Source organism: Pseudomonas sp. ES4 (assembly GCF_050586665.1).
In the GTDB taxonomy this organism is placed as follows: domain Bacteria; phylum Pseudomonadota; class Gammaproteobacteria; order Pseudomonadales; family Pseudomonadaceae; genus Aquipseudomonas; species Aquipseudomonas frederiksbergensis.
The window spans coordinates 1-50246 of the sequence record NZ_JBOBDO010000036.1; the positions used below are offsets into that span (position 1 = coordinate 1).

At 57.6% G+C, this 50246-nt stretch carries 35 protein-coding genes and 1 pseudogene; 16 read left to right on the top strand and 20 right to left on the bottom strand.

The window, feature by feature from the left end:
* Nucleotides 1-40: 40 nt before the first annotated feature.
* From ACQ4OB_RS26160 to ACQ4OB_RS26205, 10 genes and pseudogenes are all read right to left on the bottom strand, one after another.
* A complete protein-coding gene (locus tag ACQ4OB_RS26160; protein ID WP_430956734.1) occupies nt 41-1402 on the bottom strand; it encodes a TolC family outer membrane protein in 1362 nt (453 codons plus the stop codon).
* Nucleotides 1403-1404: 2 nt separating this feature from the next.
* Nucleotides 1405-2739: an HlyD family type I secretion periplasmic adaptor subunit gene (locus tag ACQ4OB_RS26165; RefSeq protein WP_430956735.1), complete on the bottom strand. Its 1335-nt coding sequence runs from the start codon at nt 2737-2739 to the stop codon at nt 1405-1407.
* The gene (locus tag ACQ4OB_RS26170; protein WP_430956736.1) at nt 2736-4511 is read right to left on the bottom strand and encodes a type I secretion system permease/ATPase; all 1776 of its coding nucleotides are present in this window, start codon (nt 4509-4511) and stop codon (nt 2736-2738) included. The genes ACQ4OB_RS26165 and ACQ4OB_RS26170 overlap by 4 nt, the downstream gene beginning before the upstream one ends.
* A 188-nt stretch (nt 4512-4699) precedes the next feature.
* Nucleotides 4700-5125 (bottom strand): AprI/Inh family metalloprotease inhibitor, encoded by a 426-nt coding sequence (locus ACQ4OB_RS26175; protein ID WP_430956737.1) that lies wholly within the window; start codon nt 5123-5125, stop codon nt 4700-4702.
* 67 nt (nt 5126-5192) lie between these two features.
* Nucleotides 5193-6650 carry a serralysin family metalloprotease gene (locus ACQ4OB_RS26180; RefSeq protein ID WP_430956738.1) on the bottom strand — a complete coding sequence of 486 codons (1458 nt, stop codon included), beginning with the start codon at nt 6648-6650 and terminating at the stop codon, nt 5193-5195.
* A 478-nt stretch (nt 6651-7128) separates the two neighbouring features.
* Nucleotides 7129-7586, bottom strand: a pseudogene (locus ACQ4OB_RS26185) (REP-associated tyrosine transposase).
* Between the two features lie 92 nt (nt 7587-7678).
* A complete protein-coding gene (locus ACQ4OB_RS26190; RefSeq protein ID WP_430956739.1) occupies nt 7679-8764 on the bottom strand; it encodes a polyamine ABC transporter substrate-binding protein in 1086 nt (361 codons plus the stop codon).
* Between the two features lie 60 nt (nt 8765-8824).
* Nucleotides 8825-9166 (bottom strand): cupin domain-containing protein, encoded by a 342-nt coding sequence (locus tag ACQ4OB_RS26195; RefSeq protein ID WP_074876523.1) that lies wholly within the window; start codon nt 9164-9166, stop codon nt 8825-8827.
* Between the two features lie 43 nt (nt 9167-9209).
* Complete coding sequence (locus ACQ4OB_RS26200; protein ID WP_430956740.1) at nt 9210-10613, bottom strand: NAD(P)/FAD-dependent oxidoreductase; 1404 nt, start codon at nt 10611-10613, stop codon at nt 9210-9212.
* Nucleotides 10614-10663: 50 nt separating this feature from the next.
* Complete coding sequence (locus ACQ4OB_RS26205) at nt 10664-11479, bottom strand: helix-turn-helix transcriptional regulator (RefSeq protein WP_074880680.1); 816 nt, start codon at nt 11477-11479, stop codon at nt 10664-10666.
* Between the two features lie 262 nt (nt 11480-11741).
* Here ACQ4OB_RS26205 and ACQ4OB_RS26210 point away from each other — a divergent pair, with 262 nt between their 5' ends.
* Nucleotides 11742-12014, top strand: a complete 273-nt coding sequence (locus ACQ4OB_RS26210) for a DUF1652 domain-containing protein (RefSeq protein WP_008156356.1) — start codon at nt 11742-11744, stop codon at nt 12012-12014.
* A 66-nt stretch (nt 12015-12080) separates the two neighbouring features.
* On the opposite strand, the gene ACQ4OB_RS26215 is transcribed toward ACQ4OB_RS26210, so the two are convergent.
* A complete protein-coding gene (locus ACQ4OB_RS26215) occupies nt 12081-14555 on the bottom strand; it encodes a UvrD-helicase domain-containing protein (protein WP_430956741.1) in 2475 nt (824 codons plus the stop codon).
* 280 nt (nt 14556-14835) lie between these two features.
* Here ACQ4OB_RS26215 and ACQ4OB_RS26220 point away from each other — a divergent pair, with 280 nt between their 5' ends.
* Entirely contained in the window at nt 14836-15531 is a 696-nt protein-coding gene (locus ACQ4OB_RS26220; protein WP_430956742.1) for a pirin family protein, read from the top strand.
* Nucleotides 15532-15593: 62 nt separating this feature from the next.
* On the opposite strand, the gene pgm is transcribed toward ACQ4OB_RS26220, so the two are convergent.
* The 4 genes from pgm to ACQ4OB_RS26240 form a co-directional block, all read right to left on the bottom strand.
* Entirely contained in the window at nt 15594-17240 is a 1647-nt protein-coding gene (gene pgm, locus ACQ4OB_RS26225; RefSeq protein WP_074876507.1) for a phosphoglucomutase (alpha-D-glucose-1,6-bisphosphate-dependent), read from the bottom strand.
* Between the two features lie 111 nt (nt 17241-17351).
* The gene (locus tag ACQ4OB_RS26230; RefSeq protein ID WP_076031160.1) at nt 17352-18752 is read right to left on the bottom strand and encodes a PLP-dependent aminotransferase family protein; all 1401 of its coding nucleotides are present in this window, start codon (nt 18750-18752) and stop codon (nt 17352-17354) included.
* A gap of 67 nt (nt 18753-18819) precedes the next feature.
* Nucleotides 18820-20304, bottom strand: a complete 1485-nt coding sequence (locus ACQ4OB_RS26235) for a hypothetical protein (RefSeq protein ID WP_430956743.1) — start codon at nt 20302-20304, stop codon at nt 18820-18822.
* Between the two features lie 577 nt (nt 20305-20881).
* Complete coding sequence (locus ACQ4OB_RS26240; RefSeq protein ID WP_076031162.1) at nt 20882-21904, bottom strand: zinc-dependent alcohol dehydrogenase family protein; 1023 nt, start codon at nt 21902-21904, stop codon at nt 20882-20884.
* A gap of 268 nt (nt 21905-22172) precedes the next feature.
* Between ACQ4OB_RS26240 and ACQ4OB_RS26245 the strand changes: the two genes are divergently transcribed.
* The 7 genes from ACQ4OB_RS26245 (at nt 22173) to ACQ4OB_RS26275 (ending at nt 33482) form a co-directional block, all read left to right on the top strand.
* Entirely contained in the window at nt 22173-23090 is a 918-nt protein-coding gene (locus ACQ4OB_RS26245) for a LysR family transcriptional regulator (protein WP_008156370.1), read from the top strand.
* A 319-nt stretch (nt 23091-23409) separates the two neighbouring features.
* Nucleotides 23410-24663, top strand: a complete 1254-nt coding sequence (mexE, locus tag ACQ4OB_RS26250; RefSeq protein ID WP_076031163.1) for a multidrug efflux RND transporter periplasmic adaptor subunit MexE — start codon at nt 23410-23412, stop codon at nt 24661-24663.
* A gap of 15 nt (nt 24664-24678) precedes the next feature.
* Nucleotides 24679-27861, top strand: a complete 3183-nt coding sequence (locus ACQ4OB_RS26255; RefSeq protein WP_074876497.1) for an efflux RND transporter permease subunit — start codon at nt 24679-24681, stop codon at nt 27859-27861.
* A complete protein-coding gene (locus ACQ4OB_RS26260; RefSeq protein ID WP_074876495.1) occupies nt 27858-29279 on the top strand; it encodes an efflux transporter outer membrane subunit in 1422 nt (473 codons plus the stop codon). Before ACQ4OB_RS26255 ends, ACQ4OB_RS26260 begins: the two co-directional genes overlap by 4 nt.
* A 246-nt stretch (nt 29280-29525) precedes the next feature.
* Nucleotides 29526-30581: a tetratricopeptide repeat protein gene (locus tag ACQ4OB_RS26265; RefSeq protein WP_430956744.1), complete on the top strand. Its 1056-nt coding sequence runs from the start codon at nt 29526-29528 to the stop codon at nt 30579-30581.
* A complete protein-coding gene (locus ACQ4OB_RS26270) occupies nt 30559-31815 on the top strand; it encodes an ATPase domain-containing protein (protein ID WP_430956750.1) in 1257 nt (418 codons plus the stop codon). The genes ACQ4OB_RS26265 and ACQ4OB_RS26270 overlap by 23 nt, the downstream gene beginning before the upstream one ends.
* Nucleotides 31816-31829: 14 nt before the next feature.
* A complete protein-coding gene (locus tag ACQ4OB_RS26275; protein ID WP_074880677.1) occupies nt 31830-33482 on the top strand; it encodes an ATP-binding protein in 1653 nt (550 codons plus the stop codon).
* 134 nt (nt 33483-33616) lie between these two features.
* Here ACQ4OB_RS26275 and ACQ4OB_RS26280 read toward each other — a convergent pair whose 3' ends face one another.
* The 5 genes from ACQ4OB_RS26280 to ACQ4OB_RS26300 all read right to left on the bottom strand — a co-directional run bounded on the left by ACQ4OB_RS26280 (nt 33617) and on the right by ACQ4OB_RS26300 (nt 40143).
* On the bottom strand, nt 33617-33994 hold the full coding sequence (locus ACQ4OB_RS26280) for a response regulator (protein ID WP_074876490.1): 378 nt from the start codon (nt 33992-33994) through the stop codon (nt 33617-33619).
* A 77-nt stretch (nt 33995-34071) separates the two neighbouring features.
* On the bottom strand, nt 34072-35253 hold the full coding sequence (locus ACQ4OB_RS26285; RefSeq protein ID WP_074876488.1) for a hybrid sensor histidine kinase/response regulator: 1182 nt from the start codon (nt 35251-35253) through the stop codon (nt 34072-34074).
* Nucleotides 35247-35840, bottom strand: coding sequence for a chemotaxis protein CheB (locus ACQ4OB_RS26290; protein ID WP_074876485.1), 594 nt, complete (start codon nt 35838-35840; stop codon nt 35247-35249). Before ACQ4OB_RS26290 ends, ACQ4OB_RS26285 begins: the two co-directional genes overlap by 7 nt.
* Nucleotides 35837-36652 carry a CheR family methyltransferase gene (locus ACQ4OB_RS26295; protein WP_083383376.1) on the bottom strand — a complete coding sequence of 272 codons (816 nt, stop codon included), beginning with the start codon at nt 36650-36652 and terminating at the stop codon, nt 35837-35839. Before ACQ4OB_RS26295 ends, ACQ4OB_RS26290 begins: the two co-directional genes overlap by 4 nt.
* The gene (locus tag ACQ4OB_RS26300) at nt 36652-40143 is read right to left on the bottom strand and encodes a response regulator (RefSeq protein ID WP_430956745.1); all 3492 of its coding nucleotides are present in this window, start codon (nt 40141-40143) and stop codon (nt 36652-36654) included. Before ACQ4OB_RS26300 ends, ACQ4OB_RS26295 begins: the two co-directional genes overlap by 1 nt.
* Before the next feature lie 261 nt (nt 40144-40404).
* Here ACQ4OB_RS26300 and ACQ4OB_RS26305 point away from each other — a divergent pair, with 261 nt between their 5' ends.
* The 7 genes from ACQ4OB_RS26305 (at nt 40405) to ACQ4OB_RS26335 (ending at nt 50215) form a co-directional block, all read left to right on the top strand.
* The gene (locus ACQ4OB_RS26305; protein WP_074876479.1) at nt 40405-40764 is read left to right on the top strand and encodes a response regulator; all 360 of its coding nucleotides are present in this window, start codon (nt 40405-40407) and stop codon (nt 40762-40764) included.
* 58 nt (nt 40765-40822) lie between these two features.
* A complete protein-coding gene (locus tag ACQ4OB_RS26310) occupies nt 40823-41020 on the top strand; it encodes a PhoPQ-activated protein PqaA family protein (protein WP_430956746.1) in 198 nt (65 codons plus the stop codon).
* A gap of 376 nt (nt 41021-41396) precedes the next feature.
* Nucleotides 41397-45170 (top strand): hypothetical protein, encoded by a 3774-nt coding sequence (locus ACQ4OB_RS26315; RefSeq protein WP_430956747.1) that lies wholly within the window; start codon nt 41397-41399, stop codon nt 45168-45170.
* Between the two features lie 108 nt (nt 45171-45278).
* Entirely contained in the window at nt 45279-46574 is a 1296-nt protein-coding gene (locus ACQ4OB_RS26320; protein ID WP_430956748.1) for a glycosyltransferase, read from the top strand.
* A 139-nt stretch (nt 46575-46713) separates the two neighbouring features.
* Nucleotides 46714-47577: a phospholipase gene (locus tag ACQ4OB_RS26325; protein WP_102614728.1), complete on the top strand. Its 864-nt coding sequence runs from the start codon at nt 46714-46716 to the stop codon at nt 47575-47577.
* 78 nt (nt 47578-47655) lie between these two features.
* Nucleotides 47656-48561, top strand: a complete 906-nt coding sequence (locus ACQ4OB_RS26330; protein ID WP_074876469.1) for an AraC family transcriptional regulator — start codon at nt 47656-47658, stop codon at nt 48559-48561.
* Nucleotides 48562-48904: 343 nt separating this feature from the next.
* On the top strand, nt 48905-50215 hold the full coding sequence (locus ACQ4OB_RS26335) for an ABC transporter substrate-binding protein (protein ID WP_430956749.1): 1311 nt from the start codon (nt 48905-48907) through the stop codon (nt 50213-50215).
* Nucleotides 50216-50246 lie beyond the last annotated feature (31 nt).

The window sequence follows — 50246 nt, forward strand, 5'->3', positions numbered from 1 at the left end:
GCCGAACGCAGGCTTCGCCAGCTGCTACAGGTTCAACTTATTAACTCCTCGGGCCTTGGCCGAACGCCTCGTCAACCTTGGCCAAATCCTGCTCGTTCAACGTCCCGGCGTAGTAATGCAACTTGGTCCAGGCCATCAAGTAGTCGTAGCGTGCCTGTGCCAGATCGCGGCGGGTGGTAAATAGTTGTTGTTCTGCATTCAATGCATCGAGGTTGACGCGCTCGCCGCCCAAAATGCTTTGCCTGGTCGAAATCACCAGCGCTTCGGCGGATTTCAGGGCTTTCTGATAAGCCCGCAACTTGTTCACGCCCGACAGGCAGGCGCTGAACTGGCGACGCAGTTCAATCAACGTTTCCCGGGTCTTGCCGTCCAGTTCGTACTCGGCCTGTTCCATGGTGCGGCTGGCCTGGCGAGTCGATGCGGATACCCCGCCGCCTGCATACAGCGGCACGTTGACTTCAATCCCGATGGTGTTGGTGTCGTAACGCTGGTTGTAGGTGTTGCCGCTTTCCGACTCGTTCTGGCGCACCGAGGCGTAGGCGCTGACTTTGGGCAGGTGCCCGGCGCGGTTGCGTTCGACTTCATAACGCGCGACTTCCACGGCATGGCGCTGCGACGCCAGGTTCGGGTTGTTGGCCACGGCCATCTCGTGCCAGGTGTCGTAATTGGCCGGCTGCAGGGTGAACGTCTGGAAACTCTGATCCAGCGGCGCCAAATCCCCAATGTTGATCGCCGGCACGCCAATCAACGCGCCCAGCTCTCGTAACGACGCGTCCTGCTCATCACGGGCTTCTATTTCCTCGGCCGTGGCCAGTTCATAGCGGGACTCGGCCTCAAGGATGTCGGTGCGCGTGCCCTCGCCCTGGCGGAACATGTGTTCGTTCTGCTGGAACTGTTGCTCGAAAGCCTTTTTCTTGGCTTGCGCGATGTCAATCTGATCCTGAGCGAACAGCGCCTGGGTGTAATGCTCCAGCACCCGAACCAGCAATTCCTGGCTCTTGCCGCGAAAGGCTTCGTCGGCAAACAGCGATTGCGCCACGCCTTTGCGGTACGACGCGTAGGCCTCGTAGTCGAGCAACGGTTGTTGCAGGGTCAGGGTTGAACCGTAACTGCTGTAGTTGCGGTCATCGGTGCGGTTTTGCCCGCGCTCGTTGAGGGCGGTGGCCTTGGAGGAGTTGCGCCCCTTGTTGTAGTTGTAACCGATCCTGGGCAACAGCCCGGCGCGGCCAATGGCGCGGTTTTCAAGGCCGGCATCGCGTTCCTTGATGGCGCCGAGAAACACCGGATCATTGCGCAATGCTTGTTCGTAAATGTCGAACGGTCCCATCGCCAACACACTGTTGCAGGTCAGCAACGCCAGGGTCGCTGCGAGCATGGAAAGCTTATTCATACAGCGGAACATCCTTATTCCTCAGTCAACGCGGAACCTGCCCGGTCGAGCAGCGGTTTGAACAAATAGTTGAGGAGTGAACGCTCACCGGTGCGCACGAACATTTCCGCCGGCATGCCAGGCTTGATCACCAGGCCGTTGAGTTTTTCCATGGCCCGGTCACTGACGCTGCTGCGCAGTACGTAATACGGCGCACCGGTTTTCTCGTCGATCATCTGGTCGGCGGAGATCAGGCTGACCTCGCCGGGCACCCGCGGCGTGCGGCTCTGGTTGAACGCGGTGAACAAGATGTCCACCGGCAAGTGCGTGCCAACCTTGTCGACCAGGTTGACCGGCAGATGCCCTTCCACCTCCAGGCTCGTCCCCTGAGGCACGATCTCCAGCAAGGTTTCGCCCTGACGCACCACCGCGCCCACGGTGTGAACCCCGAGGTTGACCGCAATGCCATCGGCGGTGGCGATGATCTCGCTGTGCTGCAGATCGAACCCGGCGGAGGTCAGTTGCTCTTCCAGCGTCACGCTTTTCAATTGCGCATCGGCCAGTTGGGTGCGGACTTCTTTCTGGTATTCCTCGATGTGCTGTTGCAATTTCAGCCGCGATTCGAGGATGCCCTGCTCCACACGGCCGCTGTCGCCGCTGTTTTCCGCCAGTTGTTGCTGAACCTGCGACAGCTGACGCTGGTACTCCATCAACCGATTGCGCGGGATGTAGCCGTTGTCCGCCAGGGGCTGAAGGTTGCTCAGCTGTTGTTGCAGAGAGCTGGCCTGGGCCGTCAGGTCCGTGCGGGCGCGGCGCATGCCGGCCAGTTGCGCGCTGGCGCCTTCGATGCTGGCGCGCAAGGCAGCCTGCTCGCGGGAAAACGCCTCACGGCGGCTGCTGAACAACTGCCGTTGACCTTCCAGCACCAAGGCCAGACGCGGGTCGGGATTGTTGCTCAGTTCGGAGGGGAAACTCACTTGCTTAAGGTTGTCCCGTTCACTCTGCCACCGCGCCAGACTGGCCCAGGCCATGCGGTATTGCGCTTGCAGCGATTGCACGTCCGCGGCGACTTGGGTCTGGTCGAGCTGGAACAATGGCTGGCCCTGCTTCACCACTTGACCCTCGCGCACCAGAATCTGGCTGACCACGCCACTGCTCATCGATTGCACGGCTTTGCGCTTGCCCGACACCACGACCGTGCCTTGCACGGGAATGCCTTGGTCAAGCGGCGCGAGACTGGCCCAGGTGAAGAAACTGCCGGCGCCGACGATCGCCAGAATCCAGCCCATGCGGACAAAGAAACGCGCGTCGCGCTCAGGGCGTTCGGCGATGTAGTCATGTTCCATGGTGGCTTCGCTGATGTTGCTCATACGCCCGAATTCCTTGTCGAGGGCTGATACTGCCGGCTCATGCTGAGCCCGCCCGGTGCTGGCGCGGTTTTCTCCCGCGGCTGCTCCTGATTGGCGGCGAGAGCCTTGAGCACGTCCTGGCTTGCACCGAAGGCTTGCAGGCGTCCTTCGTTGAGCACCAGCAGCTTGTCGGCCTGGGCCAGTGCCGAGGAGCGATGGGTCACCAGAATCACGCTGGTGCCTTGGGCTTTCATTTGCGCAATGGCACTGGCCAATGCGGCTTCGCCCATGGTGTCGAGGTTGGAATTGGGTTCATCCAGCACCACCAGGCGTGGGTTGCCGTACAACGCCCGCGCAAGGGCCACGCGCTGCTTCTGTCCCCCGGACAAGCCGCTGCCGTCCTCGCCGAGCACGGTGTCATAGCCTTGCGGCATGCGCAGAATCAGTTCGTGAACGCCGGCCTGCTGCGCGGCTTGAACGACTTTCTGCGGGTCCGCCTCGCTGAACCGGGCGATGTTTTCGGCGATGCTGCCGCTGAACAGCTCGATGTCTTGCGGCAGATAACCGATGTAGGGGCCAAGATCGTCGCGGTTCCAGCGATGAATGTCCGCGCCGTCGAGCCGCACCGTGCCACCCAGCGTCGGCCAGACGCCAACGAGTACCCGGGCCAATGTCGATTTCCCGGAGCCGGAGGCGCCGAGCACGCCGAGCACTTCCCCTGCACCGAGGCTGAAATTGACCAAATGCAACGTGGCGGCCCGTTGCCCCGGCGGCGCGGCGCTGACCTGTTCAAACGCGATCTGGCCCTTCGGCGCGGGCAGCGCCATGGCTTCGTCACTCGGTGGAAAGGCTTGCAGCAATGAATCAAGACGACGGTAAGCGAGCTTGGCGCCGCTCCACTGTTTCCACACGGCGATCAACTGATCGATGGGGCTCAGGACACGGCCCATCAGAATGGAACCGGCGATCATCATCCCGGCCGTCATATCGCCCTTGATCACCAGCAAGGCGCCAAGGCCCAGCACCAGCGATTGCAGGCACAGGCGCAAGGTTTTGCTCAGGGAGCTGATGACGGCACCGGTGTCGCTGGCCTGGTTCTGCAAGCCGAGGAAACGTGAGTGGACCTGGAACCAGCGTTTACGCAATACCCCGAGCATGCCCATGGCCTGAATGGTTTCGGCGTTGTGCAGGTGGCTGGTGGCCAGTTGGCTGGACTTCTGGGAAAAACCGGCGGCGTCGCCCAAGGGCTTTTTGGTCATTGTCTCGTTGAGGCAAGCCAGGCCGATCAACAGCACCGTGCCCACCGTCGCAAACACGCCGAGCCAGACATTGAACAGGTAGATCACAAACAGATAGACCGGAAACCACGGCGCATCGAAGAAGGCAAACAGCGCGGGACCGGTGACGAATTGGCGAATTTGCGTCAAGTCCCCCAACGCTTGCCCGGCGTTGCCCTCGCCCCGAAACAGGTTGCGCTCGAAGGCGGCCTGATAAACCCGCAGGTTGAAGCGGCGCTCCAGTTGGCTGCCGATGCGGATAACGATAAAGCTGCGCACGATCTCAAGCAGACCGATGAAGGCAAAGAACCCGACCACCATCAACGACAGCATCGCCAGGGTGGTTTCATTTTGCGAAGACAGCACGCGGTCGTAGACCTGAAGCATGTAAATCGACGGAACCAGCATCAGCACGTTTATTAACGCGGTAAAACAACCGATGCTGATCAGGACGCTCTTGTAGTCGCCCAATGCTTTGAACAAGGGAGCGCTGGCCGGACTCTTTGCCATCTTCATGGGTTATTCCTGAGGTGTTCTTCCTCGCCTTCTTCTGGCGAAGTTTCCATTAACTGTCCGCACTGGGGCGGATATAGGCCTTGCGGTAGCGCTTACAAACTAATAACAACTTTCCGTGTGCGACAGAACGCTGCCACTAGTTGGGTGGTGCTTATGCCAACCATGACAAGCGTTATGTTTGAATCGTGTTATTGCACCTGACGCACAAGTGTTATGACCAGATCGGACTTCAATGTGGCTTTATACGATCCATCACGTTGGCGGCTGAGAAATAGAACCTTCGAACCTTCTTTGCCGGTGATTGCCAGGCCATCCGGCTCAGGGAACCAGCCAATCGCAGATTCGCCGTCCAGCCAGGCGCTGAGACAATCGGCGCCCGCACCCAGCGTCTGTTGCGGTTGAAAGACGATGACGCAGACATTGGACGGTTTGTCCTGCAACGCCAGGGACTCTGGCGAGTCATCTTTGGCGCTCAGGGTCGCCTGCCATTTGCCGGCCAGTTCCGAGGGGTCTGCTAATTTCAGGCTGCTCGCCATGGCTACATCTCCAAAAATCATCATGAACGTCGCCAATAGCCACGCGGTTGTTCTGTCAGTGAAGCCGTTGTGGATCATAAGGCGCTTTACTCCGATCAAGGCCCAGAGAGCAGCGCGTCTGCGCCGCCCTCCTTTTCACCTCACATTACGCAGCGATGTCGGAGTAAGCCGCCTGGCCCACGGTGCTGACCATGAAATCAGCCACGCCGTGCCCAGAGAAGTCCACCGACAACAGGCTGTTGCCGCCCGAAGAGGTCAACACTGCATCGCCTGCCGCACCGGTGAACGAGTTCACGAAATGCAGGCCCGCGCCGTTGGTGATGCCAGTCAGGTCGATCTTGTCCAGGCCGCTGACAAAATCGAGGATCTGGTCGATAGCACCGGGTTTGGAATCGCTGCTGGCGGCGAACACGAAGGTGTCCGAACCGGCGCCACCCCACAGTTTGTCCGCGCCGCCCGCGCCGAAGAGAATGTCGTTGCCGGCACCGCCCTTCAGTTCGTTGGACACACTGTTGCCGATCAGCAGGTCGCTGCCCGAACCGCCGATAGCGTTTTCGACGGTGACGCCCTTGGCGATGGACACGTTACCCACCATGCCGCCAACGTCGGAGAACGAGGCCTCATTCAGGTTGATCTTCTGGTTTTGGGTAAAACCGGAGAAGTCCAGGGTGTCCTTGCCGCCCGCATCCCATACCGAAAACACAACCTTGTCCGACGACGAAGCCGCGCTCAGGAAGTCCCGTCCGGCGTTGGAGTTGAAGCCGTAAGTGGTGTCACCGGTACGGGTGGTGGTGTTGGCGCCGTAGAGCTTCTGGATGGCGGCGATATCGTCCATCAGCGGGCCGGACGAATAGGCTTCGACGCCGCCCTTGCTGAAGTTCTGGCTGGTATTGCTTTCACTCCAGTAGCTCATGACGCTGTAACCGCGGGTGTCTTGCCCGTAGGAAGCGTCGTTGTAGGTCGGAGCACCTTCGCCGGCGTTGTAGTCGCCAGGGTGGGCCAGGCCCAGGGAATGACCGATTTCGTGGGTCAGGGTCTGACGCCCGTAGTTGTTCAGGTCCGGCATCTTGTTGACGTTATAGCCACTGCCCGTCAGATACCACGAAGTACCGTCATAACCAGCACCGGTGCCCGGCAGATAAGCGAATGCCGCTGCGCCATCCTGGCCACCGCTGTAGTTGCCGAAGGTCATATGAGCGTCGCCGCCCGTGGCCTTGTCGGTGAACGTGACATTGGCCACATCGGCCCAGGATTGCATGGCCAGCACGGCCTGGGCTTTCTGCTGAGCGCTGAACTGGCTGAACCCGGTAATCCCGTGCTTGTTCATGGTGCTCGACGACGCCGAGGTCAGGAACGTGTAGGTGAGTTCGATTTTGCCGCTGCCGTCCTTGTCCTGGTAGGCAGCGCCATCGCGCAGCAACTGGGTGGCTGCCTGGTCGACGGAGAATGAGGGTTTGCCATTGACCATGAGGTTACCGCCCCGATCATACTGATGGCTGAAGCTATTGATCTGGTTGAACGCAGAACTGGATGCAGCCAATGCTTGCAGTGGCTGGAATGCCTGTTCGGCGGTATCAATAGCGTTGTCTTTTACTTTCGACATAAACACACTTCCTTGTTTAGCTATGGAACAGTTTTTTGTCAGACAGCGACAATCTCTGGCGAGATCGTCCTATCACTCGCCCAATGAAGGCGAAAGAAAACTGACACAATTCGAAATCAAACGTCTACATTTTTTTTGACGTCAAATTGAGTTGTTCCTGCAAGTACCCGGAAACAATGCCTGCGCTGTCGAAATATTGTTTGTTAGATGGCGGTTTGCGCAAATCGTCTGACGATTTGTTATTTAATTATTAAATAGAGGTAAGTTACTTTTTTGTCGACGGGGTCTCACTTTGCTGAACTTATTAATATAAGTGCCAGCGCATTGATATCAGTTGGATCTTCATTGGATTAAAGATTTTGGCGACTGCTTCGCAGCCGAACGCAGGCTGCGCCAGCTGCTACGAGGATTGCGGTGTACACAAAACCTGTAGCAGCTGCCGAAGGCTGCGTTCGGCTGCGCAGCAGTCGTCAGATACTCACAACCAACACGCATCCCACAGCGGATAATCATGAACCCGCGTCACCAGTCCCGTCCGGATCGGATTAGCTACGACATACCGCGCAAGCGCTTTCACATCGTCCTCCCTCCGAACCGCACGATCGTGGTAACCCTTCTGCCACATCCGCCCTCGCCGCCCTAGAGCCTGATTGACCGCCAAGCTACTGCGGGATTTGATTCGGCACATCAGCTCCGCCAGCGTTTTGTCTCGCAGCTGTACCAAACAGTGCATGTGATCCGGCATCACAACCCACGTCAGAAAATCGCCCAACCCTCCTCCTGTGCTTGACGCAACTCTCGTACGACCAACCTACCCAATTGCCAATCAACAAAAAACGGCTGCCGCTGATCAACGACAACCGTTAGCAAATAAATGCGCCCTGACTCAGAAAAGCGACCAACGCGTAGCTGTCCCGCATTTATACAAACAGGCATTCCATTGCCTCCTGATCCATCGAAAGGAGGCCTGGAATCTACAGCGTGTCAGTCAGCCCGATGAGCACCCAATGACTACAAGGTATGAACCCTCAACTCCCGGTCCGAATCTTGTTCCAGACCCGTGTCCGAATCCGGTCGATGTTCAACGGCATCGCCTCCAGCGCAAACAGTTTCCCCATCATGTCCGGGCTCGGGTAGACCTTCGTGTCGTTCTTGATCGCCGGGTCGATCAGGCTGTCGGCTTGCTCGTTACCGTTGGCGTAGTGCACGTAGTTGCTGATGCTGGCCATGACGTCCGGGCGCAGCAGGTAGTTCATGAAGGCGTAGCCGGCCTTTTCGTCCGGGGCGTCTACCGGCATGGCGACCATGTCGAACCAGATGGCGGCGCCTTCCTTGGGAATCTCGTAGCCGATGTCGATGCCATTCTTCGCTTCTTTCGCGCGGTTTTCGGCTTGCAGAATGTCACCGGAGAAGCCGACGGCCACGCAGATGTCGCCGTTGGCCAGGTCGCTGGTGTACTTGGACGAGTGGAAATAGCTGACATACGGACGGACTTTCATCAGCAGCGCTTCAGCCTTTTTGTAGTCTTCCGGGTTCTTGCTGTGATGCGGCAGGCCCAGGTAGTTCAGGGCCGCCGGCAACAGCTCGGGGCCGTTATCGAGGATGGCCACGCCGCACTTCTGCAGCTTTTGCATGTTTTCGGGTTTGAAAATCAGGTCCCAGGAATCCACTGGCGCGTCATCACCCAACACGGCCTTGACCTTGGCGATGTTGTAGCCGATGCCGGTGCTGCCCCAGAGATACGGGAAGCCGTGTTCGTTGCCCGGATCGTTGGTTTGCAGGGCTTTGAGCAGCGTCGGGTTGAGGTTTTTCCAGTTCGGCAGTTGGCTCTTGTCGAGTTTCTTCAACGCCACGCCTTGAATCTGCCGCGCCATGAAGTGGTTGGACGGGAAGACCACATCGTAGCCGGATTTGCCGGTCATCAATTTGCCGTCGAGGGTTTCATTGCTGTCGAAGACGTCGTAGCTGAATGCGATGCCGGTTTCTTTCTGGAAGTTTTTCGTGGTGTCCGGGGCGATGTACTCCGACCAGTTGTAAATCTTGACGGTCTCGGCCGCGTGGCCGAGGGTCGCGAAGAGCGCAAGGGGAGCCAGAGTCAATGTCTTTCGGATCATGAGTCGATTCCTGTTTGATTTGTCTTTTTTTATTGGGGGAGCTGGCAGGCAATCAGTGGATCAAAAAATCAAAACGTAGGTCTTGCGCACGGTTTCCTGGATATCCCAGATACCGAGGCTGTTGGCTGGCAACATCAGTGCATCGCCGGCTTCTATGTGCAGGGTTTCACCGTCATCCGGGGTAAACGTGCAGCGCCCCTGGAGAAAGTGACAGAACTCCTGGGCGACGATCTGCCGCCGCCAGCGGCCGGGCGTGCATTCCCAGACGCCGGTTTCGACGCCGTCGTCGCGTTCAACGCTGGTGGTCGAGGCCACTGCCACGGGCAAGCCCAGCGGTACGGCGACCGGATTCGACTGTTCCAGCTTCAGGGTTGCGGTGTTCTTGAATTGGGTGATGCTCATGGGAGTACCTGTCGATTGAGCCGATAGATGAATAACGCGCCGTTTACCGCATGAAACCTTCCATGAAGCCGGCAATACCGGTGGCCAGTTTTCGGCGCCAGGGTGCGGTGGTCGGGTTGGCCAGGGTCTGGTCTTCGTGGACAAAGCTGCGGATGATCGCGTTGTAGCCAAGCCAGCGGCAGGGCTCCGGTTCCCAGGCCCGGAGCGCGTCGAGCCCTCCGTGGATGACCCACGGCTGCCGAACCAGTTCGGTGTCGCGCTGCAGAATCAGGTCGGCCAGCGTCCGGCCGCCCAGGTTGCTGGCGCCGACGCCCTCCCCGCCATAGCCACCCGACAATGCGATGCCACTGGCCTGATCACACAACATGTGCGGCTTGAAACGCCGGGACATTCCCAGATTGCCGCCCCAGGCATGGGTAATCCGCACGTTCTTGAGTTGCGGGAAGAGTTCGCCAAACAGATAACGCCGCAGCTCCACTTCGCTGGTGGTCAAGTCGAAGTTGTGGCGTAACCTGGCAGCGAACTGATAACCGCCCCGCGCGCCGAACACTAACCGGTTGTCAGCCGTGCGCTGGCCGTAAGTGACCTGGCGACTGCTTTCGCTGAAAGCCTGGCCGCGACTCAGGCCGATTTCATCCCACGTGGCGGCGGATAACGGCTCGGTGGCCACTATCAAGCTTTGCACCGGCAACTGATAACGCCCCAACGGTGGCAAGGTGACCGAGTAACCTTCGACCGCCGGCACGATCCAGCGGCTGCGAACCGAGGCTTTCGCCGTGCGTAGCCCCCCCGACTGCCATTGGGTGACCGGGCTGTTTTCGTAAATTCTGACGCCCATTTTCTCCACCGTCCGGGCCAGGCCTCGCACCAACTTTGCCGGGTGAATGGTTGCGACGTGCGGTGCATAGATGCCGCCATATGGTTTGGCGATTCTGATCTGTTGCGCCAACTGCTCGGGGCCGAGCCAGCGGTAATCGCTTTCGGTCAATCCCTGGCTATAGAGCGTGTCGAGATAGTGCCGAAGGCTGGCCTCTTGTTCCGGATAGCGGGCCGCGCAATACAGCGCCCCGCCTTTGCGGTAATCGCAGTCGATGCCTTCACGTTCGAGGACAACCCCGACTTCGTCAGGAATGCCGTGTAGCAAATCGAAAGACGCCCGGCGCTGTTCGGGCGGCAAATCGGCGAGCAAGCGGTCTTCGCCCAGCACATTGCCCATCAGCCAGCCGCCGTTACGCCCCGAGGCGCCAAAACCGGCGGTTTGTGCTTCAACGATGGCAATGCTCAGGTCGGGCGCCTGGCGTTTGAGGTAGTACGCGGTCCAGAGGCCGGTGTACCCCGCGCCAATGATGGCGACGTCAACGTCCAGATCCTGATCCAGCGCTGCACGCGCCAATAATGGCTCGTCGAGTTGATCCATCCACAAACTGATAGTGCGCCACGCCGACATGCAAGACTCCGCCACTCAAACTTCGATGGCGTCGATTTTAGTGCTTGGACTCAGAGGCTGTCTTGCGCGCGTGCACGCAAAGAAATTTGTTTGACGTAGGCCTTGGGCGACTGGCCGGTGTGCTGGCGGAAGCAACTGTAAAACGCCGACAGCGAATTGAACCCGGCGGCAAACGCCAGTTCGTCGATACGCAGTGGCGGCGTGGCGCTATCCAGTGCCGCGAGCAAATGCTGCAGGCGCGCGTGGTTGACGTATCGATAGAAGCTCTGGCCAAGCACCTGATTCAGCAAGTAGGAAATTTGATTGCGGCTGTACCCGCACTCCTTCGCCACCCGTTGCAGGTCGAGCTCGGGATCGAGATAAGGTTGCTGGCCCTGAAAATACTGCTGCAAGTCTTCAGCCATGAAACTCAGCTGGCGTGCAGACAGCCCGAGTCGACTGACCGCCGGACGTTGGCTGCTGGTGGCCTTGCTGACGGGCTGTTCATGCACCAGCGAGGCATATTCATTGACCCGCCAGATCAGGCCATCACGGACGGTAATCGCCTCGCTGGCCCGGAACGACACCAGGCCTCCACCACCGCGCAGGGTAATACGGTACTGAATGAACGCCGTGTTGCCGTCCAGACGAATACGGTCCGAGTGCTCCAGGGCTTCATCGGCATCGCGGGGCATGCTACTGCGCACGTATTCACGCAACTCGGACAGCCCCATCACACGGTTCTGGAAGAAATCGCTGTACTGAATCTCTGGATGATAGAGCGCCATCACCCCGTCCAGATCCCGGTGTTTCCAACGCAAGTGATAGCGCATCACCGTGTCGCCCGTGGCCTGGGCTTGCAGCGGACCATCATCATCGGCGTGCATAGAGGACTCGGCGAAAAAAAACCGAGCTTGCCGAAATTCCGTCTCGGCTTCAATGACCAACCGTGATGGCCCATTGCCGGACCCGGGCTATTTCTATGACCTGCATCAAAAAAACTGAACCAATCGCTAAACGGCCTGAAAAATCCACATTCTTTTCACATTCGGATGCTACTTTTAAAGGCAGTCACCGGTTGAGCCATTGAAGGCTCTTCCCTCCTAACATGAGCTAAAGGAAGCGCTCGATGAATAAGGCGGGCTACATATGAATAAAGGCTTCAGTAAAGTCACCTTTCCCAATGCCTGCCAGCTGATGCGCTGGCATTTTCATCCCATGGGTTTCGAGGCGAGCATGGATGCGCCGGGCAGCATGATTGCCCGTCTTTTTGACCGTGCCAGTGGCGAGACCATGATCGCCATCGCCGGCATTCCTTGCGCGACGGTAATGAATGCTGCGGATGTAGAACGAATAATCGAAGCGGTGGAAGACGAGCTTGAGGCCTTCATTCCGCCAGCCGCCCTCAGGAGCTATGCCTGAAGGCTGAACTTCAAACAACAAGCCCACGTTTAGTGGGCTTTTTTGTGCGCGACGATTTTTTACGGTTTACGCCGATGCCTTGCCCTGCCGGTGATCGGCAAAGAACGCCTTGCCCTTGCCGATCCGATCGGACGCTTTAGGTACGTTGGCCGCCTGGGTATCTTGCCCATCGACATACCAATAGCAATGACTCACCGCCCGAGTGATGCCGACGTAAGCCAGTCGCAGGATCTCGTCTTTCTGTGCGCTGTCATAAGCTTCGCTGTCGCCTGGTTTGCCGAGACCCGCCATGCGGTAGACCTGATTCTTGTACGGCGAACTGGTGAGGTGTTGGCAGTCACCCAGCAGGAACACGGCGTCAGCCTGAAGTCCCTTGGCGCTGTGATAAGTCAGCTGCTTGAGCCTCCGCGCTTCGTACGGCAAGCTAGAATCCACATTAACTACAGACTGAATATGTTCTTCTATCAATGACTTATCGCTGCTTTTTCGATAAAGCATCAAGATTGAATCGCCCTTTTGGTAGTGCTCCATCAGGCGTTTGGCCATGCCTTGATCGTCACGATCGAGAACGTTAACCGGCAGCAATGCCTTCGGCTCGCCACTGGCCTTGGCCTTCTTGCCTGCGATCGCCGGCGCCGCACGAACGATATGTTCAGCGGCATCGATGATGTGCTGGTGACTGCGGTAGTTGTCGCTCAGCATGACTTTGGTCGTGCCAGGTGAAGGGAATTCCTTGTTGAATTCCATGAAGTACGTCGGCGAACTGCCCCGCCAGCCGTAGATGGACTGCCAGTCATCGCCGACACACAGCAACGACGAACGTTGTGCGCCGCGCCCCACATGCATGGCCGGGCCGCGACTGCGGATTTCCGTGAGGCTCGCGCGAATCCAGGAAACGATCTGCGGCGATACGTCCTGAAATTCGTCGATCATCAGGTGCGACATCGGCCTGAGCAGCTCATCGCTCAGCAACCTCAGGTTTTCCGGCGAATGTTCGCTGAACAAGGCGAACATCCGGTTGTAGGTCATCACCGGCGGCTTCTGATCGAGCAGATGATCTTCCAGCGCTCGCCAGTACAAGCTCAAGGCCTCGAAGAAAAACCGGTCGGGGTCGTCCTTGGCAAAACTCATCTGGCCCACGGCATTGGGTACATCCAGGCCAAGATTCTCGATAAATCCGGCGGCAGCGACAAAACAGTCCAGCAACGGCGCAGAACTGAGCTCGCCCTTGACCTTGTAATCGAAGCCCGGCCCGGCGCTGGCATCGCCCGCAAAAGACGCTAATACACGTTTTGATAATTCATAACTATCCAGCCATATCAATGGCTTACGACAGAAAGCTTGAAACAGGGTGCGCTTTACCGCCCATTCCGCGCGCACGCTCAATTTGGCATTCGGGCGGCTGACCTGCGGGTTTTCCCGTGGATCGAATCCCAGCACCACCCAAGCGTCCAGGCTGGGAATATAGCCATGACAATGAAATGTCGAGCCGTTGATATCGAATGTCTGGCGCTTCGGTTCAATGCCTTTGATTGGCCAGGCACCCGCGCGAAACCACAAATCTTCGATTGCGTCGCAGAGCTCTTCATCACGCTTGGCGGCCAGTTCGGTCACGGCCATGCGTTTCTGCACGTCTGGGTGATCGCGCTCCAGCTCCTTGAGTTGCAGTGCATGACGGGACAACGGCTTGATCAGTTCGCGAAAGCGCTCATTACGCGTGTGCAGGCTGTGATAGCAAGCGTTGAGTTGCTGGCGCTGGGCGTCATTGATGCGCAGGTCGAAAGGATTGCTGTCGACCTCTTCATCGCCGCTTTGCGCACGGTGACTGAGGTTTTCGAAGGCTTGCAGCCGCTCGAAACCGGGCAGGCTGCGAACCATCGGCAGGATTCGCGAATGGAAGGTGCGCACCAGATCGCGCGCCTCCTTGAGGCTGAGCGACCGGCCCCAGAGCGCAAACAGCTCGATCAGTTTGTTGATGAAGTCTTTGCGCGATTCACGGGTAAAGGTCACCACCGTCATCGAACTCAGCTCGAACCCCAGATAATGGGTGAGCAGCAAAATACGCAACACCAACGTGGTCGATTTGCCCGCACCCGCGCCGGCAATCACTGAGGTCGAGGGCGTGTCGCTGAAGATCATTTTCCATTGCGCGGTGCTGGGCTGGGCGTGCGGTGGCAGCAGTCGGGCGACATCCGTCTTCATGCGCTTCTTCAACTCGGCGCTTAACGGCAGACGCCAATCGTCGAACAGATTCTCGTCAACATTGGGCGGTCGGTGTTCGGTCGAGCGCGAGTCGCGGATCAATAAGACCTGTCGGCCTTCCTCCAACCCTTCAAGTTTGCCTTCCTTATAGCCGTAGTCCACCCCGGCGCTGTGTCCGCTGCGAAAGCCGTCGGCCTGACCGTGCAGCCAGGATGCCCGGTGTTGTGCGCGCAGACGCGTGAGGCCGTGACCAAAGAACCGGGCGGCCAGACGCTTGAGCAGCGGCATCTCGGCCAGGGGACGAAGCTCAGGAGGAAGATCGGGGGTGTGTTGCGGCACGCGGGCTGACTCCAGGGTGTGAGGCTGTTGCGGGCTATGGTGTCTGCATTTGCCATTCAGTTCTAGTGAAATGCTTACAGCTCATTGGCTTATGCGATGAAGTGAAGGTTGGGTGAGAATCTTTCGAGGTGATTAGATATCAAGTTATTCGATTGTATTTAGGCATTTTTTACGCTTTTTATCGATTAGTTCCTGATAGATGATGCTCGCCATCAACCACCGGTTCGCGTTTCGTGGCTCAGGCGCTGCGCCCCATGACGAACCTATTCAGGAGACGATCATGCTTGAACTCAGACCTTTCAGCTCCCTGGGCGGCGCCCACCATGGCTGGTTGGATGCCCATCACCACTTTTCGTTCGCCGAATACCATGACCCGAAACGCATGAACTGGGGCAACCTGCGGGTGTGGAACGACGACGTGATTGCGTCTGGCACCGGGTTCCCGAAACACCCGCACCGGGACATGGAAATCATCACTTACGTCCGTGAAGGCGCAATCACTCACGAAGACAATCTGGGTAACAAGGGTCGCACCGAGGCCGGCGACGTTCAGGTCATGAGCGCCGGCACGGGGATCGCCCACAGTGAATACAACCTGGAAGCCACCGAGACCAGGATCTTCCAGATCTGGATCATCCCGAACGAAACCGGTTTGGCACCGTCCTGGGGCGCCAAGCCGTTTCCAAAAGGCCAACGCGAAGGTTTCGTGACGCTGGCGAGCGGTAAAGCCGGCGACGATCAAAGCCTGCGCATTCGAGCCGATGCGCGATTGGTGGCCGCAAACTTGAAGGCCGGTGAATCCGCCGAGTATCGCCTGGACAATGGCCGTCGCGCCTATCTGGTACCGGCCACCGGCGTCATTGAAGTCAATGGCTTGCGCGCACAAGCTCGAGACGGTGTTGCGGCCGCCGATGAGCAAGTGTTGCGGGTGACCGCCATCGAAGACAGTGAAATCGTCCTGGTGGACCTGGCTTGATCAGGTAAACGCGGGACAAAAAAAAGGGCGACCGTGATGGCCGCCCTTTTTTACATTCTGGATTACTTCGCAGAGATCGCGCCGTCCACCAGTGTTTGCGCTTCTGCCACCAATTGCTTGAGGTGTTCGTCACTGACGAAGCTTTCAGCGTAGATCTTGTAGATGTCTTCGGTGCCCGACGGACGCGCCGCGAACCAGCCGTTCTCGGTCATGACTTTCAGACCACCGATCGCCTGATCGTTACCCGGTGCGTGGCTGAGGATGCTCTGGATTGCTTCGCCCGCCAATTGGGTCGAGGTGACCTGGTCCGGCGACAATTTGCTCAGCAGTGCCTTCTGCTCAGGGTTGGCCTTGGCATCGACGCGCACCGAGAACGGTTCGCCCAGTTCTTCGGTCAAGGCGCGATAGGCCTGACTTGGGTCGCGGCCGGTGCGGGCGGTCATTTCTGCGGCCAGCAGGGCCGGGATCAAGCCATCCTTGTCGGTGCACCAGACGCTGCCATCCTTGCGCAGGAACGAAGCGCCAGCGCTTTCTTCACCGCCAAAGCCCAGGGAACCGTCGAACAGGCCGTCAGCAAACCATTTGAAGCCGACTGGCACTTCGTACAGACGACGCCCCAGACGTTTTGCCACGCGATCGATCAAGCCGCTGCTAACCACGGTTTTACCCACGGCCGCATCGGCGCGCCACTGCGGACGGTTCTGGAACAGGTAGTCGATCGATACGGCGAGGTAGTTGTTCGGCGCGAGCAAACCGCCGGACGGGGTCACGATGCCATGGCGATCATGATCCGGGTCGCACGCGAAAGCTACGTCGAAGCGCTCTTTGAGACCGATAAGGCCCTGCATGGCGTGAGTGGACGATGGGTCCATGCGGATCTGACCATCCCAGTCAACCGTCATGAAGCGGAAGGTCGGATCGACCTGTTGGTTGACCACTTCCATATCCAGACGGTAATGCTCGGCAATCGCCGACCAGTAGCGCACCCCTGCTCCACCCAGCGGATCGACACCCAGACGCAGCTTGGCATCACGGATGGCGTCGAAGTCGATCACGTTGATCAGGTCGGCGACGTAAGTGTTGAGGTAATCGTGACGATGGGTCGTGCTGGCCTTCAGCGCCTGCTCGTAGCTGATGCGTTTGACGCCGGCGAGCTTGTTGCTCAGCAGTTCGTTGGCCTTGGCTTCGATCCACTTGGTGATGTGGGTATCGGCCGGGCCACCGTTGGTTGGGTTGTATTTATAACCACCGCTTTGCGGCGGGTTGTGCGACGGCGTGATGACGATGCCGTCCGCCAGCCCCGACGTGCGTCCGCGGTTGTAGCAGAGAATCGCGTGGGAAATGGCCGGTGTCGGGGTGTATTCGTCACCTTCGGCAATCATTACCGTCACGCCGTTGGCGGCCAGCACTTCAAGGGCGCTGGTGCCGGCCGGGGTGGACAACGCGTGGGTGTCGATGCCGACGAACAGCGGGCCGTCAATGCCTTGGGCTTCGCGGTACAGGCAGATTGCCTGGCTGATTGCCAGAACGTGCCATTCATTGAAACTCAAGTCGAACGAGCTGCCTCGGTGCCCGGACGTGCCAAACGCTACGCGCTGGGTCGAAATGGCGGCATCGGGCTGACCGGTGTAATAGGCCGTTACCAGTCGCGGGATGTCGACCAACAGTTCTACCGGTGCCGGTTTGCCCGCAAAAGGACTGAGTGTCATGCAAAACCTCTGAAGTAGAGTGGTTCAGGAATAGGAACGCAGTTTACTGGCAGTTTGACCGCAGCGCGATGGGATCGATCCATCAGTATCACGCAGGGGCTGGGACCCCGTTCAATCGATCGACTCCAGACGCAAGGCGTCTCCTAACAAGCCCATCGCCGCGGCAAGGTCGTGATCACCGCCGAAGGTATGACTCAGGCGCAAGTGTTGCGCATGCAAGCCCTGGAGGCTGAACAGCTCTCCCGGTGCGAACACCACCTGATGCTTGAGCAGACGCTGGAACACCCGACGTACATCGACCTGGCGCAGCGAACGAACCCACACGGTCGCCCCGCCCTGAGGGTCGACAAAGTGCAAGGCATCCCCCAGACGCTCCTGCAACAGTTGTGTCATCTGCACTTTGCGGTCCTTGAGCATCCGCCGTAACACCTGAAGATGCTGGTCGACACGTCCATTGCCGTACAAGCGCGCGATGGCTTTCTGGCGAATCGGTGACAAGCGGAACGAACGCAGCAGAAAGTACCGCTGCAATTCAGCACTGAAGTGCCGCGACAGCAGGTAGCCGTAGGGCGCCTCCGGCCCGATGATTTTCTCGAAAGTGGAAAACACGATCAGCCGATCGGGGTCCAGCAGGTCGCGAAAGCGCGGGCCGTCCGGTTCGAATCCTAGTTCGCCGTAGCAGTCGTTTTCCAGCACCCAACTGCCATGTCGCTCCAGCAACTGCGCGACGATTTGTCGGTTGTCGTCGGGTGCCAGGCTGCCTCGCGGCATATTCAGACCGGATGAAAGCATCACCAGCCGCACCGGCTCGGTCTCCAGCAGCTCTTTGAGCCATTCGACGTCCAGGCCACCGCAGGATTGCACCGCCAGCTCGATCACTCGCACCTGCGCAGCCTGGAGCAACCGCAGAATCGCCCAGTCGCACGGCGACTCGACCAACACCGTGGCGTCCTTGAGATTCAACACCGCGATTAGTATTTCCAGTACGCCACGCAGGTCGGCACCAATATAGACATCGTCGGCATGCCAGCAGCGCAGCGGCGAAGTGGTGTAGCGCGCGGCCAGGGCGATGCGCAACTCCAGCTCGCCGCAAGGTTGGGATGTCGGTTGCGGCTGACGCGGATACTGGCGCAGCAGTTCTCTTTCAAGTAGCAGCAACGGACTGTCGAGGGGTTGCAGCAGCGCCGGTTCATCGGCGCTCAACACCAGCATGCCGGGACGTCTGGCATTGACATAAACGGTTTCGAGCAGGTCGTTGCCACTGCTGAGCGTGTTGATAGAGGATACAGGCAATGCGTAATACCCGGACTTGGCCACCGAATAGACGCGACCTTCCTTCTCCAGCAGCGAATATGCGTACTGAATGGTCGAGATCGACACGCTCAGACGCTCCGCCAACTGACGCAACGAAGGCAGGCGGACCCGCGTGTCACTGACCGGTTCGTTGATCAGGTTAGTCAGATATCGGTACACCGCCTGATACGCGAAGTCTGTTTCTCGTGGCCCTTTCATGGGCAAGAGCCAAATGCCGTGTGAACGTCCTCATGCATCGTCAGAAAATCTGTCAAGCCACGCACTTTCAGCGCCCCGCTGACCATTCATCCGCCACCTTCGCGTCGTCGCACGCGGTTGCCGCTTGCACACCAGCGCTGTCGATTTCCAGCGCGCCTGCCCTGCTTCCATCTGCCGACAGTGGGGCCATGCGGTAAATCTTGCCGATCAAGTTGACTGGCAAACCGCTGACGTCGGTCATCCATTGCAGAACCTGCTCCGGCACTGGTTTGCCCTGCATTGCCCGGTGCAAATCAGGCATCGCCACGAGCATGCCGGGGTGGCACTGGCGCAGAAAACGCTCAAGCGCCGCGCCATTGTCGACGAAAGGTGAAAAAAGCAGACACACCAGTTGAGCCTCGTTCAGGCCAAGGCTTTTTTGTGCCTCGGCCGCCGCCAGCACGCGCAGTTCGGCCAACATCGCCGGATTGCCGAACGCCGCGACTGCTTGTTCGCACAACCGTTCCGCCAGTTGCTTGCGCCGCATCATGATCAATGCACGCTGCAGGTATTCGGTGACACCTGTTTCGTAGCCGCGGTCGTGGACGAAGCACGACTGCAAACCCCGCATGTGGGCGCAGATAGAAAGGCTGACGTACTCGTTGTCGCTGAGCTGAGCCGCCAGTTCGTCGGCTTGAAAACCGAGAAACTCTGTGAGCAGCGGCCAACGCTCTTCCAGGTTGCTGACCAGCAAGTCGTGAATGTCGATGTACGTGGCGCGACGACAGGCCTCGAATCGTTCGGCCGGGCGCCACGCAACCTGGCCATGGTCGGCATAAAAAACGCGGTAGCAATCGCTGCCCAGTTCATCGAGCAATGCGAAAAGCGCCTCGTAGCCGGTTTCGTGATGATCCGAGGTCTTGAGCCCGGCCTTGGCGGCCGCACGCTTCAAGCCGTCGAGAAACTGTTTCTGCTGACGGGGTGAGTCGCTGCTGATCAACGCATCGACACCGCGGTCCCAGCGAGCTATTTGCCCATAGAACTCTCCGGTGGCCAAATACCCGTCGTCCCACAGTTCAAGCGGCCCGTTCCAGGCGCGACAATGGCCCACCATCAAAAGATTGAGCCGATTGGACTCTCGGCCACCTTCGGAAATCGGCGTCAAGTGGTTGAACGGCAGGACCTCCCGGTTATCAACCATCAACACTTCGACCCGAGGATCGTCGTAGAGGAACAAGGCGCTGCAGCTGCGATGGATGTTTTCCAGGGCCGTCGGGCTTGCGTCGTTCAAGCGCAAGGAGGCCACACGCAACTGGAACGTCGCTGGCGCCCGGCCGGCGATACTCAGCTGCGCAGCGCGCAGCAGCGCCAGGGTGTAACAACTGTCACGGGACCCCGACTGAATGGCCAGGACCTTGAATTCGCCAATATGCTCCATGCCTCCGGCGGCCACCACCAATCGCTGAATCATCAGTTGCAATGCCGTGCGTTCGGCACGCGAGAAGAAACTCAACAATCGCTGCAGCACTTGCTGATAGACATAGTTCATCGCTTGGTCATGGATATTGGTCATCTTTATTTACCTGATACTTGTAAGTTCGATGTCGTGCCAACCACAACACGCATTGCGCAATGGGTTGCTTGCCCCGACTGAAGTACTGGACGCTATTGCCAAATGCTAGCACTTAAGCTTTTAGTAATTATTTGAAATAACTGGAAGTCCCCCTTGCTCCCGCCAGAGGCAGGTGACCGTCAACCCCTGTAGAGCCGGGCCCTTGCAGCCGACCGCGAGGTCCTAGGAAATATCCGACAACGTCCCACAGACAATTAGCACAAGAAATAGAGAAAGAAGTCACCCATGTTTTTTTGGTAACGGCGCAACGACGAACTATTGGTCGGATATGTATTAACAGTGTGTATTGAAAAGTATCAAGCTGATACCCAGCCATGACTCATTCCTTGAGATGAAAGTAATCATTCAATTATCAAGGCTTATATGATGATTAGAAGATACAGATTGAGAGCAAAAACCAGTTCAGTTGCTGGACTGATCCATTGACGAGGCAATGTGACGTCTCATTTCAGCGGGAGCTGAAAACAGAAAGTCCGCGGCGGGCACGGACTCTTGCAGAGGGGTTTACATGAAGGGCTTATGCAGGTGCGACCTGAAGGGCGACCCGTTCGCGGCATGGGCATTCGTCCATGTAGCGGTGTGCTTCTACAAACTCGGCAAAGGGGAAGACCCGAGTCTTGAGCGGTAGCAGCACGCGGTCGGCGGTCATCTGGTTGATGTCGCGCAAGGCGCGTTGCAGTGCAACCTGGTCCTGGATGATGCCCAGTTCCGGCTTGCCGGTGAAGTTGCCGATGCAGTGCACAAAGAACTGGATGTTCTTCTGGAACGCTGCGCAGGCCGGGAACGGCGTCTGGTTGCCACCTTGCAGGCCGTACAGTACCAGGCTGCCGCGAGGTGCCAGCACATCGCCAAGCAACGACATCTGTGGCCCGCCGAGACCGTCGAACACCACGTCCACGCCACGGTTGTCGGTGATTTTGTTGATCTGCATCAGCAGATCCTGTTCCTCAGTGACGATGACTTTCTCGGCGCCCAGGGACAGCAGATTCTCACGCTCTTCCGCGGTCTTGGTCGCGGCAATGACCCGGATGCCCAAAGCCTTGCCCAATTGTACGAAGGACGGACCGGCACAATGACTGGCGTCGGTCACCAGAGCGAATTGCCCGGGCTTGACCCGTGCCAGATCGACATAAGCGAAGTAAGCGATCAGCAGCGGCGTGTAATGCACACTGGCTTCGATCGGGCTGAGTACGTCCGGGTAACGGGTCAGTGCCGTGCGCGGCAGAACGATCTGTTCGCCGTAGACCGGATAATCGTTGGGGCTTTCCGCCGGGAAGCTGGCGACTTTGTCGCCGATTGCCAGATCATCGACGCCCTCGCCGACCGCCGTCACGACGCCGGACATTTCATGGCCAAGGCCTGAAGGCAGACGAGCGTGAGACGAGGCCAGGTTCTGGCGCCAGAGAATGTCGTACCAGCTGATGCCAATCGCCTCGACGCGCACCTGCACTTCGCCCGGTGCAGGGAGAGCGGCCGCATGCTCTTCGCATTTGAGCACCTCGGCTGGACCAAACTTGTGAAAACGGATCGTGCGGGACATCGCAAACCTCGTCAAAGAAACCTCTAATGCCCTGAACTCTATCCGGGCTTTCTACCCAAGACTATCAGTGGCTATTAATAGTCGACATGCCTGTCATTGATTCCGCAGCGCCGGTGACATCATCAAATGCCGTGAAAACCGAAGCATCCATTTCAGGAAAACTGAATTACTCGGTGCAGAGTAGCAGCCTTTCCCCTTAATATTCATGCCGGCCATTGTTCTCATATGGCCGCTCTCGTCAAGCTTGATGACTCTGCCAGGACTCCAGATGAATCGTAATGACCTGCGTCGTGTCGACCTGAACCTGTTGATCGTTTTCGAAACATTGATGCACGAACGCAGTGTGACCCGCGCTGCGGAGAAACTGTTCCTCGGTCAGCCGGCCATCAGTGCGGCGCTCTCGCGCTTGCGCGGGCTGTTCGATGATCCGTTGTTCGTGCGCACCGGTCGCAGCATGGAACCGTCCGCCCGGGCGGTGGAAATCTTCGCCCTGCTCTCGCCTGCACTGGATTCGATTTCCACCGCGGTCAGTCGTGCGGCGGAATTCGATCCGGCGACCAGCACCGCGGTGTTTCGCATCGGTCTGTCGGACGATGTCGAATTCGCCCTGCTGCCGATGCTGCTCAAGCGCCTGCGTGCCGAATCCCCGGGGATCGTGCTGGTGGTGCGTCGGGCCAACTACATCCTGATGCCGAGCCTGCTGGCTTCGGGCGAGATTTCCATCGGCGTCAGCTACACCGCCGACCTGCCGGCCAACGCCAAGCGCAAAGTACTGCGCCGCAGCATGCCGAAGCTGTTGCGGGCCGACACAGTGCCAGGGCCGTTGAGCCTGGATGATTTCTGCGCGCGGCCTCATGCGCTGGTGTCGTTCGCCGGTGACCTGAGCGGCTTTATAGATGAAGAGCTGGAGAAACTCGGGCGCAAGCGTCATGTGGTGCTTGCCGTTCCGCAGTTCAACGGACTCAGCACTCTCATCAGCGGCACCGATATTGTCGCGACCGTGCCGGATTATACGGCTGAAGCATTAACGGCGGCCGGCGGTGTGCGGGCTGAAGACCCGCCGTTGCCGGTGCGCAGTTTTGAATTGCACATGGCCTGGCGCGGGTCGCAGGATAATGATCCGGGTGAGCGTTGGTTACGCTCGCGAATTCAGATGTTTTTTGGTGATCCGGATAGTTTGGCCTGATCCTGATTGTTATGAGGGCTGATGGCCTCTTCGCGGGCAAGCCCGCTCCCACAGGGATTTGTGAACACCATAGATTCAATGTGGGAGCGGGCTTGCCCGCGATGGCCGCGACTCGGTTCTACGTCCAACTTTTGCACTCCCCGCAACACAGAATTGTCATCATCCCAATTGATAGCCGCCTAACGAAAGGTGCACGCTAGAGAGCTTGGCTGGCGCTTATATCATTCCGAATGATAGTTATCTTTGCCTCATTCGATTCGTGCGATACAGCCTCCCCGAGCATCATCCGCCCATTCTCAATACATTGGCGGATGCATCCATGGAACAATCACTCAAACATTTACGCTTCCCGTTGGCCCTGTTGGCCGTGCTGGTGATGAGCGCTTGCGGCAAGACTCCGGACACGGCCGCCACTATGCCCGCAGCCAAAGTCAGCGTGGCCAAGGTGCTGGAACAACCGGTGAACGAGTGGGACGAATTCACCGGGCGCCTCGAAGCCCCGGAAACCGTGGAGATTCGTCCACGGGTCTCCGGCCAGATCGATGAAGTGGCCTTCACTGAAGGTGCTTTGGTCAAGAAAGGCGACCTGCTGTTCCAGATCGACCCGCGTCCATTCCAGGCCGAGGTCCGCCGCCTCGAAGCCTTGGTTGCCCAATCCCGCGCCACCGCCACCCGCAGCGAAAACGAATCCCAGCGTGGCGAACGTCTGCGCACCAGCAACGCGATCTCCGCCGAGCTGGCCGATTCGCGCACCAGCGCTGCTCAAGAAGCCCGCGCCGCCGTCGGTGCCCTCCAGGCGCAACTGGACCTGGCCAAACTGAACCTGAGCTTCACCCGTGTCACCGCGCCGATCAGCGGCCGCGTCAGCCGCGCAGAAATCACTGCCGGCAACCTGGTGACCGCCGATACCACCGCGCTGACCAGCGTGGTGTCCACCGACAAGGTCTACGCCTACTTCGACGCCGACGAGCGTGTGTTCCTCAAATACACCCAGCTCGCTCGCCAGGGCAAACGCGGTGCTACCACGCCGGTGTACCTCGGCCTATCCAACGAAGACGGCAATCCCCACCAGGGCGTGATGAACTTCGTCGATAACCAGGTCAACCCGAAAACCGGCACCATCCGCGGTCGTGCCGTGTTCGACAACAGCGACGGCGCCTACACCCCAGGCCTGTATGCCCGCCTGAAACTGGTCGGCAGCGGCACCTATTCCGCCGTGCTGATCAACGACGAAGCGGTCGGTACCGATCTGGGTAAAAAATTCGTGCTGGTGATGGATGCCGACAACAAGACGGCGTATCGCTCGGTCGAGCTGGGTCCGAAGATCGAAGGTTTGCGCATCGTGCGCAGCGGCCTGAACAAGGACGACACGATCATCGTCAAGGGTCTGCAACGGGTTCGCCCTGGTTCGCCGGTCACGCCAGAAGTGATCCCGATGGCCAGTGAACAAACCCTCGCGGCACTTGCACAACAACGACAAGCGCTGGAAGCCAGCAACCTGCCCCAAGTCGCACCTGCCAAGGTCGCGCCGGGTTCGGTTGTGAAATTGGCTGCCGCGACTCCACGCGGTTAAGGGACGACAACTCCGATGAATTTTTCCCAATTCTTCATTTCACGGCCGATCTTTGCCGCGGTACTTTCGCTGCTGATCCTGATCGCCGGTGCCATCTCGCTGTTCCAGTTGCCGATCAGCGAATACCCGGAAGTGGTTCCACCGACCGTTGTGGTTCGTGCGAACTTCCCAGGTGCCAACCCTAAAGTCATCGGTGAAACCGTGGCCGCGCCACTGGAGCAAGCCATCACCGGCGTCGAGAACATGCTGTACATGTCCTCGCAGTCCACCGCCGACGGCAAGATCACCCTGACCATCACCTTTGCGCTGGGCACGGACCTGGACAACGCTCAGGTCCAGGTGCAGAACCGGGTGACCCGGACCGAACCCAAACTTCCAGAAGAAGTGACGCGTATCGGTATCACCGTAGACAAGGCGTCGCCCGACCTGACCATGGTTGTGCACTTGACCTCGCCGGACAAACGCTACGACATGCTCTACCTGTCCAACTACGCCTTGCTCAACATCAAGGATGAGCTGGCGCGTCTGGGCGGTGTCGGTGATGTGCAGCTGTTCGGCATGGGCGATTACTCGCTGCGGGTCTGGCTCGATCCGAACAAGACCGCTTCGCGCAACCTGACCGCCACCGACGTCGTGACCGCCATTCGTGAACAAAACCGTCAAGTAGCGGCCGGTGCCCTGGGCGCTCCGCCTGCGCCGAATGCCACTGCGTTCCAGCTGTCGGTCAACACCCAAGGTCGTCTGGTTTCCGAAGAAGAGTTCGAGAACATCATCATTCGCTCCGGCGACAATGGTGAAATCACTCGCCTGAAAGACATCGCTCGTGTCGAACTCGGCTCCAGCCAATACGCCCTGCGCTCCTTGCTGAACAACCAGCCGGCGGTGGCAATCCCGATCTTCCAGCGCCCCGGCTCCAACGCGATCCAGATCTCCAACGATGTCCGGGAGAAAATGGCCGAGCTGAAGAAAAACTTCCCGGAAGGCATGGACTTCAGCATCGTCTATGACCCGACGATCTTCGTGCGCGGCTCCATCGAGGCGGTGGTTCACACCCTCTTCGAAGCGCTGATCCTCGTTGTGCTGGTGGTGATCCTGTTCCTGCAAACCTGGCGCGCCTCGATCATTCCGTTGGTGGCGGTGCCGGTTTCGCTGATCGGTACGTTTGCCGTGATGCACCTGTTCGGCTTCTCGCTGAACGCCCTGTCACTGTTCGGCCTGGTGTTGGCTATCGGTATCGTGGTCGACGATGCGATTGTGGTGGTGGAGAACGTCGAGCGAAACATCGGGCTCGGATTAACCCCTGTAGAAGCCACCAAACGTGCGATGCGTGAAGTGACCGGCCCGATCATCGCAACGGCGCTGGTGCTGTGTGCGGTGTTTATCCCGGCCGCGTTCATCTCCGGGTTGACCGGGCAGTTCTACAAGCAGTTCGCCCTGACCATTGCGATCTCGACTGTGATCTCGGCGTTCAACTCGCTGACCCTGTCGCCCGCCCTGGCTGCGGTGTTGCTCAAAAGTCATGACGCACCGAAGGACCGTTTCTCCAAGGTTCTCGACAAGATCTTCGGTGGCTGGCTGTTCCGTCCGTTCAACCGCTTCTTCGACAAGGCCAGCCATGGTTATGTCGGCACCGTGGGCCGGGTTATCCGCAGCAGCGGTATCGCCTTGCTGGTGTACGCCGGGCTGATGGTGCTGACGTTCTTCGGTTTCTCCAACACCCCGACCGGTTTCGTACCCGGCCAGGACAAGCAATACCTGGTGGCCTTCGCGCAACTGCCGGACGCCTCGAGCCTGGACCGTACCGAAGACGTGATCAAACGCATGTCCGACCTGGCCCTGAAACAGCCTGGCGTGGAAAGTGCGGTGGCCTTCCCTGGCCTGTCGATTAACGGTTTCACCAACAGCCCTAACGCCGGCATCGTGTTCGTCACCCTGAAACCGTTCGACGAGCGTAAAGACCCGAGCATGTCCGCCGGTGCGATTGCCGGTGCATTGAACGGCCAGTTCGCCGGGATCCAGGAAGCCTACATGGCGATCTTCCCGCCGCCGCCGGTACAAGGCCTGGGCACCATTGGTGGTTTCCGCCTGCAGATCGAAGACCGGGGCAACCTGGGCTACGACGAGCTGTACAAAGAAACCATGAACATCATCACCAAGAGCCACAACGTGCCGGAACTGGCCGCCCTGTTCACCAGCTACACCGTGAACGTGCCGCAAGTCGATGCCGCTATCGACCGCGAAAAAGCCAAGACCCACGGCGTGGCCGTCAGCGACATCTTTGACACCCTGCAGATCTACCTGGGTTCGCTGTATGCCAACGACTTCAACCGCTTCGGTCGCACCTACCAGGTCAACGTTCAGGCAGAACAACAGTTCCGTCTCGAACCGGACCAGATCGGTCAGTTGAAAGTGCGTAACAATAGAGGCGAGATGATTCCGCTGGCGACGTTCATCAAGGTCAGCGACACCTCGGGGCCGGACCGCGTGATGCACTACAACGGCTTCATCACCGCTGAAATCAACGGTGCAGCCGCTCCCGGCTACAGCTCCGGCCAGGCCGAAAAAGCCATCGAGAAACTGCTCAAGGAAGAACTTCCGAACGGCATGACCTACGAATGGACCGACCTGACCTACCAGCAGATTCTGTCCGGTAACACCGCACTGTTCGTATTCCCACTCTGCGTACTGCTGGCGTTCCTGGTACTCGCGGCTCAATACGAAAGCTGGAGCCTGCCATTGGCGGTGATCCTGATCGTACCGATGACCCTGCTGTCGGCCATCACTGGTGTGATTGCTTCGGGAGGCGACAACAACATCTTCACCCAGATCGGTTTGATCGTACTGGTGGGGCTTGCCTGTAAGAACGCGATTCTGATCGTCGAGTTTGCCAAGGACAAACAGGAGGACGAAGGCATGAACCCGCTCGCGGCGGTGCTCGAAGCTTGCCGCCTGCGTCTGCGGCCGATCCTGATGACTTCCTTCGCGTTCATCATGGGGGTTGTGCCTCTGGTGTTCTCCAGCGGTGCCGGTGCCGAAATGCGTCATGCCATGGGTGTGGCGGTGTTCTCCGGGATGCTCGGGGTGACCTTCTTCGGTCTGTTGCTGACGCCCGTGTTCTACGTATTGATTCGTAATTTTGTGGAGCGCGGTGAAAAGCGCAAAGCGGCCAAGGTCCTGAAACTGGAGGCGCAACAATGAGTCTGAAAGCCTTCCTGCCGAGCCTTCTGGTACTGGCCCTGAGTGCCTGTGCCGTCGGCCCGGACTACAAGACCCCAGCCACTGAGCCGGCCAACATCACCACCGCCACCGATGGCAGCGCCGGTCAGAAAAACTTCGACCGCTCGCGTTTCGAAGGCATCTGGTGGCAGCAGTTCGAAGACCCGACCCTCAACCAGTTGGTGACTCAATCGCTGCAAGGCAACCGTGATTTGCGCGTGGCCTTCGCTCGCTGGAAAGCGGCCCGGGCGATTCGCGATGACGTCAGCAATGACGCCATGCCAACCATCACCAGCCGGGCCAGCAGTGACCTGGCCAAGGGTCAGATTCCGGGCCAGACCACCAAACGTGTCAGTAGCGAACGCTACGACCTGGGCCTCGACATGGCGTGGGAGATCGACCTGTTTGGGCGTATCCAGCGCAACCTGGAATCCGCCGACGCCGAACAGCAAGCGCTCGAAGCCGATCTGTACCAACTGCAAGTCTCGATGATTGCTGAACTGGTGGATGCCTACGGTCAACTGCGCGGTGCGCAACTGCGGGAAAAGATCGCCCTGGCCAACCTGAACAACCAGCAGGAATCGAGCAAGATCACCGTCAGCCTGCGTGATGCCGGCGTCGGCGATCAGCTCGATGTGGTCCGCGCCGATGCACGCCTGGCGTCCGTCGAAGCCAGCCTGCCGCAATTGCAGGCCGAACAGGTTCGGCAGAAAAACCGCATCGCCACTCTGCTGGGAGAGCGGCCAGACAAGCTGACCGTCGACCTGAGTCCAAAAGACTTGCCGGCGATCGCCAAGGCCCTGCCGATCGGTGATCCGGGTGAACTGCTGCAGCGCCGCCCGGACATTCTCAGCGCCGAGCGCAAACTGGCCTCCGCCACCGCCCGTATCGGCGTGGCCAAGGCTGATTTGTTCCCACGGGTCAGCCTTAGCGGTTTCCTTGGCTTCACCGCCGGGCGCGGTTCGCAGATCGGGTCCTCGGCGGCCAACGCCTGGGCTCTGGGTCCAAGCATTACCTGGGCCGCGTTCGATCTGGGCAGCGTGCGAGCACGTTTGCGTGGCGCCGATGCGGATGCTGAAGGCGCCCTGGCAACCTACGAACAGCAAGTCTTGTTGGCGTTGGAAGAATCGGAAAACGCCTTCAGCGACTACGGCAAACGGCAACAACGCTTGATCTCACTGATTCGTCAGAGTGAGTCGAGCCGCGCCGCTGCCGACCTGGCGGAAATTCGCTACCGCGAAGGTACGGCGGACTTCCTCGTCCTGCTCGATGCCCAGCGTGAGCGTCTGGCGGCAGAAGACACTCAGGCCCAGGCCGAAGTCGATCTGTATCGCGGCATTGTCGCGATCTACAAAGCCCTGGGCGGTGGCTGGCAACCGGAGTCTGTCGCCAGCAAGTAAAGTTTTAACGAGCTCCTTTGGTTGGCCGCAACCAACCAATTCCTTTGCCCTGCGCCTCATTCGGTCGCGGGGCTTTTTTTTGCCTGAATTAAGGGATGGGACGCGATCTGTAGGCAAAATCATTGAAAGGCCAGCCTGCCTCCAATTGCCTGACACGCGAATTGAACTGAGTCCGGGTTTGACTCACAGCCTTGGCTGACCGAAGCTGGCAACTTTGCAACAGCTTGCCAGCTCCCGGATTCCTGCATGCCCCAGTCCCGCCGCTACCTGCTCATCAGCCTCTGCGTCCTGTTTGCCCTTGGTCTGGCCTGGTTTTTCCTGCGCAGTACAACCCCCGCCGTGCCGGAGGCGATCAAGCGTGGCTACAGCGAGGCGCTGAACCAGGCGCGCGCAGGTCAACCGGGCGCGGCGCGAGTTCTCTACCAGCAATTGGGCCGCCCCGATATATCGCCCAAGCGTCGCGTCTGGTTGCATGCCGAACTGCCCAACTACCCCAGCTCCGTGGCCCTGAAACTGGCGGATGCGGACTTGCAGCATGAATCGCCGGACGTGCGCATCGCCGCGATCAAAAGCATCAGCGGTCTGGTGCCCAGCGGCCAGCGCAGCCTGCTGTTGGGCCCGTTACTCGATGACAGCGAACAGCGCGTGCGCTATGCCGCGGTGAACGCCCTGCTCGGGCTATCGCCGGACGACCTCGGTTTGTACTTCGGGCCGCTGGAACAAGCCATCGATGCCTGGGAACGGGACCTGAAGAGCCAGCCGCAAAGCGCCGACAACCAATATCAACTGGCTCGGTTGCATCTGCACAATGCCGAACTGAAAAAGGCGCAACAGGCGCTGGAGAACACCTTGCGACTTGCGCCCGGCAACCTGCCCGCGCTGGTGATGCAAATCGACGTGCTGGATCGCCTGGGCCAAAACGATGCGGCCCGACAGCTATTGGCCAAGCAACTGAAGGCTCAGCCCGACTCGGCCTACCTGCAACATGCCTTGGGACTCTGGCTGTTGCATCACGGGCAAAGCGAGTTCGCCCTGCTCGGCCTTTCCAAAGCCGTGGAACTGGAGCCGGATAACAAGGATTACCGCTACGACCTGGCCACCACGCTTCACGATCAACAGGAGCTGGAAGCGGCGCAGAAACAGTTGCAGGAGATCGTCCAGCGCCACCCGGCCGACCGCAGAGCCCGGGTATTGCTGATCAACTATTGGAAAGAAAGCGGCCAGCTACAGAACGTGCAGATTCTGTTGGCGCAACTTGAACAACTCAACCCCGACGACCCTGCCCTGCAGCAAGGGCTTTAACAACAACAAAAATTTCCCGGAAAGCCTACTCAATGCCGAACATCAGCAAAGCCTGCTGTATTCCTCGGACCTTGAACTGGGCGAAGCCACCAAGCAGATTTTTGAAGTGGTCGAACGGGTCAAGCCGACTCGTGTAGTGCTCGACAGCCTTTCCGAGATCCGTTTGCTGGCCCAGAGTTCTTTGCGCTACCGTCGCCAGATCCTCGCGATCAAACACTACTTCGTGCGCTATGACGCCACAGTGGTGTTGCTGGACGACCTGACCACCGAATCCCTCGACAAAACCGTGCACAGTGTGGCCCACGGGGTGATTCGCCTTGAGGAACTGACCCCCAACTATGGCGCCGAGCGTCGGCGAATCCGCGTGGTGAAGTACCGTGGCCAGAAGTACCGTGGCGGGTTTCATGACTTCACCATCATGGGCGATGGCGTTCATGTGTTTCCGCGCCTGGTGGCCGCCGAGCATCGCGGTCGCTACATTCGCCAGCAGTTAACCAGCGGCATCAAGGAAATGGATGCCTTGCTCGGTGGCGGGATCGAGACCGGTTCCAGCACGTTGATCCTCGGCCCTGCCGGTACCGGCAAATCGCTGATCTCGATGATCTTCGCCGCTGCCGCCGTGGCCCGTGGCGAAAAAGCTGCGCTGTTCATTTTCGATGAAGAGCTCGGGTTGCTGTTCGAGCGCATGAAGAACATCGGCATCGACCTCAAGGCGCTGCAAGACACCGGCAACCTGCTGATCGAGCAGGTGGACGCGGCCGAGTTGTCCCCCGGAGAGTTTTCCTACCGGGTTCGTCGCTGCGTCGATGACGGCGATATCAAGACGGTCGTGATCGACAGCATCAACGGCTATCAGGCAGCGATGCCCGAGGAAAACGCGTTGGTACTGCACATGCACGAGTTGCTGCTGTACCTCAATCGCCAGGGTGCCGCGACCTTCATGACCGTCGCCCAGCATGGACTGGTCGGCGACATGCAGGCCCCCGTGGACATCACCTATCTGGCCGACACGGTCATCCTGCTGCGCTACTTCGAGGCACTGGGCAAGGTGCGCCGGGCGATTTCAATCATCAAGAAACGTACGGGCAGCCATGAATCGACCATTCGCGAATACCGCATCAGCGCTCAGGGCATGACCATTGGTGAACCACTGGATGCCTTCCAAGGGGTATTGCGCGGCGTCCCGACTTATCTGGGTGCCAGCAACCCCTTGCTTGAGGAACAAAGCCCGTGATCGCCCAGGAAGCGATGTCCGAGCGCGCGATCATTCTCGCGCCGCTGGGTCGCGACAGCCAGATTGCGTTGATGATGCTCAACGAAGCGGGTTACGACGGGGTCATCACTCGGGACCTGGTGGCGTTATGCAGTGAACTGGAGCAAGGGGCAGGCTTGCTGCTGATCTCCTCCGAAGCCTTGCTGGGCGGTGACCTTGAGCCACTGCTCTTGCTGATCGAGCAACAACCGGCCTGGTCCGATCTTCCGATTGTCTTGATGACCTACCATGGCGGCCCGGAACAAAACCCGGCGTCGCGCTACGGCCCGCAGCTGGGGAACGTGACCTTTCTTGAGCGTCCTTTTCACCCGGTCACGTTGATCAGCCTGGTGACCACCGCGTTGCGCGGCCGTCGACGACAGTACGAAGCCAGGGATCGGCTGATCGATTTGAGTCAAAGCGAACTGCGGTTGCAGAACACCCTCGAAACCCTCGAACAGCAGGTCGAGGAACGCACCGCCCAGCTACGACACAATGAAGAAGCCCTGCGTCAATCGCAGAAGATGGAAGCGGTCGGCCAGCTCACCGGCGGCATAGCCCACGACTTCAACAACATGCTGACCGGCATCATCGGCAGCCTGGAGCTGCTGCGTCGACGCCTGGCCCGTGGGCGCACTGAAGATCTGGACAGCCTGATCGACCTGGGCGTGACCTCAGCCAACCGCGCGGCAGGCCTGACCCACCGTTTGCTGGCGTTCTCCCGGCGTCAGTCGCTGGACTCCAAACCCGTGGCGATGAACACCCTGGTGGTGTCCATGGGCGAATTGCTACAGCGCAGCATCAACGAAACGATTCAACTGGACATGCAGCTCAACGAGCAACTCTGGGTGGCCGAGGCCGATCCCAATCAACTGGAAAGCGCCCTGCTCAATCTGGTGATCAATGCTCGGGATGCGATGCCCGATGGCGGCAAACTGGTGGTAAAAACCAGCAATCAGCATTTGGACCTTGAGTTCACCAAGACGCAAAGCAACCTTCAGCCGGGCGATTACGTGGTGCTGAGCGTCACGGACACCGGCTGTGGCATGCCGCCAAGTACCATCAGCCGAGCCTTTGACCCGTTCTTTACCACCAAGCCCATCGGTCAGGGCACCGGCCTTGGATTGTCGATGATCTATGGCTTCAGCAAACAATCACGCGGCCACGTCGCCATTCAAAGTGAAGTGGGCGAAGGCACCACGGTGAGCCTGTTTCTGCCGCGATGCGGCAGTGACCTGCCTCAGGACAACCCGGTGAACGTCCAGCACGCGCCATACGCGCGCAATGGCGAAACGGTGCTGATCGTCGAGGACGACCCGGCGGTGCGGGTGTTGGTCAGTACGGTGTTGAGTGACCTGGGTTATGCCTTCGTCGAGGCTGGCGATGCCGACAGCGCGGTGCCGATTCTCGATTCCGGGCAGCGTATCGATCTATTGATCAGCGACGTTGGATTGCCCGGCATGAATGGCCGGCAACTGGCGGAAATCGGCCGGCAATACCGGCCGGACCTGAAGGTGTTGTTCATTACCGGATATGCCGAACACGCGGCGGTGCGCGGTGGTTTTCTGGATCCTGGCATGCAGATGATTACCAAGCCGTTCACCTTCGACCTGTTGACGGCGAAGGTGCGGGAGATGATCAGGATCTGACGCACCCCTTGTAGCAGCTGCCGAAGGCTGCGTTCGAGGACGAAGTCCTCACCAAGGGATTGTATAGCCCCGATAAGCGGCCGCTACGCGCCCGAACGCAGCCTTCGGCAGCTGCTACATAGAGCGTGCGGCGCTCAGGAAAGCATTTCCCGCATGAGCTCTTGCAGCACATCCAGATCGAACGGCTTGGCCAGGATCGGCGCCTTACGGGTGATCGGGCTGTCCGTCTCGCGGATCTCCTGCGGATAACCGCTGATAAAGATCACCTTGAGCTCCGGTCGCAGCTTCACGGCAGGTTCAGCAATCTGCACGCCAGAGATGCCGCCCGGCAGGCGGAAATCGGTGATCATCATGTCCAGGTGCGGTTTGCTCGACAGGATTTCGAAGGCCTGCTCGCCGTTTTCGGCCTGCAATACCCGGTAGCCCTCACCCGACAGATAGGCCGAAAGCACCATCAGAATCGAGGGGTCATCTTCGACGATCAATACGACGTCTTGTGCATCTTCACTCATGGGAAGCCTTTGTTCGGTCAATAGCTGCTGATACGACCATGGGGCCGATCAGAGGTTGCGTTTATCTGGCCAGTTTCCTAAAGCGGCAGACAAACGCGAAACAAGGCGCCTTCGCCAATTTGGCTTTCGACGGTAATGGAACCGCCATGGGCGGCCACAATCTGCTCGGAAATAAACAACCCCAGGCCCAACCCCGCGACTGCGTGTTTGGCCGTGACGCGTTCGAACTGCTGGAAAATACGCATCTGGTTCTCTTCGTCGATGCCGATCCCTGAATCGCGCACTTCCACCCAAGCCTGATCGCTCTCACTGTACACCCTAACGGTGATCGGGCTCTTGGCGCCGTAGCGCAACGCATTGGTCAGCAGGTTGGAAATCACCTGTTCAATGCGAAATTCGTCCCAACTGCCCACCACGGGTTGCTCGGCTTCCAGGGTGACCGAGGACTCGGCAGCATCGATCTGCGGGGCAAAGTTCTGCAACAAATCGCGGACCAGCGCCGATAGATCGAAGCGCGTTGGTCGGATCGACAACTTGCCGGTGCGAATGCGCGACACATCAAGCATGTCCTCGATCAAGCGGATCAGGCTTTTGATCTGCCGCTCGTCGCGGTCGACCATTGCGTGCATTTTGTCCAGGGTGAACGCTGCCGCGTTGTCCCGGGCCAGGTGCATCTTGCGCAATTGGGTTTCGAGGATCAGGCCATTGAGCGGCGTGCGGACTTCGTGGGCGACGATGGACATGAAGTCATCACGCATGCGCACTGCTTGCTCCAGTTCCAGCTGGGTACTCTGTAACTGCTGGAGCAATGCTTCCTGCTCGCGGCGGCTTTGCTCCAGCTCTTCGACCTGCTGTTTCATCGCCTTGCTTTGGCGAAACAGTTCGACGAACACGTTGACCTTGCTCTTGACCGCATGGATATCCAGCGGCTTGTAGAGGAAATCCACGGCTCCGCTTTCATAGCCCTTGAACGCGTAGTTCAGCTCGCGACCGCCCGCACTGACGAACACGATCGGAATGTTCTTGGTCTTTTCCGTGCCGCGCATCAGCTCGGCCAGTTCGAAGCCGTTCATGCCGGGCATCTGCACGTCGAGAATGGCCATGGCGAACTCGTGTTGCAGCAACAGCGACAAGGCCTCGTCGGCGGACAAGGCTTTGTAGACGATACGGTCTTCGCGCTTGATCAGCGCTTCGAGCGCCAACAAGTTCTCCGGTAGATCGTCAACGATCAGTAATTTGGCCTGGATAGTACTTAGCATGCGATTCGTTCCAGCTCGACAAGCAGACGGCCGATGCCGCGAATAGGGAGGATATGGTCCGGTTGGTGTATATCAAGCGCCGCCCGGGGCATGGTCGCGACCTGGGCTTCGTCCGGGTCCTGAACGATGGTCATGCCGCCATGGCGCTTGACCTGGGCCAGGCCGCGAGCGCCATCACGGTTGGCGCCGGTCAACAACACCGCAGCCAGAGCTGAACCGTAGGCATCGGCGGCCGACTCGAACAGGTAATCGATGGCAGGTCGCGAATAATGCACACGGGCTTCCAGACTCAAGGAAAAACTGCGGTCCTGCTCCACCGACAAGTGATAACCCGGAGCCGCGAAATACAGCGTTCCCGCTTCGACCAGCGTCTTGTCGCAGGCTTCCCGTACTGGCATGGCCACGCGCCGTGCGAACACCTCGACCAGATGACTGCAGCGTCCGTCCGGCAAGTGCAAAACCACAATGATCGGCAGTTGGAAGCCTTCTCGCAGTGGGCCGAGGATACTCAGCAACGCCTCCACTCCGCCGGCCGAGGCGCCGATCACAATAGCCTCTATGGAAGGCAGATCCGCTGCACTGTTCATGATTTTCGGTAGACCCGTTCTTGTTTGACCAACGGTTCGAACTGATTGCCGTAAGACGAGAAATCCGGGGTTTCCTTGCTGCCCAGCACCAGAAATCCTCGATGGCAAAGGGAATCATGGAACAAACCGAAAGCACGATCTTGAAGCTTTTTATTGAAATAAATCAAAACATTACGGCACGAAATCAATTGAGTTTCTGAAAAGACACTGTCAGTCGCCAGGCTGTGATCGGCGAAGGTCACGTTCTCACACAGGGTCTTGTCGAAAATGGCGTAACCGTAAGCCGCTGTGTAGTAGTCGGCGAACGAACGCTGGCCACCTGCCTGCTGGTAGTTATGAGTGTAGGCGCGGACATTCTCCATCGAGAATATCCCTTGCTTGGCTTTATCCAGCGAGCGCGGATTGATGTCGGTGGCGTAAATGATGGTGCGATCGAGCAAGCCTTCTTCGCGCAGCAGAATGGCCATCGAATAGACCTCTTCACCGGTGCTGCAACCGGCGATCCAGATCTTGATCGAGGGGTAAGTCTTGAGCAGCGGCACCACTTCCCTGCGGATCGCCAGGAAATGCGAAGGGTCGCGGAACATTTCGCTGACCGGGATCGTCAGCAGTTGCAACAACTGCATGAATGCCGTTGGGTCGTGCAGGACCTTATCCTGCAACGCTGAAATGGTCGTGCACTCGAACTGGCTCAACGCGTGATTGACCCGGCGCTTGATCGAAGCGCCGGAGTAATCGCGAAAGTCATAGCTGTATTTGAGGTAGATCGCCTCGATCAACAAGCGCAATTCGATTTCGCTGTTCTTTTCCACTAAATGCGTTCCATCTTCGGCAACCACACGCGAATCAGCGAGAACAGGCGATCCAGGTCGATGGGCTTGGCCAGGTAATCGTTGGAGCCCGCTTGCAAGCACCGCTCTTGATCGTCCTTCATGGCCTTGGCCGTCACCGCAATGATCGGCAGCTTGCGCCAGCGCGGGTCCTTGCGGATCTCGATGGTGGCTTCGAAACCATCCATTTCCGGCATCATCACGTCCATCAACACCAGATCGATGTCCTCGACTTCATTCAGTCTTTCAATCGCTTCACGACCGTTGCGACCGATGACCACGACTGCACCCTTTTGCTCCAGGGCACTGGTGAGGGCGAAGATGTTGCGCACATCGTCGTCCACCAGCAGCACCTTGCGACCCTCGAAAACCTTGTCGCGACTGCGCGCGGTCTTGAGCATCCTCTGGCGTTCATGGGACAACCTGGATTCGACTTTGTGCAGAAAGAGTGTGACCTCATCCAGCAAACGCTCTGGCGAGCGCGCACCCTTGATGATGATCGAGCGCGAATACTTGCGCAGCTCGGCCTCTTCGTCCCGGGTCAGGTTGCGTCCGGTGTAGACAATCACTGGGGGGAACGAGCAGATATCTTCCGTGGACATGCGCTTGAGCAAGTCGTTGCCGAGCATGTCCGGCAGTTTCAGGTCGATGATCATGCAATCGAAAATCGTCGTACGCAGCAGGTCCAGCGCATCTTGTGCCAGGCCAACGGCAGTGATCTCGATGTCCTCGTCGCCGATCAGCCGGGCAATGCTGTCGCGCTGCAGGTCATCGTCTTCGACCAGCAGGACGCGTTTGACTTTCTGGGTCAGCTTGGCCTCAAGACGGGCAAACACGTCCTTGAGTTCTTCTCGGGTAGTCGGCTTGACCGCGTAACCGATAGCGCCCATATGCATTGCGGCTTCGACCCGGTCTTCCACGGAAATCACGTGCACCGGGATATGCCGGGTTTCAGCGTGTTCCTTCAGACGCTGCAACACAGTCAACCCGGAATGATCCGGCAGACGCATGTCCAGCAGAATGGCGTCCGGGATGAATTCCCTGGCCAGGTCGTAGCCTTCGTCCGCCCCGTGCGCCACCAGGCACTGATAACCCAGCTCATGGGCCAGGTCGTACAGGATATTGGCGAAGTTCGCCTCGTCTTCCACCACCAGAATGCAACGCGTGGTGAATGGCGCCTTGGTGCGATCGTCGTCGAAGCGCGGGATATCGACTTCGGCGATCAGCGGTACCCGTGCAGCGGGCATTACTCTCGGGGTCATGGCAACCGGGGTGGCTCTCATCGGTTCGACAGGTTCTTCGCCCGGTTCAACGTATTGCTGCGGCAACACCAGGGTGAACACACTGCCCTGCCCCGGCTCGCTGGTGACACTGATGGAGCCGCCGAGCAAGGCGGCCAGGTCACGGGAAATCGACAAGCCAAGGCCGGTGCCGCCATAACGGCGATTGGTGGTGCCATCGGCCTGGCGGAAGGCTTCGAAAATACTGTCCTGCTGATCCGCGGCAATGCCAATCCCCGAATCGCGAACGATAAAGGCAATACCGTCGGCGGGCTGACTGGCAACTGTCAGGCTGACCTCGCCTTTTTCAGTGAATTTCACCGCGTTGGACAACAGGTTCTTGATCACCTGCTCCAGACGCTGGCGGTCGGTGAAGATCATCATCGGCGCACCGGCCTGCACTTCCACCTGGAAATGCAGCTTCTTATCGGTGGCCAAGGGCTGGAACATCTCGCGTAACCCATCCACCAATCGCGCCACGCTGGTGTTCTCCGGCCGCATTTCAAGCTTGCCGGCCTCGACCTTGGAAATATCGAGAATGTCGTTGATCAAGTTGAGCAAATCATTGCCGGCAGAATAGATCGACTCGGCAAACTTGACCTGTTCGGCGCTGAGGTTTTCCTGGGGGTTTTCCGCCAGCAACTTGGCCAGGATCAACGAGCTGTTCAGCGGCGTGCGCAACTCGTGGGACATGTTGGCGAGGAATTCAGACTTGTACTTGCTCGAACGCTGCAACTCTTCGGCGCGCTCTTCGAGCAGGTGCTGGGCCTGATTGAGCTCGGTATTTTTCTTGTCCATGGCGTCGCGCTGGTCCGCCAGGATCAACGCCTGTTCGGCGAGCTGCTCATTGGTTTGTTCAAGCTCGACCTGCTGGGTCTCCAGATGCGCCTGGGATTCCTTGAGAATCCGCGACTGCTCTTCCAGCTCTTCGTTGGCGGTCTTGAGTTCTTCCTGCTGGACTTGCAGCTCCTCATTGAGCTGCTGGGTTTCAGCCAGCACTTCTTGCAGGCGCTGGCGATAGCGAGCGGCCTCGATGGAGGTGCCTATGTTGCCGGCAATCAGTTCAAGCAATTCGACATCGCGATCCATCAGCGGGCGCAGGAAACCCAGTTCGATCACACCGTTGACCCGATCATCGTCACTGGTCGGCACCACCAGCACACTGTGCGGCAAACCTTCGCCCAGGCCGGAGCTAACCTTGAAGTAACCGTCCGGTACGTTATCGAGACGGATCAAGCGAGCCTGGTGCGCGACCTGGCCGACAATGCCTTCATCGCTGTAAATCTGCTGTTCGCGCGCTTCCTGCTCGCGGGAGAAACCGTAAGAAGCAATGCGCTTGAGCCCGCCATGTTCTTCGCGGACATAAATGGCGGCTACGGCGGTGCCCAGGTATTGCGCGCAGAACTGCAGAATGTTGCGGCCCAGCAGATTCAGCGACAGTTGCCCCAGCACTTGTTCGGCCAGTTCAGTCTGGCCATTGCGCAGCCAGGCCTGCTGTTCCAGACGCTGGGCACTGGCCTGTTGCCCGGCGAGGTTGGCGCTGTAACTTTGCGAAAGGTTGAGCAAATCCCGACGACCGATGTAGGCCAGCAAGGCGCTGATCCCGGCAATGAACAACAGGTAAAGGCTGATGCTCCAGATCGTGGTACTGCGCACATCCTCGTTGCGCGTGGTGCGCAACTGTTGCTCCATGTCGATCACGTCTTCGAATTGCCTGCGGATCTCATCAGTCAGCCGCTTACCGCGCCCGGTCTTGACCGCGCTGCGGTAATCACCGCTGGATCGTTGCAATTCAATTAGGGTCTGCGCGTAAGCGGCCCACTCATTCTGCAAGGCCTGGAGCCGGTGCAGACGGTCGGTCTGCACCGGATTGTCTGCGGTCAGATCGAGCAAGGTTTTGAGGGCCACTGCTATTCGCGGCTTGGCCGTTTCGTAGGGTTCAAGGAAGTGCTCGTCGCCAGTCAGCAGGAAGCCGCGCATTCCGGTTTCCAGATCGACGGTCAGCTTGATCGATTCATTGGCGTTATTGATCACCCGGTCGGTGTGCTCGACCCACTGGGTCACCGACAGCAGGTAAGTGATCAGCGAAACAAAGAACACTGCACTGAGCGCGCCGACCCCTAATGGCAGGCTGACGTTACGGCTCAGGAGTTTACGGAATCGTTGCTCATCAACCGAAGACGCGGATGTCATGGGGGAAACCTTGTCGAACTGTTGAAAACCAAGGAGTTTGCCCCAAAAGCGCCGGCTTGATCCAATTTTCTGACACCTTTTCGCGCAAAATCCCACATTCAACTGCTCCACTGCCAAGGAGCGGTTATCCTTGCCAACGCTTGTGTGACTAATCTTTTTTCTACCGCGTGGGAACTTGTCGGGTTCCGTCACTTACTGAAGCAAGAGCCCGGCGATTTCGATCGACCGACCACCCGCGAATTCAACCTCTGAGAACCCACTATGTCCGCCACCGCGTCCATCATCCTTGTAGTCGAAGACGACGCCATCGTGCGCATGCTGATTGTCGATGTGCTGGAGGAACTCGAGTTCAAGGTGCTCGAAGCCGATGGCAGCGAACAGGCGCTGGAGTTTCTCAACGATGAAGACCAGCACATCGATTTGATGATGACCGACGTTGGATTGCCAGTGATGGACGGCCGTGAACTGGCCACCCAGGCCCGGATGCTGCGCCCCGAGCTGCCCATCCTGTTTGCCAGCGGTTATGCCGAAAGCATGGATGTGCCCGAAGGCATGCACGTGATCGGCAAACCGTTTTCCATTGATCAGTTGCGCGACAAGGTCAAAGGCATGCTGGCCTGAGAGTTGTTTGGGGCTGTGGCCCCTCCACTTCTGCATAAACCGACGCAAGGCTGTATTTTTGCCATGCACAGAAGATGACAGCGTTGCCCGCAGCTGGAAACTATTCATGCAGGCCCCGGAACAACAGCCCTTTATGTCGCTGCATGTGCCGATGATGGAAGCGCTGGTCAAGGCCATGGACCTGACCCAAAAAGAAACGCAGCCAGGCCGGGTGGTGAGTTTTCTTGCCACCGGCGCGTCGAAACGCGAGCGCTGAGTTCTTCGAGGCTGAGTACGCAGACGGCGTTGTCGAAACGACGATGGTCAAGATTCTTCCGGGATACGTATCCGAATCAGGCATTACCCGCCGATGATGCGTTTTGCAGTTGTCGTGTTTCCTTGACTACACGTGACTGGCAAACCGTTTCCCATTAATCAGTAGCGGAATGCAGTCAAATGCTCTATTTAAAACTACAACAAATCACCTGACCTTCTTGCCTGTTATAGAAAAGAGTCATTTGCCGCCGAACAACATGACAACCCACCAACTACGCAAACAAATGCAATACACACTTACATACGTCGACTTGCCATCAATTAAATATTAAAAGAGGATACCTCAAACATACAGCCCTGAAACAACTGGATTTACCATGAGCCTTACTAATGCAACCAATACATTTCAAAGACACTTATCAAGACCTTTGACTTATAGCCCGCCTCAAGATCACAACAGTCATAAAGACAATATCGAGCGCCGGGAATTTCTCGACAAATTAAAGCGTCGAGTGCAAGACAGCAGTCACTCCAGGAAAGTCAGCCTGGAAGGTTATTTTATCTCCCTGGAACCTGGCTCATCGCTAGAAGAAACTCTCCAGCCCGCAAGAGCCATTTTGCGAAACATGGTCGAAAAAACCTCTTTCAAAAATCTTTTATTGAAACTCCAGCTGCCCGAAGACTCACTGTTTGAAGTAACCGCCACAGGTCAGGTCAAGGCACACTACGCTGGTAAAACCCTGAGTTTCGAGAGTGCATTCAAACTGGCTCCGGATCTGAACGATGATCTTGTTGTATTGGTTGAAATGGCGCAATTGACGGGTGGCGTCGTCACCCTTGACGACCAGGTCGGCATGATTCAATGGTTGAGATTCCATCGTTACCTCCTTCCTCGAACGGTAGTCGATGCTCAGAACCTGATTGCCTTCCTGGAGCAGTCATATCCGGAAAATCCGCCATTCGGCAACTATTGGGAAATGGTAATCGCCGGCGAAAATAATCCGCTCACTATGTCATCAGCACAGCGGGACCGGCTTCGAACACTGATCAAGGAATACACCAAGGGCGAGTCATTATTGGAACTGCTTTCAGACACTATTCTGGGTGGACGATCCACTCCCATCAAACGATCGGAAGCGGAGTATTTTCTGAACATGCTTGTTTCCAGTTCCATTGCTCTAATCTGGGCAAAAAGCTTTGTACGAGACCTGGATTGGTATGGTGCGCAAGATGATCAGCCCTTATCGGACGAATCTCTCCAGCAAATACTTTTCACTGCGCTACTGTTGGATCTTCATCCGAAGGTCGGGGAGCAAGAGCCGCGCAATCAAGTGGCCGGGTTCGATCTCTATGCAGCCCAACATATAGAGAAGTCTTTCACCAGTGTTCAAACGGAATTCGAAAGACATTTGATCAATCACCACCGGGTCACTGAACAGAACGTGGCACTGGCCTCGCATTTATTGCTGGCCGGCACCGCGCCGGAGTTCCTGGTCCAGGACTTGCCACCTACTTTGCTATTAGGCACCCCGCAATGGGTTGATTACTGCCGGACCATCGCGGTGCAGGAAGCTATCTCACCGGGATCGTCGCGCGTAATGACCCATGCGCAAATACAACACCTGATGAAGTCCGAGTCAGTCACAGAGTCGCAACAGGCACTCAATGCCTTGGCTGCTGTAGATCCAGTGATCAACTGGGCGTTGCTCAACAGTATCGTCACCCATGATGAAGTGAACCGCTCGACCAAGGATTCGCTTGAAGTGGCCGTGGCCGCTTACGCCCGCCATGCGAAAACCCTTGCTGAAACGGCTGAAACGCTGTCTCGCCCCTTGCCGACCCGCAAGAGCGTCGCCCTGGATATCCTCAAGCAAGTCGCCAAAGGATGCACCTATCTTGAAGATGACGTCCTTCACCAAAAGAGCAATCGATCACTGGAAGACGCCTATGCCGACCCGTTTCTCATGTCCCCTGTAGACCTGCACATGTCCAACGACCTGCAGACAGGCGATTGGGACTTGAAGCATGGAGCAAGTATTTATACTGCGTTTCCAAAGATGCTCCCCAATCTGATCTCTGCGCAGGGAGAGTTTTACCGCCAATTCAATCGGAACTACCTGTCACATGCGCAGGCTATGTATACGCATTTGAAACTAGCCCTTTCATCCTTGCCGCTTGTTGATCGAGTGCGGCTGCTGCGCGGACAATTGACGATATTCTCTGTACGGCCTTCAGTCGCGACTATTCACCCAATCACCCGCTTCCCCATGAATCCATTAGCGTCAACCCTTGACGTCATACTTAAAGTGCCGAATCGGGTTCCCATGGAGAGTCATAAAGACAAAGAGCAGGCCACCGGTCGTTACGGCGTGGTGATGTGTACCTACTTCGAAGGACGATTGAGCTGTTATGAGCTGTTCACCTTGCACGGAGTCTGCCGTGAAAACACGGAACTGGCCGAGCTGATCGAAAGGGAGAACCTGTTACGTACAAGCCCCCGCGGCAGTGAAAAGAACCACACCCATCCGGCACCGGTGCATCAACTGCCCACGGACATCGAGTGCTACACCCATGGGGTCACACCTGGCCTCGTCAATACCAGTCGTGGCGTCATTGAAAAGATCGGTGAACTATCCGCACCCCCACTGGCTTCGGACATTGAAAGCAAAGGCTATTACCAAAGTTTCTATTCAAGTGAATTCGAGTCACTCGTAAACTTCGTGCTCAAGCACCAGCCAATCGCAACCTACGATGAGTTGGTGAAAGAATGTTGGGGGCAAACCCGGCTGGAGGCATTGCGTGCAGAACGTGAAGAGGCATTGAACACGTTTCTCAATATTGTCGTACCGTTCAAATCATGCATCGAAGACATCAGTTCAGACGATCTGGATCGACAGTTCCAAGGCGTAGGTGCCTGCACCCTGGAAGCTGCGATGACGCTTCTGTTGGTGGTCGGGGCCATTGGCAAGATAGCCAGTATTGCCGCCCGAAGCATGACCCTTGCAACGAAAGCCAGCGCCCTGGCCAAAACTGGCCTGGGCCTGGTGAGCAGCTTGCTAAACCCGCTGGATGGCGTTCCGGATTTGCTTATAGGTGGCGCGAAACTGTTGCGCAAAGGTATTAGCGGGACTGTTGCGGCCTTGGAAAACGCCGTATCCGATCTTCGACAGTTGACGGGTCAGACTCAATTCGAGCAATTGGCCAGAGCCGGCGATCCAGACATCATTCGTCTCGGAACCTGGCGCCCTGCGCAAACTTCCCAGGATGCCTTCCAGGTATGGGGTATACGCCACCATGACGAATGGTACGCACTGAACCGATTTGGTGAGCCCTGGGGAGCCAAACTGAAGGGTTTTGATCTCAAACTTAAATTGCCCATCCCACGCTGGCATAAAATCATGCCTAAAAGCTACGCTCGTACAGTGATCAAAGAAGGCTTACCACTCGCCAGCAGAAAAGTAGACGATGCCATCAACGTATTGAATGACCCAACGCTGATCCAGGAATCGAATGCGGCGCTCGTCCTTCTGCTTGCGAATGACTCTTCCGCAGCCCGAAGTGCTTACCGTGACTACCTGATTGCAGTAAAAGAGGACCTTACAAATATCAAACCCGGCAACTTTATCCTCGACAGCAGTCAAGAAAGCGACTCAGTAGCCGAGCTGCATTGGGGGCTGTACAACGACTGGAAAACTGGCGACAAGGCGCAAAATGCCAACAACGAATTTATCCGGGTCTACAGTGACAACTTCAACGAGGCTTATCGCAGGGATCATTTCAACCCGGGCATTACTGCCGATACTTTCGTTCATGAAATGTTCCACGGCGCGCCGAAAACCAAAGATTTCGCCTACGCTGAAGACACCGGAATATTTCAGCGTGGCTCTCAACAATTGGACGTGAGTCCACTCCTGAATCTCGCCAACGGCAAGATGTCCATGGGCCTGCCGAGTTTTCCAAATACCAACTACAACAGCGGGATGGCGTTTAAAAATGCCGACTCATTTGCATTGACGACATCGCTGCTAAGCCAATTAAAGACCAACAAGCAAGCCTATCAGCAGAATATAGCGACCATGAAAGCGGCACTCAAAAATGCCAACCATGGATGCATCAATGGGCAGACACTGGTAAAAATCAACATTCTCTGAGTTTCAGACAGACCGAGTTAACGATACCGGGCGCATGCGACCACTACTGTACTGTGGTTTAATTGCGCCCTTTTTTGCCCCCTCGCTTGCTGCAAAGGATCACTGTTCATGACCCAGCCCCACGCAACCAAAGTCCTGGTCATCGGTTACGTCTGGCCCGAGCCCCGCTCTTCAGCGGCGGGTGGACACATGATGCAAATTCTCGAGACCTTCTTGCAGCAAGGCTGGGACATTACTTTCAGTAGTCCGGCCAGCTCCGGTGAGCATCGGGCAGACCTGACGGTGTTGGGCATTCGCGAAATCCCGATCGAATTGAACAACAGCAGTTTCGACAGGTTCATCAGCGAACTGGCTCCGGATATCGTTTTGTTCGATCGGTTCATGATGGAAGAACAGTTCGGCTGGCGAGTTGAGAAGCACTGCCCCGATGCCTTGCGTGTGCTTGAGACTTCTGACCTGCAAAGCCTGCGAGATGCCCGCCATCAACGCCTCAAGGAGCGTTTGAAGGCGAATGACGACACCAATGACTTCAGTGAACTGTTCGCGCCAGCGTTACGGGAAGAGTTTGAGCTCATGGCCGAGACCGATCTGGCCAAACGGGAAATCGCAGCGATTTATCGTTGCGACTTGAACCTGATGGTTTCCGAAGTGGAGATCGAATTGCTGGTCGAGCAATTCAAACTGCCGCGCCACTTGCTGCACTGGTGTCCGCTGATGGTCGATCTACCGAGCGTGCCGTCGGTTTCTTTTGGCGACCGCGCGCACTTTCTCAGCATCGGCAACTTCCGTCATGCGCCGAACTGGGATGCGGTGCTCTGGATGAAAACCACTATCTGGCCGCTGATTCGCGAACAACTGCCCAAGGCTCAATTGCACATTTACGGTGCTTACACGCCGCCCAAAGCGACTGCATTGCACAACCCCGGCCAGGGCTTTCATGTGATGAACTGGGCGCAAGATGCGTTAAAAGTCATGTCTGGCGCACGGATTTGTCTTGCGCCCCTACGCTTTGGTGCCGGCATCAAAGGCAAAATTGTCGACGCCATGTTATGCGGTACGCCCACGATCACCACGCCAATCGGCGCAGAAGCAATGCATGGCGAACAACGCTGGCCGGGGGCTGTGACCCGAACAGCACAGGCGTTCGCCGAGTGCGCGGTTCAGCTGTACAAGGATGAAGCTCTGTGGACGGACGCTCAATCCCTTGGGCAATCGTTGCTCGTCGCGCGTTATCGACAATCGGAGCATGGTCCGGCGCTGATTGAAAAGTTGTTGTATTGCCAACAACATCTGGCACAACTTAGAAATGACAACTTTACGGGAAGTATGTTGCGCCATCATCACCACAGAAGTACGCAATACATGGCGCAATGGATTGAAGCAAAGAATCGGAACCCATTATAGAACTTATACCAACAACAAATATTTTGCATTATCACTGTTATTGACCAAATCCAGCACTCAACCTTATAAATATTCAGCCAGACTTGTTTAAGTTCGGCACCCTCAACTCTTCTTATAAATTAATGCAAGGATGCATTAAATGAGCAACTACGCCAATAACAACTGGATGTCCGCCACGCCAGCCATTAACACTTTATCGCTCAGCGAACTGACTCTGCCTGGCACTCATAACGCTGGCTGCGACTGGAAAGCGCCCTGGCCTTTGTTCGGCCCTCCCCCGCACTGGGTGGCTTGTCAGCATAAGTCGTTCTATAGCCAACTGTGTCATGGGTCCCGAGCACTTGACGCCCGTCTGATTTATGACGCCGCTGCCCCAGGGTTAGGAAAATTCATATTTACACATGACAGTCATCGCTCTAACCGCACGCTGGGCGAACTGATAACCGACCTAAATAGATTTCTTACGGAAAATCCGGATGAGTTTGTCATTGTGGACTTTCACCAACTCAAGAATGGCGAGCATCCATTTGACTTCAAATACTTCAACGACATGATGTTGAGATTTATCGACCATCGGATGATTCCTGTCCAAAACCAGAGCCTGAGCCTTGAGAGACTCAAGCAAATCAGCCCACTGCAAAGAATACTGATCGCGACCCCATGGCACAGTGCTCTTGATCGAACTGTATTTCACGAACAGATCAGGCACAAATGGTCTGGCAGCGGCATCACCAATGTCGCTGATTTGAAGCAGCACATTATTAATGTACTGAAATACCCGCCAGGCACAGGGGCACCGTGGTCACTTTCCGCCACCAGTTACAGCGCGCTCGGTGGCCCCGTGGATATTCATGACGAGCTTAATTCCTGGTTCGATCCGAATAACAGCGACTGGGCGTCAAAATGCAACATCATCAACGTCGATTTTATTGAAGAGTCCAACATCGTCTCTTATTGCCGAACGGTAAACCTGATGAAAGCGCGCGATCGGGTCCCCCGTTAGGCAAAGTCGTGGCAGGCTGGCACAGCAGGCGCCAAAAGAGGCATGATCGAGCAGCGATAACAAGAAAAGCATCCTGACATGACTCGAACAGCCCGCGTGACAGACCCCTCCTACGAATTGATGGACGACCACAACGGGTTGTCCATCATCTACCGTCAGCACGGATTCCCTTGCCCGCTGGTGCGTTGGCATTTTCACAAGGAATACGAACTGCACCTGATCGTCGCCAGTTCCGGCAAAGTGTTCATCGGTGACTACATCGGTAATTTCTATCCGGAATCGCTGTTCCTCACCGGCCCCAACCTGCCCCACAACTGGATCAGCCAGGTGGCCGAAGACGAAGTGGTGCCCAAGCGCGACATGCTGGTCAATTTCACGGACGAGTTGTTCGACAGCGGCCACTTGGTGTTTGCCGAGCTCAAGGCACTGGCGCCACTGTTGGAGCGCGCCCAGTACGGCATCGAGTTTCGCTGCAAGCGCACCATCCGCCAGGCCATGACCTTGATGCAGCGTATCGCCGATACCCAAGGCGTGACGCGTCTCGGGCACTTTTTCATTCTGCTGGAGTTGCTGGCCGCCTCTGACGATTTTCAGTTGCTGTCCGGAGCCACGACACCGCAATTGGCCGACGAGCACAATATCGATCGCACCAACCGGGCGGTGGATTACATCTTCGCGCATTACGCCCGGGAACTGCCGCTGGAAGAAGTCGCCGAGCACTTGGGCATGAAGCCGACCTATTTCAGTCGAGTGTTTAAACAAGCCACCGGCCGCTGCTTCATCGAATTCGTCAATCGCCTGCGGATCAGCAAATCCTGCGAGTTGCTGGCCGATGGCAACAAACCGGTGACCGATGTGTGCTTCGAGTCGGGCTTCAACAATATTTCCAACTTCAATCGGCGCTTTCAGCAACTCAAGGGCATGACGCCCTCGCATTATCGGCGGTTGGCGGTGCAGCGGTTGACCGAACAAAACCTTGGGTAAATACAAATCCCTGAGGGAGCGAGCCTGCTCGCGAAAGGGTGGATCATTCAACAGTGATGTTGACTGACACGAAGTCATCGCGAGCAGGCTCGCTCCCACAGGTTAAGACCTGTTTTCACACTGAAACCTGTACGGATTCAATAGGCGTTAACTGCTGAAAACCCGTTCCCTGCACCTCCCCCCTCAAAGTCCAGTGCAAAATAGTATCGATTCAAGTGCGATGGATGATTTGTCACGTCATCAATTGAAGGCTGTAATCAGTGCACATTCTTCCCCCCGCAGGAAGACACAAAAACAATAACTGTCCTTCTGTAACCCGCCGGGTGCAGAAAAGGAGTGCACGATGCAACCTTCTGTAAAAGCTCTGCTTGCCCTTACCTGCATGACCCTCAGCAGCGTCAGCCTCGGCGCCCAGACCCTGACCATCGCCACCGTCAACAACAGCGACATGATCCGCATGCAAAAACTCTCGAAAACCTTCGAGGCCGAGCATCCGGACATCAAGCTCAATTGGGTAGTGCTGGAAGAAAACGTGCTGCGCCAACGCCTGACCACCGACATCGCAACCCAGGGCGGACAGTTCGATGTTCTGACCATTGGCATGTACGAAGCCGCACTCTGGGGCGGCAAAGGCTGGTTGGAGCCAATGAAGGACTTGCCGGCCAGTTATGCCCTCGACGACGTGTTCCCATCGGTGCGTGAAGGCTTGTCGGTCAAGGGTTCGCTGTACGCTTTGCCCTTCTACGCCGAAAGCTCCATCACCTATTACCGCACCGACCTGTTTAAGGAAGCCGGGCTGACCATGCCCGAGCACCCGACCTGGACCCAAATTAGCGAATTCGCCGGCAAACTCACCCATAAGGATAAAGAACAGTACGGCATATGCCTGCGCGGCAAGGCCGGTTGGGGCGAGAACATGGCGCTGATCACCACCGTCGCCAATGCCTATGGTGCGCGCTGGTTCGATGAGCAATGGAAGCCGGAATTTACCGGCCCCGAGTGGAAAAACGCGCTGAACTTCTACGTCGACACTATGAAGAAATCCGGTCCGCCGGGCGCGTCGAGCAACGGTTTCAATGAAAACCTCGCGCTGTTCAACAGCGGCAAATGTGCCATTTGGGTGGATGCCAGCGTCGCTGGCTCCTTCGTCACCGACAAGACCCAAAGCAAGGTCAGTGATCACGTCGGTTTCACCTACGCACCGCACGAGACTACCGATAAGGGTTCAGCCTGGTTGTATTCCTGGGCGCTGGCGATTCCGACCAGTTCCAAGGCGAAGGACGCGGCGAAAACCTTCAGCGCCTGGGCCACTTCCAAGGAATACGGTGCGTTGGTTGCCGAGAAAGACGGCATCGCCAACGTGCCGCCAGGTACTCGCGCTTCGACGTACAGCGATGAGTACATGAAGGCTGCGCCGTTCGCCAAGGTGACCCTTGAATCGCTGAAAGCCGCGGACCCGAGCAAACCGACCCTCAAGCCCGTGCCCTATATCGGCATTCAGTTGGTGACCATTCCTGAATTCCAGGCCGTGGGCACCCAGGTCGGCAAATTGTTCTCGGCAGCGCTGATCGGCCAGACCACGGTCGACCAGGCGCTGACCGCTGCCCAGTCAACCACCGAACGTGAAATGAAGCGCGCCGGTTATCCCAAGTAACCCCGCTACCAATATGGGAACTGCTTGTGTG

Coding starts and splice junctions, on each gene's coding strand:
- ACQ4OB_RS26255 (WP_074876497.1), top strand. CDS start 24,679: ATGAATTTTTCCCAATTCTTCATTTCACGGCCGATCTTTGCCGCGGTA.
- ACQ4OB_RS26325 (WP_102614728.1), top strand. CDS start 46,714: ATGAGCAACTACGCCAATAACAACTGGATGTCCGCCACGCCAGCCATT.
- ACQ4OB_RS26200 (WP_430956740.1), bottom strand. CDS start 10,613: ATGTCGGCGTGGCGCACTATCAGTTTGTGGATGGATCAACTCGACGAG.
- ACQ4OB_RS26230 (WP_076031160.1), bottom strand. CDS start 18,752: ATGAAAGGGCCACGAGAAACAGACTTCGCGTATCAGGCGGTGTACCGA.
- ACQ4OB_RS26220 (WP_430956742.1), top strand. CDS start 14,836: ATGCTTGAACTCAGACCTTTCAGCTCCCTGGGCGGCGCCCACCATGGC.
- ACQ4OB_RS26265 (WP_430956744.1), top strand. CDS start 29,526: ATGCCCCAGTCCCGCCGCTACCTGCTCATCAGCCTCTGCGTCCTGTTT.
- ACQ4OB_RS26275 (WP_074880677.1), top strand. CDS start 31,830: ATGTCCGAGCGCGCGATCATTCTCGCGCCGCTGGGTCGCGACAGCCAG.
- ACQ4OB_RS26280 (WP_074876490.1), bottom strand. CDS start 33,994: ATGAGTGAAGATGCACAAGACGTCGTATTGATCGTCGAAGATGACCCC.
- ACQ4OB_RS26205 (WP_074880680.1), bottom strand. CDS start 11,479: ATGCACGCCGATGATGATGGTCCGCTGCAAGCCCAGGCCACGGGCGAC.
- ACQ4OB_RS26190 (WP_430956739.1), bottom strand. CDS start 8,764: ATGATCCGAAAGACATTGACTCTGGCTCCCCTTGCGCTCTTCGCGACC.
- ACQ4OB_RS26290 (WP_074876485.1), bottom strand. CDS start 35,840: ATGAACAGTGCAGCGGATCTGCCTTCCATAGAGGCTATTGTGATCGGC.
- ACQ4OB_RS26175 (WP_430956737.1), bottom strand. CDS start 5,125: ATGATCCACAACGGCTTCACTGACAGAACAACCGCGTGGCTATTGGCG.
- ACQ4OB_RS26315 (WP_430956747.1), top strand. CDS start 41,397: ATGAGCCTTACTAATGCAACCAATACATTTCAAAGACACTTATCAAGA.
- ACQ4OB_RS26170 (WP_430956736.1), bottom strand. CDS start 4,511: ATGAAGATGGCAAAGAGTCCGGCCAGCGCTCCCTTGTTCAAAGCATTG.
- ACQ4OB_RS26305 (WP_074876479.1), top strand. CDS start 40,405: ATGTCCGCCACCGCGTCCATCATCCTTGTAGTCGAAGACGACGCCATC.
- ACQ4OB_RS26330 (WP_074876469.1), top strand. CDS start 47,656: ATGACTCGAACAGCCCGCGTGACAGACCCCTCCTACGAATTGATGGAC.
- ACQ4OB_RS26335 (WP_430956749.1), top strand. CDS start 48,905: ATGCAACCTTCTGTAAAAGCTCTGCTTGCCCTTACCTGCATGACCCTC.
- ACQ4OB_RS26195 (WP_074876523.1), bottom strand. CDS start 9,166: ATGAGCATCACCCAATTCAAGAACACCGCAACCCTGAAGCTGGAACAG.
- ACQ4OB_RS26235 (WP_430956743.1), bottom strand. CDS start 20,304: ATGACCAATATCCATGACCAAGCGATGAACTATGTCTATCAGCAAGTG.
- ACQ4OB_RS26320 (WP_430956748.1), top strand. CDS start 45,279: ATGACCCAGCCCCACGCAACCAAAGTCCTGGTCATCGGTTACGTCTGG.
- ACQ4OB_RS26245 (WP_008156370.1), top strand. CDS start 22,173: ATGAATCGTAATGACCTGCGTCGTGTCGACCTGAACCTGTTGATCGTT.
- ACQ4OB_RS26285 (WP_074876488.1), bottom strand. CDS start 35,253: ATGCTAAGTACTATCCAGGCCAAATTACTGATCGTTGACGATCTACCG.
- ACQ4OB_RS26210 (WP_008156356.1), top strand. CDS start 11,742: ATGAATAAAGGCTTCAGTAAAGTCACCTTTCCCAATGCCTGCCAGCTG.
- pgm (WP_074876507.1), bottom strand. CDS start 17,240: ATGACACTCAGTCCTTTTGCGGGCAAACCGGCACCGGTAGAACTGTTG.
- ACQ4OB_RS26240 (WP_076031162.1), bottom strand. CDS start 21,904: ATGTCCCGCACGATCCGTTTTCACAAGTTTGGTCCAGCCGAGGTGCTC.
- mexE (WP_076031163.1), top strand. CDS start 23,410: ATGGAACAATCACTCAAACATTTACGCTTCCCGTTGGCCCTGTTGGCC.
- ACQ4OB_RS26300 (WP_430956745.1), bottom strand. CDS start 40,143: ATGACATCCGCGTCTTCGGTTGATGAGCAACGATTCCGTAAACTCCTG.
- ACQ4OB_RS26160 (WP_430956734.1), bottom strand. CDS start 1,402: ATGTTCCGCTGTATGAATAAGCTTTCCATGCTCGCAGCGACCCTGGCG.
- ACQ4OB_RS26180 (WP_430956738.1), bottom strand. CDS start 6,650: ATGTCGAAAGTAAAAGACAACGCTATTGATACCGCCGAACAGGCATTC.
- ACQ4OB_RS26260 (WP_074876495.1), top strand. CDS start 27,858: ATGAGTCTGAAAGCCTTCCTGCCGAGCCTTCTGGTACTGGCCCTGAGT.
- ACQ4OB_RS26165 (WP_430956735.1), bottom strand. CDS start 2,739: ATGAGCAACATCAGCGAAGCCACCATGGAACATGACTACATCGCCGAA.